Below are 40,595 nucleotides of genomic sequence, written 5' to 3'. Positions count from 1 at the left end.
GGTTTCGTAAACGGGGTTTTATCCACCAAAAAAGAGGCGACCTCAGACCTGCATTAACAGGATGAACAGTTTAATGCATCATTAAACCGCTAGACCCCATTTTCATTCATTGCGGTGTCTGACAGGACATGGGGTTTCGTAAACAGTGTGGTTATTCATCTGATATTTGACTAAATTCTCTATCTCATTATTGATTTCCATCAAATATAGCCTAACCCAATATTTACAGCAGCTAATAGCTAGATCCTATACGGAAACAACCAAAATATATATGGCTGATTGTCACTTGTTCCAATATTTATTTTTTGAAAGAAGGCGTTTTATTGTTCTGATTTGACCGCGGTGGCTAATCTCGTCTTCAAAAACGTGAAACCAAAGATAATAGTTATTATATGGAATTCCATTTGCCCATTGTTTTTCTTCATATAACCAATCATCGCCATGCTTCTTAAGCTGGGATAATGTTTGATTTCTGACTTGAGATAGTTCATTCAAATAATATTCAACATCATTCTTCCTTATTGTATTTCTTCCTTCTTGCCCAAGTTCTAACGCATGTCTCCAGTTCTGAAACTCACCTTCATTCAAATCACGTCCTTCGAATGATATGACTTGATGGACAAATTCAATTGATGCAATATGTAATAATAAAGAACCAATTGAATTTGACCCTTCATCTACCAAGTAATCTAAGTCGAATTCTGTTAATTTTTTAATTTCATCGATGGTGATGGCTCTTGTGTGTTCTAACATGGAAACCAGTTCTCCTATCTTACCTGTGAAGTTTCCGGTTGCTTTTATCCTGTAATCTATCATTTTTCTTCCCCCTAAAAAATCTACATTAAGGATACCAATTCATACAAAAAAATATAGACTTATATATTTTGGATATAAATGGTATGATGTGATTAGATACAGAAAAGGTCCTTCTGATTTTATAAGATGGCCTTTTTTCCTCAACATTATTAATATCGGAGGTTCTCAATAGTACCTGACCTAACCATACACATGAATTAATTTTGTATGGTAAAACAGTCAAAGTTCACCCGATCTTTTTAAGTAGAAAAAGGTTGAAAATTTTTAAAACATTGTTTTTAATCTTATTTAAAGAAAAAGATAGTATATAATAAAGTGACCACATGCAGGAGGTACACTATGAAAAAACAAAATTACCAAAACCACAAAAAAATCGACCCAGTCTTTCATCGAGTGATCTCGCTACTTGCTCTCATCACGCTCCTTTTAGCCGTGATCTTCTTCGTTCAAACCATGGGCACTGAATTGCTATTAAGTCTTGTGATTCTATTCATTGTCTTCACGCTTATTGTTGTTGGGGCAAAGCTAAGATTATATGCTCTCCAGCTTCAGGATCGCATGATTCGCACGGAAGAAAATTTCCGTTACTATCGAATGACAGGAGAACTATTAGACGCTAATCTCACATTAAAACAAGTGATTGCACTTCGATTTGCATCGGATGAAGAATATCCAAAGTTGGTGGAACGTGCGCTAATCGAAAAATTGTCACCAGATGAAATCAAAAAGTCTGTTCAGAACTGGCGCGCTGATCATTACCGGCTTTAATGAATGGGGAAGGTGGAACAGCTCATGAGGGGCTGTTTTTTTGTTTAGGCTCATTTTCAGATAATGTAGAATCTCTTATAACATAGCTGTTGATTTCCTTTCCAATTAATTTTTCAGAAAAATAAACAAATTAATACAGCGAAAAAATTTGTTGGCTTGTGAAAATGATGAAACCACATTTTCTCTCTGGGGGAGTGGTAAGTCATCAGGGGTTCGTATTTGTTGTTTCTTTTAAGGAAATTAATAATGGAACCCTACATCTTGATAATTATTTCGTTCAAAAATAGACGAATAGAGGTCCCTTATCCTTTCCTTTTAGCGAAGCATATAGGGCATATGAAAGGAAGAATAAGAAAGTAATTTTCATTATTGATGATATTTTTCTTATTGGTTTTGACAGTTAATTATTTATCTGAAAATGATAAATTACTAATAGAAATGATGCATTTAATAGTGTAAGAAGGGAAGAAGAGTATAAAATTCCAGTTTCTTCAAAGGATTTTGTTGTTAATATAGTGACCGTAAGTGAACAACTAGGTCAACAATTAGATGAAATGGCCAGAATGTATACGAATAGAGTCTTAAAAAAATAGTGGGTGAAAGAAGTTATCCTGAAAAAAAGAGAAGAAATGAGGGAGAAATTGAAAGGATTATATTGCAATACGGCGAATGTTTTATAATGAACACAGGTTAAGTTAGTCATAGGTAAAGAAGAATTCAGAAATTTGTGAATAAAAAAATCAACCAAAAGGAGAATGTGGAATGAATTATCGAATCGAGAAGAAAGAATCATTTACTGTCATCGGTCAAAGTAAAAGAGTTTCAACCAGTGATGGTAAAAACAACCAACAAATTCCTGTGTTTTGGGACGAAGTGTCAAGAAATGGTGTCGGACACCAAATCTTAGAAATCGCAGAAAATGAAGAATTTGTCGGAGTTTGTATGGACTTCGATCAGGAAAAAGAGGAATTCACCTATATGATTGGTGCCGAAACCACTAACCAACAGACGCAATTTGAAGAAAGAGAAATTGGCAAGAATACATGGGCAGTGTTTGAAAGTGTTGGACCATTACCTGAGGCTATCCAGTCCATATGGCAACGAATTTTCTCCGAATGGTTTCCGACTTCTGGATATGAGCATGCAGACGAAGCTGAATTTGAGCTTTATCCACCTGGAAATACTGCAGATGATAATTACAGCTGTGAGGTTTGGATTCCGGTTATGAGGAAGTAAAAGAAAGAATAAAAGTGTAAGAGGCAACTTGTCCAAACGAAACATACTTATAGTGGTATGTTAAAAAGGCTAGTCCAATGTAATGGCTGTTTTAGCAAAGTTTGTTGCTTTTCGTAATAGTTTCTTATCTTGATTTAGCTTTGTTTCGGGCATCATTTCGTCTGGTTTTGATGGAATTCAACTGTGAAATGGAGGATTTAATCAAAAATATGATGAAATAGCCTCAATGTATACGAAAAGAGCCAATGTAAAAGACGAGACATTTTGAAAAATAAGCAATGGGATGAAGAGTGCTCCTTAGACTAGGTTTTGGGGAAAGCGGATTTTACTTTTAATTTTTTGAAAGACCTAAATCACTTTCATAGTAAAGAGATAAATTCAATAAAGATCTACATAAAAAGGATGCTATTATGAACATAATTAGAGTTAATTCGAATGTTTTTTGTTTCTGCGTTTCTTGCAACCTTTATCCATGAATAAGGTCATTTCGTTTTCATAAAACTTTTTAAGAGAACCGTATATGAAATACGCATTGGGGAGGGACAACAATTGTTTCTCTAGGTGTATTTCATTTTTATCAAAGGCTCTTTTCGCATACTTTGTTGTTGTAGCATGCAAAAAAGATGGAAACACACTTTTCTTTCATCATTTCGGGTTAAAATGCTGCGAAAAGATGCCCAAAGTCATTCTTCATCACGATAGGAGGGCTCATTCTAGGAGCCACATTCTTTGCGAAACGGTCCTAATAAAAGTCCCCTTTTTCTTTGTGGAGGATCACTGACTCTTTGGTAAAGTAAGGTTGACTTCTTTTTTGCAGTCAGCCTTTCTGCTGAGAATAGAGTATACATTTTTGAGAGTGAATAGTACTACGGGACTATACCTATTCCACCCAAAGAGCAAAGAGCCTCCTTATAATATTCGCATTTTTTTATTTTGGGAATTTTGACTGGTAGTTGACAAATGTAATCCCCTAGTAAAATACCTAAGCAGTTTTCACTTGTCAGCCAAATTATAATAGTAATGTGGCCATGCCAAGTGATCATTTCCCAGCACCAATCGATTGTAGAGTATCCCTTACATTATTCGTGAAAAATCGTGTCAAGGTGTTGCGGACATTGGGATATAAGTAGGTTCAACAGTTCTGAAAGTTCCATAAATTAATCGTTACCATACCGCCTACTTCTTACAAGGTTTAGGAAGGTACATTGTTTTCCAGAGAATAAAATTCTTCCTCTAACCACCTCATACTAATCCTTCATGAAAAAATTTATTGTAAAAAGGATCCGTCACAGTAAATTCAAGCATGTTCCAAGGTGTTTTCTCTAGCCCAAAATTTACATAGGGATAGTTTTTCTGTTAACAAACAACGAATGATAGCTTTTGATATTCCTGGAGAGGTGTCTCCATGGCGCACTGATAGATAAATAAAGATATCCTTAAATGAAATCTGACCATAAAGAGGAAGTGTGTTTTCAAACTGGTGTTTCCAGTTGAGTTGAAAGTCTAAAAAATCTAGGTGAAAAGTGTAGGCTTTTTGAATACTAAAGATTCGAAAGATGGGGATTATCATTTCAAGAAGTCACGACCTTTCTTTCATCCAACTTTGGAAGAGTAGTGACGTTTTTTGTTCTTGAAAGGGAAGAGAAGTACAAAACGGAAAATCAATTTCTTCATTTAGAATGTTAAATTATCCATTTAGATAATACTTCAATCCTCTATTTAGCATATGATCAGATTTGAAAAAAACTGTACAAAAATACCTTAGGTGAGGCTGATTTCGCAAATAATGTTGTTTTTATCAAAGGCTGTTATCGCAAAGATTGTGGCTTTTCGAATCAAAAGGAATTCCTTGACTTGTATGATTTCGTGCTCTTTTCCTAATGAAAGATTCTTCATTTCTAGATAAAAAAGAAGAAATCAATCGAAAAACCCTACTGCCTGTTTTTTCTTTGTGTAAAGAGCAACAATGTATACGAAAAGAGCCTTATCAAAAGAATCTATTCCGTAAAAGGCAAGGGTTCCAATGACTTAACGGTCTGTTGGCACCAGATTGAACAATTCTGTAATGAAGGGGTTAGAAAAGTAGTAGATATATTCAAGTTTATCATCTACTTACATAAATAATGTGAATCTATTAGAATTTTCCTGCGTTTTCAAAATGCATAATGGACTAAATAAAAAATCTTTGTAATTAGTGGGAATTATCAAAGAAAGAATTTTGACACCATGAAGTGATTAGCTTATCAATACTAAACTGTTGTATTTTTGCCTTCCGAATGGCAACGAATTCTGCATGATTTTTAATAGATATAGTATTAAAGAGAGCCGTTGCGGTAATTGGGATGTAATTTTGAGGAAAGGTCTATTGAAAATCAGGCATAGTAATGCTAATCAAAAGACGTTACAATTAAAGGAAGGAAGAAACAATATTCGTGCGGTTTTAATAATAGAAAGTATCAAATTGAACATAGAATGAAATCTTGTGTGTCTGTCGTCCTCTGAGAAACCTCAGAATGAGGCAGGCACCTCTTTGAGAGGTCATGTAGAGAATGAAGAAAAAATGGATTGAAAATACTGATGCGGTTTATGAGCTAGCGGAGCAAAAGGCGGCTATATATTTCTCCTCTCTATATACCCAAGTGAAGGAAAAGACCTATGTCTCCTCTTTAACAAAAGAAATAGATTCGTGGAAACACAATCATATTCATCATCCACTCGTTTCGTTTTTTTCTCGTAAAAAGAAAACCTCTGAATCTAAAGGGTATGATCATTACCTTAGATGGCTGGATTATACAGGGAAATTAGATGATTATTTAGACCGTAGCATTTCTTATATTTTTATGCGTGACCTTGGCCAATCGTTAGACTCTCCAACTACTCAAACTAGAATTCGACAAGTAGTAGATAGTTTGAAAAGTCAACTTAAAACGAATGATGCGGGCAAAGCAGATTCGTTGAGTATGTCTGTTTTATACCGGATGGCGCAAAAAGAAGGGATTGAAACCACATTCATTTGGTTAATCAATAAATTAAAGGCCGTCTCTTCTCACATTCCAGCCGGGATGGATGCTGAACAAGCGCAGAGAAAGCAAATCAAAATCATTTCCGGATTGATTATGCATGAAATGGAAGATATGGAAGATGCAATATCGTCGGAAGAACGGAAAATAAGACTAGATCAAGCGATACGATTAGGTTATTCCTACGGGTTAACTTATCCATTCATTGACGACCTTTTGGATGCTAAAATTTTATCCATTGAAGAAGAAAAAGAATATTCTGATTTAATCCGAACGACTCTCATTACAGGGTCTGTTCCAGAATTAGGGGAGTGGACAGGTGAAAATGGGGAGCTGATTCGCTACATTCATTTGGAACTTCGAGAAGCGTTCCTTTATATTAAAGCTCATCAGCGCCCAGAAACGATAGACATCTTTTTTGAGCAATCCTATGTGTTTTTTCATGCTCAAGAAGTCGACCGAGTTAAGAATCTGGCGAATCCACATTATACAAATGAAGAGCTTTACATTCCGGTTATATTAAAATCTTCTTTTTCTCGTTTGATTGTTCGTTCGGTCATGAGTGCATCAGAGGATGAGGAATTTTACAATCGCACCTTCTTTTATGGCCTCTATAATCAGTTGGCAGATGATTTTGCGGATATGTTTGATGATCAGAGGGACGGGGCTGTTACACCGTACACTTATTATATGAAGTACCATACTCAGCGGGAAGATCTAGTCAATCCGTTTGAATTATATTGGACGGTTATCTCTCATCTAATCCAAAATGTTTATCATTCCGATCCGAAGACATCAGAGGTGATTCTCGACCGAGCGATTAACGGATTGAAACGATATAAAGAACGAATGGGAGTTGAAAAGTACTTTGAGGTAATGGAGCTATTTGCCTCCGGAATTCCAAGATTCAATCGACTCATTCAAAAAATGGTGCAAAAAGCTGACGATGTTGATTTCTTTGATAAATTTCTGCGGGATCAGATTATTACGACCTTGAAAATTGAGCGAAAAGAGCAGGATGACTTTTTACATACGATCAAAGACGTTCGAGAACAGATCAACAAAAATTTAAAAATTCACCCGAACAACATGAGTTCTACTGTAAATCAGTCCATCATTGCTGCGGCGAATTATAGTCTAGAAGGAAGTGGAAAAAGGTTGCGACCGATTGTGACCTGGATGATGAGTGTTCACAAATATGGTTTGAATCCTGCAGAAATTATTCCTTTATTAAAATCACTGGAATACATGCATACGGCTTCTCTAATCTTTGATGATCTACCATCTCAAGATAATGCAACAATTCGCCGCGGTCATCCGACCCTCCATACAGTGCATTCAATTGCCGTTGCCGAATTAACCGGTCTTTTTCTGACACAAAAAGCGATTGAAGAACAAACTTCATTGAAAGAGTTCAATGCTAAAACAGTCCTCAAATTAATTCACTATACTACTCAAGTGACTGAGGATATGTGTAAGGGACAGGCAATGGATTTGGATTTTAGAGGGAAAGCAGTGACATTAGAACAATTAAAAGCCATGGGTTTTTATAAAACCGGTCTTGGATTTGAAGCGTCGCTTATCATGCCGGCCATTTTAGCTCATGCAGAGGAAGAAGAAATTGATGCGTTGAAAAAATTCGCCTATCATGCAGGGCTTGCATTTCAGATTAAAGATGACTTGCTTGATGTGGAAGGAAATCTGAAGCATTTTGGTAAAGCGATTGGTAAAGATGTTGAAAACAATCATTCAACTTTTGTGTCCATTCTCAGTCTAGAAGGAGCAAGAAAAGAGATGTGGGAACAGTACTGTCTTGCCATCGAAGCACTGAAAAAATTGCCAAATTCCCCTTCTTTTCTGAAGCATTTAGTAAATTATTTGGTGAATCGGGATCACTAAAATTTTTCATCCCTTTCTCCGTTTCGTGTTTGATTTTTTGAAGTAGTATGCTCTAATAGAAAAAGAACAATGATTTATGCTGCTCTAAGTAGCGAAAGAAGAGAGGAAGCGCGGTTGAAAAAGTTTAAGAAATTTTACGTTGAGGTTACCAGTGTTTGTAATCTTGCATGCAGCTTTTGCCCCCCAACAGAAAGGCAGAAACAATTTATCTCCTTGGAGGACTTTTCTCTGAGGTTAGATCAAATTAAACCATATACAGATTTTATTTACTTACATGTGAAAGGTGAGCCCTTACTACACCCTAAAATAGATCAACTGTTAAACATTAGTCATGAAAAAGGGTTTAAAGTTAATATTACAACGAATGGAACTTTAATTAATAAGAAGAAGCAAAGATTACTGAATAAACCTGCAATAAGACAAATGAATTTTTCACTTCATAGTTTTGATGGACATCCGGGTTCTACAGATAAAGAGGGCTATGTGAAAAGCGTTCTTTCTTTTATCAAAGAAGCTACGAGTCAATCAGACCTAATAGTTTCACTGAGGTTATGGAATTTGACACAGGACAATATGACGAATATTGACAAACAACGAAATCGGCAACTGTTAGAAATCATTGAGAAGGATTTTGATTTACCTTTCAAAATTGAAGAAAAGGTTAGCCCAGGAAGTGGCGTAAAAATTGCCGAACGTATCTTTATCAATCAAGATTCTGAGTTTCAGTGGCCAGCGCTACATGAAGAAGAGGATGATGGAAAGGGCTTTTGTTATGGTCTTCGAAATCAGGCAGGTATTTTAGCCAATGGAACCGTGATTCCTTGCTGTTTAGATGGAGAGGGAGTAATCAGCCTTGGCAATATTAATGATACCTCTTTTTCTGATATTATCGAGGGTGAGCGTGCCCAGAAGCTCGTTGATGGCTTTTCTCAAAGAGTGGCAGTCGAAGAGCTATGTAGAAAATGCGGGTATCGAAAACGGTTTGGAAAATAAACAGGTAAATCCGCAATAAGATAGGGTAGGCTTCTCTGTTTTAATATTCAAGTTGGATTGGTGTTACCGTGGAAAAGTACGGGAATCTACTAGTTGATTCCCGTACTTTTTTATAATGATCCTTCCTATTATTTTTTGAAAAGCGAGGGATAGAATCTCCCGAGCGAAACACCTGATCCTAAAATATTCATTGCCACTAACTGCATACTGTTACCTAAAACATGAATCTACTTGTTGGAGGCAACTTGTAGGGGTATCTCCACGTCACTACGAAAACTATTCAGATGAATTTAGCTATCAATTTAATTTCATGTAATACCTAGGCGGCTGTTCAGTAGCTCCTCCGAAACTCAAATCACCTCTAGTGCTGAGTTAGTGTCTAGTAGGATTAAAAATCCTTGACCAACCGGTGTTTCATGTTAATGAGGGCTTTTATTCCACTAAAGCTGTTTTGGCAAACTTTTTTGCTTTTTGAATCAGACTTTAAACGATGATATTGCCTTGTTTCGGTACATCTTTTCGTCTGTTTTGAAAGGGAATCAACATTTCAAAGAGTGAATATTTCAATAATTAGACTAAATAGAAACAATGTAAAGAAAAGAGCCTACATTAAAGATGAAGTTGGACATAATTTCATCCTGAATTATTCATAGAATTTTTAATAATAGCTACAAACGCATATCTAACAGGCTTTCTTTTAGATCATACATGCATGAAATAAATGAAAAAAGAATCCGTTTCTGATAGGGTATAAGTACGACCAAATAACCAACAGAAAGGATTCTTTTCATGGCTACTTTACCCCAAATATCACTGGATTTCAACCCTAGGATTAAATTATCAGATCAAGGAGGTTCTCTTTCCTCTGACACAGGTGAACTTCTTATTAGAGAATTTGATGAAAAAAATAGGTTTCTCCAAAACAGTGGCTCATCATCTAAAACTAAAGGACAACAGAAGATACTATGTCCATTCGAATGAACAGTTGCTTCCTCAAAAGATGTATCAATAGATCGCAGGGTATTTTCAAGATGACGCTGCGGATCACTTGACGACCGATCCTGTTTTTACACAAATCATTGGTACAGATGCTTTGGCTTCTCAACCTAGCTTGTCTCGTTTTTTCAGGCGTTTTGATGCCAAATCCACCGAACAATTAAATCAAGCGAACCAAGAGCTTCTTGACAAAATTCATCGATTCCGAGAGTCCAAATCACTCCTAATTGATTTGGATTCTACTCATTCCGATACCTATGGAAATCAAGAGTCTTCAGCTTACAATGGTCACTATGGGACGATTGGTTTCCATCCATTAGTCGCTTTTGATGGGGGTACTGGCGATTTTTTGAAAGCCAAGCTAAGACCAGGGAATGTTTATACTTCTAATGGAGTTGTGGAATTTATCCAACCTCTTATTGAATATTACAACGAAAAGTTCCCAGAGACGACACCATTTCTTCGTGGGGATAGTGGAATTGCGGTTCCAGCCCTGTATGAGTTGTGCGAAAAAGAATCCGTTTTCTACGTAATTCGACTCAAATCTAATGCAAACCTACAAAAAATAGCCAATGAACTCCACCCATCTACAAGCCCTTCTAATGCAATGGAGACGGAATGTTATTATGAAGAAACGATGTATCAGGCAGCATCTTGGACAAAACCTAGAAAAGTAATCATCAAATCCGTTCGTCCTAAAGGTGAACTGTTTTTTAATCATTCCTTCATTGTGACCAATCTAGTAGCTGCCTTCTCACCCAAGGATATCGTCCAAACGTACCAAAAAAGAGGAACGATGGAAAACTATATAAAGGAAGCCAAAAACGGATTTGGTTTCGATAAAATGAATAGTCATTCCTTTCAAGTGAATGAAGTAAGAATGATGTTCACTCTTCTAGCTTATAACCTAACGAATTGGTTGCGAACCCTTTGTTTTCCAGAAGAAAAAAAGAGCATGCAAATTGAAACTATCCGCACAAAAATGATTAAAGTCGCTAGCAAACTAGTTAAATCAGGAAGGTCCCTTTATTTTAAATTATCTTCCAGTTTTGTGTACCAGAAATTCTTTTGGAACGTACTTCGGCGAATTCAAAGCATAAAGTTAGAGTGAATTTTCAGGGGAACCCCTTTTTGAAAATTCTAGATTGAACCAAGGGGGACGTCTGCCCAAAATCCGACTAATTTTATATAAGGTTATTTCACGAGAGGGTGGTACAGGTTCAATTGAGTTACTTTTGAAATTTTTCTTTAAAGCTATCGTCCAATCAGAATCGTTGTTTTTCATCAAAATAATAGCTATTGTCCCAAATTGAACAATATTGTCCCAGTTATAACAATCAATTTCTCCATTATGGTCAGTAGTAATCCCTTATGAAGTACTAATCACTTGTACATTTTCCCCATCCATTGTCCTTGGAGAGATGGTCTGACATAGGTATATGCCCCCCTATTCCGGTCACCATATGTACCAATGTATAGATGGATGGTGTTGTCAGTAGCTTTGTAGGTTACGGCTGCTATGTCTTCCTCTACCCATTTTACCTTGAAATCGCCACTTGTCTTATAAGGTAGGTCTTCCTTTGGGCGAGCTAAAAAACCATAATCAGTTCTATAATATATTGCCTGACCAGTGTCACTATTTTCCTTTATGACTAATAGATTTTTTAGGTATGGCGAAATGTTAACAATCTGTTTAATTTTATAGCTACGGTTAATCATCAAACCTGAATGAAGGAGGGTTAGGACCACTGTGATAATTGAAAAGAACATTTTCCATTTTTTAGTGATATTGAAGAATGTTAATATGGTGAAAACCATGCACAAAACTATTAAAATGTTGATCACATAAGAATAAGTTCTTGCTCGTTTCCGGTATATTCCCCTTCAAACAATTTCACTTTTTCAATGGGAGCATTTATCCAATTGCTTCCTTTATTATAAGTGATTTGCAGTTGGTCATTTTGAAGCAAGTATCCAATAGAATTATTTTCATAAATTGGTTGCCGTGTGAGAGGTTGAGATGAATCTTGAGTATCTTGTTTTTCAATAGCTTTTTCCGAACTTGATGGGGGAATGTGGGAGAGTATTTCAATAAAAAAGGTGCCTATGAATATACCAGCTACCAGTATACCAGCGGTCCCAATGATTATTTTTTCACATTAAATTACTCCTTTTACATTTAATAAAACTAACTAACTCCAAATAAAATCATAACAGAATGAGCTTGTGGTTGCTCAAACCCTCTTAAGAAAACCCGTTTATCATTTTCCGGGTTCTTTATTAAAGTGAAGGCTGTGAATTGTATTTTTCTGAAAAGTATGGAATTAGTATATTTAGAAAGAAAAATTCTTGTCGCATTTGCTACTTGCGCAATTGTTGATATCAAATTTGCAATAACTGAAGACCATCCGCGTGTTAATGAAGTTGTTTTTTATTAGCAATCGGACTTTATATTGAAGAACTCATTAAAATACTATCCAAAAAAGTTATTCGGTTAAAGGAATGAAATTAGCCAAAACCACTCTAGGAGTAGCAGTTTGAGTCCCGGTATCTAATTATTTATTTGTTGCGAGGTGCAGGTAAATCATGGGAATTTAAGCCTCTTTTCGTTTGACTGTTTTTGCAAAGATGTGGGTTTTCGAATAGGACTACATCCTCTGATTTGTATGACTTCGTGCTTTGTTCCTGATGGATATTCTCCATTTCTAGAAAAAAATAAGAAATCAGTCGGAAAAACCTTACTGCCTGTTTTTTTATTTGTGCCAATAGCAACAATGTATACCAAAAGAGCCTTACGTTTATATTGTTGCTTAAAAAAATAATTATTAATAGAATCCATCATTTTGTCACTAAATTCGTTCAGAAATAGATGAAAGTGAGTTCCGAATTCTTTCTTAATATATATCGAAAAGACACAATTTTTGAGGGAATAACCTTATATAATAATGGAAATCACTGATCTTCAGAAGCTAGTTTAATTGTTGTCAGTACAACTGTTGATGGGTATGTTAATATGAAAGTTACATTACTTCCGTAACAGGTCTAGATTATTAAAGTGGTAATTGTAAAGAGAGAATAGGTGAAAATTGATTTCATTGAGGGCAAATCGCAAAAAAGTATCGATTTTTAGTACCAGTCCTAATTTTATTGATTACCCCATTTGGGTTAAAATACCTATTTTTAGAGAAATTATTGTTTAGAGGGACTGGAGGTATATATAATAACCATCGTTTGCTTTCTATTAATTGCCTGGATTCTAAGCTGGTTTAAGATTGACCATCTATTTATTCGTGCATTTAAAGAACTTTTCAATGAAGAAATTACAAAAGCTAGTTATTATTTTGTCTTTTTTTATATAGGAGCAATCGGTGATCTTACGTTATTTTTTAAGGATATTTTTTATGATAAACTATGAAACCACCTTTAAGAATAAGCGGGATAATGCGGTGATGCAAAATAATTTCAGACTGTATGAAAGGCACTTGATAGTCATGGACTATCCACTAAGATAAGTCGACCAAGTGGTATAATGAATGCTAAACGGGTTATTATACAGTTTTAAACGAGCAGCTATGGAATTGGGAAATGAATTAGGAGGAAATAAATTGAATAATAAAGATAGATTAATTCGATTAAGATATGCCTTAGATATTAAAAACACTGATATGGTTGAAATTTTCAAACTAGGTGGCATTGATGTAACAAAAGAAGAAGTTCTAGAGATACTTAAAAAATCAAATAAGAGTGATGATAATGATGATGATTTCTACGAAGATGAAACCTTGAATGACCGCATGTTAGAGTCATTTTTTAATGGCTTTATCATTTTTAAAAGGGGAAGACAAGAACCAAAACCTGGACAATCTGACAAGCCGGTGATGTTGTATGTCAATGAAAGTATCAATAATATCATGTTGAAAAAATTAAAGATCGCTCTTTCGTTAACTAGTGATGATATGCTTGATATATTAGAAGATGCAGGTGTGTTTATCCGAAATGGTGAATTAGGCGCATTATTGAGAAGAGTTGGACATAAAAATTATCAGGAGTGCGGGGACAGATACGCAAGGAATTTCTTAAAAGGGTTAGCCATTAAATATAGAGGATAAGGCCATGATTCATACTTATGAAGGTACAGAAATTAGCTTTACGATACAATACAAAAATCAGAAATCAATCGAAATTTCTATTGATTTATATGCAAATATTGAAGTTAAAGCTCCAAAAGGGACTTCTAATGAAAGAGTCCTAAAAGTTATCGAAGCAAGGTGGGATTGGATTCAGCAACATTCAAAAGAAATGAAAGACAGAACGATGGGGCAAAAGAAGAAGGTCTATGATCATGGGGAAAGTTTTCTTTATTTGGGAAACTCGTATCCTATCCAGATCATCCAAGAGCTAGATATCAAGCAAGATCATGTCGAGTTTGACGGAAAGACTTTATATATTTATGTGAAGCTACTGGAGGATGAAAACATAAAACAGGCATTAAAACGATTTTATTATCGCCAATGTAAAGCCATAGTCGAGAAAAGAACCCAGTTTTATCGAAACCATTTTAAAACTAAACCACGTTCAATTCGTATTTCTGATAGTCAAAGGACCTGGGGAACATGCGATTCAAAGCTTCAGCTAACCTTTAACTGGAAGTTAGCGATGGCTCCGCAGGAAGTTATTGACTATGTTGTTGTTCATGAAATGTGTCATATGGTCCATCTGAATCACGATCGTTCCTTTTGGCGCCTTGTTGGCAAGATCATGCCGAAATATAAGGAAATGGAAAACTGGTTAGCTTTATCGAGTTGGAAAATGACTGTTTAGGAAGCATACTTATGGTCGGTATGCTTCCTTTTCCATAGAGTTACGGCTGATTTGGCAAAAAATGAGGACTTTCGTGTATTCTTAAAATACTTCATTTTTGGCTACTAGTCGAAGATCCATGGCAGAATAAAGCTTGTAGTCAGCTTTTCGTTTCCCTCACAATAGATACCAAAAATATGATCAATCTTTTTCAAATTTTATTTTAGTTTATTGAAAAGGGGGTTGTCGCAAAGATTGTGGATTTTCGAATAGGAATATATCCCCTGATTTGTATGACTTCTTGCTCTTTTCCTCATGAAAACTTCTCCATTTCTAGATAAAAAGTATGAAATCAGTCGAAAAAACCTTACAGCCTTTTTTGTGCTGAGGCAACAAAGCAGACGAAAACAGCCTTATTTAAAGATAACTATTCGTTAATAAGGCTGAGTTTTTTTATGTTTTCCTTATTGCTTTTTCATATGTGGGTGATTGAGAATGATATCTGAATACAATTGGGCCATTTGTTGCGGGGATTCTTGGTTTCCTCTACCGATCCACTTCTCTAAAATATGCCAAATGCCCGCAGAATTGAAGGAAGTATAATAGTGGAGATAGGTATCATTATAGTCAGAGATTAACTCGGCTTTGTATTTACTTTTCATCTTAGGTAGGTAATCATCAAGGTGTTTAAGAAGTATGACAAACAAATCATTCTTTTGTAGGAGTTTGAGAAAATGAATATGTTCCTGCCAAAACAAAAAGTATATTTCTGCCATGAAATAAGGGGTTAGTTCTGCTTCATTATCGAACTGTTGTTCAACTTCCTTTACTAACTCATTAATATATTCCTGTAAAATCTCCTCTTTTGATTGAAAATTACGATAAAATGTTTTTCTTACCAAACCCGCACGTTCGGTGATCTCCTTAATGGAAATTTTTTGATATGATTTTTCCTCCATTAATTCCAACAAGGCCTCGATGATCCATCTTCGTGACCGAAGTGAGATCGGATTTGAACTTTTTTCAGAAGACATCGTTTCTCTCCTTTCTGCAAATGTCCCATTCAGACGAATATGTATCACTTGTATCCATTCTATTGACCTAAGGTTTACTGGCTTATTATAATGGAAATATACAAGTGACACAAGTGTGTATTGTTATACAGGTGTGACCTATACAAGAATAGAAATTATCTATAGATAACAGGAGGAATTTTGTGTGAATCATAAAAGAGTCGTTCTAATTACCGGTGCATCATCTGGAATGGGAAAAGCAACCGCTGAATTACTTTTAAAAGAAGGATATATTGTCTACGGTGCGGCAAGAAGAGTGGAGAATATGAAGGATCTAGCAGAAAAAGGAGCCAAGATTATGGCGATGGATGTGACCAAAGATCAATCGATGGTGGATGGTGTTGAAAGCATTATCAAGGAACAAGGTAGGATTGATATTTTGTTTAATAATGCGGGATATGGTTCCTATGGAGCAGTAGAAGATGTGTCGATTGAGGAAGCTAGAAGGCAATTTGAAGTGAATCTCTTTGGACTAAGTCGATTAACCCAATTGGTGTTACCTCATATGAGAAAACAAAAATATGGAAAAATCATCAATAATTCCTCTATGGGCGGAAAAATCTATACACCAATGGGCGCATGGTATCATGCGACAAAGCACGCTTTAGAAGGGTTTTCCGATTGCCTTCGCTTAGAAGTAGCTCAATTTGGTATTGATGTGGTAATTATCGAACCTGGTAGTATTGATAGTGAATGGACAGGCATTATGTTAAATCAGCTAGAGCAAACTTCTGGACATACAGCATATGCAAAAATAACCAATTCATTCATTAAAATGAGCAAAAAAATGGGGGGGGCTTCCTCACCAAATGTTATCGCACAAACAGTTTTAAAATCGATCCATTCGAAAAAACCAAAGACAAGATATGCAGCAGGTAAGTATGCCAAATCTTACATGTTTCTTAGACGCATATTATCGGATCGAATGTTTGACCGTGTGTTTCATCGCATGCTTGGAATATAAACGAAACACAGGTAGAAGGACATGGATGTTGCGTCTTGTGTATGGAGGGACAGTTACCTAGTCCTTCTGTTTTAATTGAAGGGGAATGATTATGGGAAAAGTATCAATGATTTTTAGAATTCTACTTACGTTACTCATATTTAATGGGTTTTTATTTTATTTAGGCTGGAATGTGTCGGTCTACTTCAGCACACTTATGCCTTGGTATACACCAATGGTTTTTTGGTTGGTTTTCTTTTTACTATCTTACTCTTACTTAATAGGTAGATTTACTTCTTCCTTATCTTTTCTTCGGAATATTGGCTCATTGATGTTCGGTTTTTTTCAGTATGCGTTCGTATTATTTCCATTTGCTAATGGGAGCGTATGGCTAGCTCGACTGGCAGGGGTGTCTCAAAGTGAATCCATTCTTTGGACTGGGCATGTTACAACGATCTTATTGTTTATCCTTTTTACCTGGGGTCTATACAACGCCTATAGCCCGGTAGTGAGAGAATACAAGATTAGTATTCCTAAAATAGTAGAGGGGAAAGAATCCCTTCGGATTACAATGGCATCGGATATGCATTTCGGTCGACTATCAGGAGTATCTCATGCAAAAAGGTTGATTAGGGAAGTGAATCAAACGAGCCCTGACCTGATTTTGCTTGCAGGAGATGTAATCGATGATGAGCTGGATCCTTTTACAGATAAAAAAATGGGTGAAATTTTATCCAATTTACATGCTCCCTTGGGCGTTTTTGGGGTATTAGGAAATCACGAATATTATGGAGGGCAAATTCAGGAGTATAGGGAAGAAATGAAGCGTGTAGGCATTCCGATTTTGACAGATGAAAGTCTTCTTTTAGACAATCGATTTTATTTATTAGGAAGAAAAGATAAAACCGATCGAAATCGCATGTCCTATCAGGATTTAACAGCTTCTCTGAATAGAGAATACCCTATCATATCAATGGACCATCAGCCATCTGAGCTCCAAGAAGCGTGTGATGCGTTCGTCGACATCTCGTTTTCAGGCCATACGCACCGAGGGCAAATGGCCCCTAACCACCTTATCACGAAAAGACTATTTGAACTGGATTGGGGTTATGTAAAAAAAGCGCAACTTCATGCGTTCGTGTCTTCCGGATATGGATTCTGGGGGCCACCATTGCGAATAGGAAGCCGCTCAGAAATTGTGCAAGTAGATGTGACGTTTTCTGAGAACCAAAGCTAAATAGAGGGGACCCTATGCACCATAAATTCCTGATGCTACCCTTATTTTTAATTTGTTGTTTTCTGATGAATTAGAAGCATTAAGTGATGATGGAGGAGAGAGACATTAGTTAACATAAACCGATTGGAAAGCATGGAGGTTCAAACTCTTTATTGTAATTATTAGGGAAAGGATTTAGTGGGAATTTTACCGAGAATTTTAAAACCTTTCCTCCAAACATATTTCTGTACAAACATGGAAGGATTGTTCATAAAATGCCAACTGGTATTCACACCCAATTTTCTATTAATGTTATAAAATAAGGCTGTTTTCGCAAAGATAGTGGCTTTTCGAATCAGTTTATCATCTATGATATAGCTTTATTTCAGGCGAAATTTCGTCTGTTTTTGAAGGAATTCAACAGTGAAAGGGAAGATTTAATCAAAAATATGATTGGTGTGTTGGTTATGGAAATTAATAAATCTAAAATGATTCAAATCGGATCATTAAGTATTGGAAGTATATAACTGGGAATGAGAAATGTCATTCCCAGTTTTTTTGCACTTTTTTAGTCCATTTCGCTTCCGCTAGTATCCTATTTACTTCTTTCACTTGTTTATTAATTGAAAATTCTATAGAATCTTCCTGTTTTTTTCATCCCCAATACGTTTTTGAACGACTACCTTTTACTCTTCATTTTCCATACCACCTGAACAACCCCATACGATTATTAACACTAATGTAACTAAAACTAATAAATTCTTGAATAATTTCAGTTTTACCTTCTGCTTTTTTAATTCAGCAATTCTAATTTTTATCTAATATCACGAATTTTAATTTTTATCATTTAAAGCTTTGAGTGTTTCAATCCAATGTCTTGAAAGTAGAGAAACTGCGCTTCATTATCTTCTTTGCTAAAGGATCTTTGCGGATACATGATTGCTATTTAGTCTAATTTTAGATGGAATTCTCCATATAGCGGATGATTTATATAAGGCTCTTTTCGTATACATTGGGGCTATTTCATCTGATTTTTGATTAAATCACCCATTTCATTGTTGATTTCCATTAAAAATAGACGGATCTAGCTGCAGTGGCTTGCGGCTCGGGGTCAAATGAATAACCCTCCAGCGATGCAGGCATCACCTCCAAGTTCTTCATTTGCCTGACGCCGCAGGGCAGCCACTTCCTCATTTCGTAAATGATGCCCGAAACAAAGCTATATTAACGTTTATAGACCGGTGCGAAAAGCAACAAACTTAGCGAAAACAGCTTTGTTAAACAAGAAGTATTATTGAAATCTAACCTATAATGATGCTCATATATTTCATTATTCAGAATTTAATTATTGAATAAAAATAAACAATATGATAAAATGTTTTATATATAGTAGACGATATTAAATCTCGTCTATATTTTTAATAGTTAGGAAGTGATGGATTGTCTGAGGAAGATATGTTTTGGACAGCTTCGATTGAAGATTTAAAAAAAGGGTATGTTACCGTGAGGAATAATGATACATTCCACTGCATTGTTTGCAATGAAATGTATCAAAAGGGCATTATTTATCCCTCAGAGGGAGTGTTATATGAAGCTGAGCTCGCGGTGGAAAATCATGTGAAAAACATGCATGGATCGATGTTTGACTATTTACTAAATATGAATAAAAAGTATACCGGTCTTACAAATTTGCAAAAAGAGTTACTGAGACGATTTAAGGAAGGGTTTTCAGACAAAGAGATTGTGAATGAGCTAGAGGCAGGTAGCACATCGACTATTCGTACACATCGGTTTAAGCTCAAGGAAAAAGAGAAACAAGCAAAAGTATTTCTCGCAATTATGGAGTTATTAGCAAACGATGATACACAAGAGAAGAAGAATCAAGAGGAGCAACTCATTGCGATTCATAAGGGGGCAACTATGGTAGATGAGAGGTATGCTATTACAAACCAGGAAAGAGAAAAAGTACTAAGCACATATTTCAAAGAGGGTCTTGATGGACGCTTAAGTCAGCTTCCCAGTAAAGAGAAGCGAAAAATCGTTATCCTCCAGCACATATTAAAACGGTTTGATTTAAACAAGGAGTATACGGAGAAAGAGGTAAATGAAGTGATCAAAGACACCTTTGATGATTTTGTTACGATTCGTCGTTATTTTATTCAATATGGTTTCATGCAAAGGGATCGAGACTGTAGCAGATATTGGCTTACAAGTTAAATATAGGGAAGGCCAAGGAGCATTCCTTGGTCTTCTATCATTTGAGAGGATGATCTACTAAATTAGGAGGTCAAAATTGATGACAACTGTTGGAAATCTGGGGATGACTCATGATGAAAATTGGCAGAGAAAGTACCAGTTTCTGTTATCTTTGGTTGGAGAGTTAATTAATGAGTTTAAGCCTGATGTAATTTGTGGAGAGGTTCACCCTGACAGTTGGGAGCATTATCTCAGAGGTGGGAAGCATAAAGGAATTTGGGGAGAGACCCAAAACTTATGTTTCCATTATGCGAAGAAAAAATATTAAGTTTGTTCCAGTTAATTGGTTTGAGTTCGATGTTTTTAGAGGGCGATTTGATGAATTTGATGATGAAAAGCAACTAGAATTGGAAGAGGAGTTATCAATTTGGATAAATAGACAATTGGAAACTTGGAATAATAGAGAAGTACCCTTTAACTCCAAAGAATATGACCAGATCACCAAAGAGAAATATAATTGGTTATAGACTGTAAATCCCGAAGTAGAAAACATAAATTGGAATGCTCGTCATTTTATTAAGCTTTTTTATGAAAAAAGGCATATTTAGGTATCGCCAAATTAGGAAGTTTGCTCCAAACATATCGGGTTTATACCATTATTGGGGTTGAAATTACTTTTTATCATGATAGGCGGTGACGGCGTGACGTGAGCGTTGCCATCAAGTTTTTCGTATACTTTGTTGCTATTGGCACTAAGAAAAAACAGGCAGTAATGTTTTTTTGGCGGATTTCTTATTTTTTATCTAAAAATGGATAATTTTTCATTAGGAAAAGAGCACGAAGTCATACAAATCAGGGGATATATTCCTATTCGAAAAGCCACAATCTTTGCGAAAACAGCCTTCTATTTTGACAGCACGAGTGAAAAATGCAATTTCAAAACATAAAAGGATTCTTTGTATTCACGGTGTAGATCATAACTACTGGTATTATGATTCTCAAAAAAATGAGAAGGGTATTCACCTTGTTTATCCTCTACGTTAAAATTACTCCATTTACTTATTAATCCGAACAAGGTTTGTTTAATGCTGAAAAGGTTGATTTTGCAAAAGGAGAAAGGATTCAAATAAAGGTATATGTTCTGATTTTGACAAGGATATACAAAGTGTTTTAGCTAAGAAACATTATTTCGATATGCAAAAACAACATGAATTTCCTTTTTAAATAGGCCGCATAGACTTAGTGAAATAAAGAATTCGGTGATAACATCTGGTTATAAAAAAACAGAATTCTGAGGAACAGCGTGGGTGGATTAATGGAAATCTAACTTAGGAGTTTACCTTTTTAGGCGAAAAGTAGACCATGGGGAACGTCCCCATGGTCTACTTTTCTAAAACAGCACTCTCGACATATTTCTTAGTTGCGGATTGATAATAAGTCGCTTGAACAGAGGAAACAGATAGGATCAACACATTTAATACAATGATTAGATCTTCTTCTAATACTCCTTCAAAACTAGCTAATAGGTTCTGGCATTCCTCTTTAATAAAATGAAGGATCATCTCATTAACCGGTCCTAAAGGAAAGTCCTTTAATCTTGGAAATGAAAGATGATGAATTTTATCAAATACCGATGAATATGCAGCATATAAATCAGTTGGATTAACTATATCATCTGTTGAGTCATCAATATCATTGAAAACAAGGGTTAAGATTTTTCGGATGGATTCAAAATCTAATGTTGCTTTCAGATCTTCGACGATAAACAGCATAGCGGTTTGTTCGATGGTATATTTTTTCCCTAACTGTGGAGAGCCAATTAGTCCCTTCACGTCACGCTTGACCCAGTTTTGCACGGTGCTTTGGGAGAAACTAGTGAATTCCACAAGGTTTCCAAGGGAGACGATTTCATTTAGGGAGAAACCGATTTCTGCTTTAGTGGTTTTAATGATCTTTTTTATGATGGGAGGTATATTTGTTGAAAGGACGGAAGGAAATGTTTGTTCGTTATTTTCTTCGGTTAAATGAGTTGTGGCCCAGACCTCTTCTAACACTATATGAGGAGTGTGGTTCGATCTGTATTTAAGTGATAAAAGCAAGTCGGCCAAATTTTTTCGCGTCAATTTATATGTTTCCACTATCATCATCCCCGTCTAGTTTCTGAGTCTTTCACCATTTCTAATTTTATATTAATGGTTCGTTAAGGTCACGTCAATTCAGCATATAAAATTGAATTAATAGTCTTTATTCTTGATATTTTGATCAATAGTAGGTATAATAGATTCAAATACAGGTTCATATGAACTTGAAATAGGAGTGAGGAGTCAACATGGGCAAGCGGATATTTTATTTTCTATTAACAAACGTGTTAGTATTACTAACGATTAGTCTTATTTTTTCAATTACTGATGCGGGTAACTATATTAATCCTCAAGGCGGAATTGATCTTGGCGCATTGTTAATTTTTAGTGCCATTATTGGTTTTTCAGGATCATTCATTTCCTTAGCTATGTCTCGGTGGATGGCGAAAAAAATGATGGGTGTACGTGTGATTGATCCTAATGGGGCTTTGTCTTATGAGGAGCAGTCAGTAGTGGAGAAAGTTCACCGTTTATCACGAGCAGCTGGTTTAACACATATGCCTGAGGTTGGAATCTACCAGTCTCCGGAAGTGAATGCATTTGCAACAGGTCCTTCGAAGAAGCGTTCTCTAGTGGCCGTTTCACTTGGGTTACTTCGAGAAATGGATGATGATGCAGTTGAAGGGGTAATTGCCCATGAGGTTGCGCATATTGCCAATGGAGATATGGTGACAATGACATTGCTGCAAGGGGTCGTCAATACCTTTGTTGTCTTCCTAGCAAGAATTGCAGCGTGGATTGCTTCACGCTTTGTTAAAGAAGAAATGGCAACAATTGTGCATTTTATTGCGGTCATCGTATTCCAAATCGTTTTCTCAATTTTGGGAAGCTTGGTCGTCTTTGCGTACTCCCGTCACCGTGAGTACCACGCTGACCGAGGTGGGGCAGACTTAGCTGGTAAGGATAAGATGGTTCATGCTTTACAAATGCTAAAAACCTATTCCAATCGGATGAAAGGCGAGGAGCAGGTAGCTATTGCGACATTGAAAATTAATAATAGAAGAAAGTCGTCTATGTTCTCTACACATCCAGATTTAGATGATCGAATTAGTCGTTTAGAAGCAAAATAAAAAAGACCTGTCCCATACGCTACTCAAGTTGCGTGAAAAGGGGCAGGCTTTTTTTGTTGTGTTTCCTATGCTTTTAGAGACAAGGTATCTGAATACGCATTATTGGATTTTTTGTCTTCTCATCCACTGTGTGGCTGCCCATTTATTTCCAGCAATGACGGGTGCTCCACCATGTAAAGTTAGTTCGTTTAAAGCGTGATCCTCATAGAAGTATTCGAAATAAACAGCCATCCCTTTTTGAGGAGATACTGAAAAATTTAGGCTTGGAAAATAAGTTTCTCCACCTTGTTCGACATCATTCAAATACAAAACAAGCGTGCTAATTCGAGGGTTATTCACCTTTTTCTTTGAGGATGAAAAGAAATCAAAATGTGCTTTATACTCTTGCCCAATTTGATAATTTAGAACTTGAAGACCTTCTCCATGTTCAGTCGGAATGCACATGATTTGTGCGAGTCGTTTTTCGATTTTCGTCACGACACCCCCATCATCTTGAGGCAAAAAAATACTACTACTTGTTCTCAACCCATTTACTTCACGCTCAGAGCCGATTTTTGAACGTTTTATGCGATCTTTTGACAATCGAATGAGCTCGTCGCATTCTTCATGACTTAAAACATTTCCTAAAACTACGACAAGTGGTTCTTCCATTTTAGCAATGATGTTAATTTCTTTATCTTCGGTAGTGATTTTATTTCCAATGTGATTAAAAATAGTTAGTTCTTTCATTTTTGCTGTCAATTGTCATCAACCTTATTCGTATTTTGTGAAAATTTAGAAAAAACAAAAGAGAGGTAGGGGAGCAGAAAGAGAGTTTACTCTTTTCAAAAACGCTCAACCTCAATACGTTCTATCTGGATTGGAGTAAGTAGTTACTGGCAAAAAAATGAAGGTAAACATTTACTATGATAAGAGTAGGTTAGCTTCATTTTTTATAACAATCATATCACTCGACCAAAATTAATACTATTCTTATTTTAGTATTTAGTTCTTACTAGACTCTAATTCTATTTATGATAATTGCTTGGCAGATAGGTGTAAGAGTAGGGTGTGAATAAATAGAATTCTCTATTGAGTGGACTCGAAATATGAAGATGATCTTTAAGTGTCTTTCAAAGCCAGAAAGCAATCGATATTTGCAGTATTGACTGCTAAGAATGACTGTTACACATTAATTGACAACTAGGTTTTAACAAACAAGTAAAAAATTGTTTGCATAAACTAACACTGTTAGTTAATATAAAACTAATGGTGTTAGTTTTGAAAGGGGGAAGCGTTTATGCGTTTGTTAAAAGAGGAATTTGTCTACCAGGTATCGTTTATGCCTAATTGGTTTCCTGTGAATTGTTATTTACTAGAAGAAGATGAGAGCCTAACCTTAATTGATGCAGCCTTGCCAAATAGTACAAAGAGTATTATTGAAGCAGCAAAGAAAATAGGTAAGCCAATAAAGCGAATTGTGTTAACTCATGCCCATTTTGATCATGTTGGTGCACTGGATTCGATAAAAAAGTTATTGCCAGCTGTTGAGGTGATGATTTCAGCACGGGATGCCCGTTTACTTGCTGGTGACAGTTCGCTTGATCCAAGTGAACCGTCTACCCCTGTTCGTGGCGGCGTTCCGAAGAATATTTACACAGTACCAACTACTCTTCTTGAGGACGGGGATATGATTGGGTCACTGAAAGTCATTGCCTCACCTGGACACACACCAGGCTCGATATCTTTTTACGATACACGAAGTGGAATTCTCATCGCAGGAGACGCGTTTCAGACGAGAGGTGGTATGGCAGTCTCAGGAAAAGTAAAACCACTCTTTCCATTTCCAGCAATGGCCACTTGGAATAAGGAGATCGCTGTGAACAGCGCAAAAAAACTGGCTTTAATTGAGCCAACTCTCCTCGCGGTCGGTCATGGAAATATGATGAAATCCCCTTTACAATCTATGAAAAAGGCGATTTCTGAAGCAGAAAAAACAATGAAGGTATCATCTTAAAAGGAGTTAGAATATGTCACCACGTATAGGGCTAGAATGGCAAACCATTTTACTCCATGCCATCGAGATAGTCGATCAAAACGGTTTTGAAGCAATCACGCTTTCTTCGCTAGCTAAGAAATTAAACATTCGCTCGCCTTCTTTATATAATCACTTCGATGGATTGAAGGGATTACGAGAAGAGTTGTCTCTTTACGGAATGAACTTATTGTTTGAAGAGCTGTCCCAAGCAGTAAAGGGATATTCAAAGGATGAAGCTGTTCATGCTCTTGGAAAAGCTTACATTGCCTTTTCTAGAAAGCATCCGGGCTTGTACGAAGCGACGATTCAAGCGCCAGATTCTCAAAATAAAGCGGGTCTTATAGCGGCTAACTTAATCGTTCAATTAGTAACAAATGTACTTGAAGACTTAGAACTTAGAGAGGAGCAAACACTTCACATGGTTCGTGGTTTAAGGAGTCTTCTTCACGGTTTTGCCTCCCTTGAACAAAAAGGAGCCTTTGGTCTTCCGCTAGAATTAGATGACAGTTTTCAATTGTTAATTGAAATGTTTCTTGTTGGAGTGAAAAAGGGGCTTTGATGCTACAATCTAAAAAGACTACATGAAGGAATATGAATAGAATTCTGTTTTCCTTGCAGCATTAATACTGCTAAAAGATCAGTATCGGCCATCTTTTCGTCTGTTATTATGATGTATTGACAGCAAATTGAAAGATTCCAGCTAAAATTAGACTAAGAGCCAGAATGTTTACGAAATAAGCCTTAAAACACCAAGTATATGTTCTGTTAGGGAACAACCATTTAGTTTATACTAATACTCAAATCATTTTTTACTAGAAAGGTATATACATATGAGTCAGAAAAAATATCGTGAAGTGGATCTTTATCAACCCATCCAACAACATTTTCAAAAGCAAGACTATGTGGTCAACGGGGAAGTGTGTGATTGTGATGTGACAGCAGTGAAGGATGATGAATTAGTGATTGTGGAGCTAAAGCTTTCCCTAACCATTGATTTATTGCTACAAGCAACGAAAAGACAACGGTTAACAGATCTTGTTTATATTGCGATTCCGAAACCGAAGCGAACTCGCTCAAAACGGTGGAATGATATTTGTCACTTACTCAAAAGATTAGAGCTAGGTTTGATTACAGTAGCCTTGACCGGCAAAAATCCCAAAGTAGAATTTGTCTATCACCCAGAACCATTTAATCGAAAAAAAAGCATGAAACAAAGCAACCGGAAAAGATTAAGCCTCATCAAAGAAATTGAAGGTCGAAGTGTAGATTACAATATTGGTGGGAGCAACAAGATTAAAATAATGACTGCCTATAAAGAAAACTGTATACAAATTGCTTGTTATCTTAAAAATCGTGGACCCTTGTCACCAAGAGTACTAAAAAAAATGAAAACGGGCGAAAAAACTTCATCAATCTTACAAAAAAACTATTATAAATGGTTTGAACGGATTAGTAGAGGTGTCTATCAAATTAGTGATCAAGGAAAAAAAGAGTTAGAAAATTATTCAGAGCTGGTTGAATATTATGAGGGAGTATTGAAGGATGTTGAGCAGCAAAATCAATAGGAAAGTTAATGCTTTTTCAATCGTTTTCTCTGGACTTTGAATGACTCTGGTCCAAATGAATCCTCATATTCAAATAGAACCGTTGGGAATTTGAAATGTCTAAAAACATATAAAACAGAATAAAAATGAAAGAGGGGAGAAAAGAGTGTAAATAGAGTATATTATTGGAATCGGTCTCCAGAAGAATGGATGGAACGAATTATGTGCTTCCAGAAAAAATTGGTTTAATCATTTAGCAGTAGAACCACATATCACGTTGAAAGCACAAAGAGGATTAACTTCAGATGAAAACTGGCTACAAAATGCAGAAAAAATTTGCGCGAAGGTTAAACCTTTTCAACGTTCATCAAATAAACCTATGTATTATTTAGATATTTATTTGAGTAGATGATCTAGAAACGTAGATCATTACCCTAGGTATGAAGAGAATGTTATACAAACGATATCTTATCCCCAAAATAGGGAATTAGGATATTTTGCAAGATCAGATTATCGCAAAGATAAGTAATCTTTCGGGTAGAGTTTTTAGTACCTCTTTTAAAATGAAGCATTGGCTTCCAAAGTGAAAATGTTTCGGATAGCTTACTAGGAGACTAGCTCAGAGATACAACACTCTGAGCTTTTGTTATGCTCTATTTTATTGAGAGATTAATTATCACCCCTTAAATCTCTTCTCACTACCAATCTATTCCCCGCTGTTAAAAGTTATATAGTAAAAAAAGACTATCAGAATCTCCGAAATAATAAAAAATTACAGAAGATACTAAAAAAATGCTATTGTTAACGCTTACATCAAAGATGTCTCCATCCCTATAATGAATATATACTCATAAAAAAAGTTGAGAGGGGTAAGAAGATGAATAAAGGGATGAAAAAAATTGTATTATTGCTAGCTGTTATGTTGTTAACAGCCATATTAGCAGCTTGCAACAGTGGTGGAGAAGAAGTGAATGTGGGAATTGTATTACCGACGAAGGATGAGCCAAGATGGGTGCAAGATGAGCAACGATTTAAGGATGCGCTAAAAGATTCCGATTATACGACGGAGATTTTGTTCAGTCAAGGATCTTCAGCCAAGGAAAAAGAAAATGTGGAGACGTTAATTAGTAAAGGAATTGATGTTCTCATTATTTGTCCTCAAGATGGGGATGCTGCGGCGTCTGCCGTTGAAGCAGCGAAGGATGAGGGAATCAAAGTTATTTCTTATGATCGTCTAATTACAAATACTGATGCAGTTGATTATTATGTGACGTTCGATAGTGTGGCCGTTGGGGAAGCACAAGGACAATACTTAATCGACAACATTAGTGGTTCAGATGTGCCATTGTATTTATACGCAGGTGCGGCTTCTGATAATAATGCTTTCTTATTCTTTGAAGGAGCTTGGAAAGTTCTTCAACCGAAAATTGCCGATGGAACTTTCAAAGTTGCCAATTCTAGCGAGGCAGAGTCGTTAAAAGATACAGCGGAACTTACTCGTGATGAAATGAGTAAAATTCTTGGACAAGTGACAACAAACTGGGATCCAAACGAAGCAAAAAACAAATCACAAACACATTTAACTGCAGCAGGGGATGATCTCAAAGGTGATGTCGCTGTTCTTGCCCCAAATGATGGAACAGCTCGTTCAATTGCAGATGTATTCGGCTCTGATGGAGACATTTCGAATTACCTTATATCCGGTCAAGATGCTGAAAAAGCTTCAATTCAATATGTAATTGATGGAAAGCAATCGATGACGGTATTTAAAGATGTTCGTACATTAGTTAAAGATGCGATGGGTATGGCCATTGCAATTCTAGATGATGGCACTCCTGAAACAACCGGTTCTTATGATAATGGTAGTGTTGAGGTAAAAGCGAAACAAACCGATGTCATTGTCGTAGACCAAGAAAATGTGAAAAATGAACTGATTGAATCTGGTTACTATGAAGCAGACGAATTTACAGGGTTGTAATTTTTAGGTTCAGTTTGGGCGAGACAGTGGTAGAAAGAGCTATCGCCGTCTCGCCATTTTATTAAGGGGGGAGAAGGATGAGTGAGTATATTTTGGAGATGAAACAAATCTCCAAGCATTTCACCAGCGTTAAAGCACTTGACAACGTGAATTTCAAGGTCGAAAAAGGCGAGATTCATTGTTTAATAGGAGAGAATGGAGCAGGTAAATCCACCCTAATGAAAGTACTTAGTGGGGTGTATCCAAATGGAACCTATGAAGGAGATATCCTCTATGATGGCCAAGTGCAAAAGTTTAACAAAATTACTGATAGTGTCAAAGTTGGGATCGCCATTATTTATCAGGAACTAGCATTGTTTCCAGATTTGAGTGTATACGAGAATATTTTTGCAGGCAATGAAGTAAAGCAAGGGGGATTAATCGACTGGAACCAAACGATTGTTGAGGCTAAGAAACTACTAAAAAAAGTAAATTTAGACGTTAATCCGAATACATTAGTGAAAGAATTAGGTGTAGGTAAGCGTCAGTTAGTTGAAATTGCGAAAGCCTTAAGTAAAGACGTCAAACTTCTCATCCTCGATGAACCAACTGCAGCGCTAAACGAGGATGACAGTGAAAATCTATTGGAATTATTATGCGAGCTAAAAAAACAAGGGATAACCTGTATTATGATCTCTCATAAGCTGAAAGAAGTGATTTCGATAGCCGATAAAGCCACAGTACTTCGTGATGGTGAAACCATTTGTACGTTGGATGCATCGCAAAGTGAAATTTCTGAGAAAGTCATCATAAAAAACATGGTAGGCCGTGAAATTAATGATATTTATCCGAAGCGACCAAGTAAGCCAGCAGGTGAAAAAATTCTCGAATTGTATAATTGGTCAGCCTATGATCCTCAGTTAGGGAGAAAAGTCGTAAAGGATGTGAACCTTCACGTTAAAAAAGGAGAAATCGTTGGCATTTCGGGCTTAATGGGATCGGGACGTACTGAACTGGCACTTAGTATTTTTGGAAACGCAAAGTCTTATAAGCTTCAAGGAGATTTAGTTTGGAAAGGTGAATCGACTGTGTTTAAGCATTCTAGTGATGCAATCAAAGCAGGAATCGCCTATGTGACTGAGGACCGGAAAGATGATGGTCTCTTTTTGCTTCAAGATATTAAGAGAAATATATCCGCAGCGAATCTCCAAGGCATTTCTTCCCGGGGAATCATTAATGAAAATGAAGAAATTATCATCGGCGATAAATATAAACATTCTCTTTTCATTAAAGCATCCTCTCTAGAGCAGATAGTCGGCAATTTGAGTGGAGGAAATCAACAAAAAGTATCGTTAGCAAAATGGTTGTTTGTGGGACCGAACCTTCTTATCCTAGATGAACCAACACGTGGAATTGATGTGGGTGCGAAGTTTGAGATTTATTCAGTCATGAACGAGCTGATTAACAAGGGACTAAGTATTATCATGATTTCATCGGAACTAGGTGAAGTACTGGGAATGAGTGACCGGGTGTATGTGATGGCTCAAGGAGAAATCAAGGGTGAGTTATCGAACGAGGAAGCCGATCAAGAAAAAATAATGCAACTGGCGACGCAGTAGGAGGGGAAATTGATGAGTTTTTTTAGTGAAATGAGAGCTTTATTAAAAGAAAATATTCGAGATTATGGAATGTTTATCGCATTATTTGTTATTATCTTAACCTTTTCCATTATGACTAATGGGTTATTTATGTCTTCCCGAAATATTAGTAATCTTTTAGATTCTGCAGGATATATTGCCGTGTTAGCGGTCGGGATGACGCTGGTCATTGTAATCAGACATATCGATTTATCGGTAGGTTATGCTGCTGGTTTCCTCGGGGCCATAGCTGCGATTCTTTTGACTCAGGCTGGATTACATATGTTGATTACGATTCCAATCATTTTGGCATTGGGAATTCTAGTGGGCTTACTAAACGGTGTCCTTGTTGCACAAATCGGCATTCCTTCCTTCGTTGCAACGCTTGCGGGAATGTTAATTTTTAGAGGTGCACTTTTACAAGTAACTGAAAAAACGGGAACAATTATTATTCAAGACGAAACATTTAATGCAATCGGTAACGGATTTATACCATCTATTGTTCAAGTGAACGGTCTGCATTTATTAACTTTACTTGTTGGATTGGTCAGTATTCTCTTTTATATTTATAGTGAGTTTTCTACCCGGAAAAATAAAATAAAGTATGATTTTGAAGTCGTTTCAAAAGGAATTTTCATCCTGAAACTCGTGTTTATTTCTGGGATTATTGCATATTTAACCTGGATTTTAGCTGGCTATAATGGCTTCTCATGGACGGTTATTATTATGCTAGTTGTTGTTATATTTTATCATTTTCTTACGACTAAGACAGTACTCGGGCGTCATATTTACGCTGTAGGTAGTAATCCTGAGGCTGCCCATTTAAGTGGAATGAATGTGAAAAAAATAACCTATATTGTCTTCGGTTCGATGGGAATGTTATCGGCCCTATCCGGTATCCTATTCACAGCCCGTTTGCAGTCTGCTACAACAACTGCCGGAACGTTATTTGAATTAGATGCGATTGCGGCTGCGTATGTTGGGGGAGTTTCAGCTGCTGGTGGTGTTGGAAAAGTAACTGGTGCGATTATTGGTGCGATTGTTATGGCTTCTCTGACGAGTGGAATGAATTTGCTCGGCGTTGGGATTTCCTATCAATACATGATTAGAGGCGGTGTCTTAGCCGGGGCCGTGATATTTGATGTCATGACAAGGAAAAAAAGATAATAAAAAGTGCAATGCGCCCGTCTGGTGACGACAAGCATAAGACAGAGATTGGCCTGAGTCTACTCTTTGCCTCAGTACATGTCCTGGCTTATGACATCGAGCCTTTGTCGCCAAGATCTAGACATTCATCTTGCTCCCATAAGGATAGAATTTCTTCTCTTTTGGCTTTTTTCGAAAGCTTTGTTGCTCCTAGTACAAAGTAAGAACAGATAGTAAGGTTCTTTCGAGAAAGTCCTTACATTTAATTTAGAATTTATAAAAACTTCTCGTTAAGAAAAGAGCCCGAAGTCATAAAACTCAGGGGGTTTTATGACTATTCGAACCACCACACAAATTGCGAAAATAGCGTATTTTTTTAACAAGGCTCTTTTCGAATCCTTTGTTGCTATTGGGACAAAGAAAAAACAGGCAGGAAGGTTTTTTGACTGATTTCTTATTTTTCATCTAAAAATGGAGAGTTTTTCATTTGGAAAAGAGCCTGAAGTCATACAAATCAGAGGATATATTCCTGTTCGAAAAGCCGCAATCTTTGCGCAAACAGCCCTTAACAAAGCTATGTGTTAGCTATTTCTTATTATCTGTGGAGTAATGTCGAAATATGTACGAACAACAGTAACAATAAGAACATCATCAGGGGAACTCATACTTAGTTCCTCTATTTTCTATGGGGTGGGTGGTAAACAGGTCCTCTTTATGAATTTTTTTTAGGAACTTCCATCTCCTCAGTTTGTTTAATGTTATTCCAAACTAATTAAAAATGAAAATATTCCAAAAATCTGAATAAATGATATGATGACTGTAGTCTATAATTAGGGGAGGGGGGATTTCGATTGCGAAAAACAGCGATGATTTTATTAGGTAGCATTCTTTTCACTCTTTTTTATCTAACTTTAGTGTCGGCAAAAGACGTATTCGACAGTAATTCGGAAACTCCTCAGACCTTTGAAGAAAAGGATTCACAGCATCGAATTGTTTTAATTACCCAAGATTTAGATACGCGATTTTGGGACAAGGTTTCCAAAGGGGCTCGAAAGCAAGCCGAGGAGGAAGGCGTGCTCTTGGAGGTCTGGGGTAGCTATGGAAATAACCAAGATGATTTCCTGAAGAAAATAGAAGTGGCCATTCATTCCAAGGTAGACGGGATTATTCTTCAAGGGTTAGACCGAGAGGAATTTAAAGAAATTACTAAAATCAAAGCATCATTTTATGGAGTTCCCATAATTACCATAGCGAATGACGTGCCGATGGAGGAAAGCCTCCGAAAAACGTATGTGGGTTCTAATCAATTTATGGCGGGACAAATGATTGCGAACAAATTGGTGGCGGATATGGGACCATCCGGAAGAGTCATCCTCTTCTATGACAACCAACATGAGTTTTATCAAGAAGAACGATTGAAGGGAATAAAAAAAATAACGAAGGATTACCCCAACATAGAAGTGGTTGAGGCAGAAACAGCCCAAACGAGAGAACAGGTCTTTGCTACGACACAAAATGTGCTCAATCAGGTTCCAGATGCTGCGGCATTTATCGCTGTTAATGCCAATTTAGCTGGACCAATGATCAAAGAAATAAGTAAGCGTTTTCAAGTGAGGCCATTGTACATTTATTCCTTTGACGATGGTCCAGAAACACGATCGCTTCTTATGCAAGGGAAGCTGGACGGAATTATTGAGCAAAACCCAGAGTTGATGGGGAAATGGAGTGTTCAACGACTAATCGAATGGCTAAATGGACAGACTGTTCCACTAGATATGGATGGTTATTTTACAGATATTCAAATAACGGAAGAGATGAACTTCTAATGAATAGTATTCAGCGAAAGATTCTCATGCTTACTACTATTATATTGGTGTTTATGTCGATAATTTGGATAGCGCTCACATATTACAATTATCAAACAAATAAGCAATACCATGGCATTCTTCAACGTTATTTAATCATGAATGAAGTCACTAGTGCCAGTCAGCAAGCGATTACAGACCTAAATAATTTCTTACTTGACCCCTCGGAACGGAAGTTAGAATTCTTAAATGAAAGTATGGACGAGATTAAAAACGCAAAAATAGAGGTGTCCAAGCTTCAAAACGTAGAAAATAATTTTATATTAACAAATTATGTTCATTTAATTGAAAGCTTCATTGAAACAACCGATCGCTTGATGTTGTTTCATAGTGAAAATGAAACAGAAGCGTCACAAAAAGAGTTTGCGGAAGTAACACGTATTTCCAATTATATTTCAGAAATGACCCTCACTTTGTTAGACAAAGAGTTAAAAACCTACGACCCTTTTTACCGGGGTCTAATTGAACAATCTCGGGAAGTCTTGGAGTTTGGATTGTGGTTGACCTTACTCATTATGCTCTTGCTTCTCGTCACTTCCTATTGGTTCTCGTTAAGTATAACTAGGCCAGTATTGAAACTAACAAAAGCGGCAAATCATTTGTCAAAAGGACGATTTGATTTACAAATCAAGGTAGAGACAAATGATGAAATAGCTTTTCTTGCAAAAACATTTGATCGCATGAGACTTAATATTAATGATTTGATTTTTGAAATGAAGCAAAAAGCCTTGTTAGAAAGAGAGTTACAACAGAGTAAAATATTATTACAGGAGAGCCAATTTCTTAGCTTACAAAGTCAAATCAATCCGCATTTTTTATTTAACACGCTCAATACACTTTCCAAAAAGGCGTACCTTGAGGGATCGAAAGAAACGAGTGAATTACTAGTAAGTGTAGCGGGGATTTTGCGGTACAACTTAAAGCAGTTAGACCGATCGGTTACACTCCATGAAGAAGTTGTAGTGTTAAAGCAATATATGGATATTCAGAAAGCAAGGTTCACCGATCGACTTCAAATACATTTTGAAATTGATGAGTCTTGCCAGAATGTTCAGATTCCATGCCTCACATTGCAACCAATTATTGAAAATGCAGTTATTCATGCGGTCGAGCCACAAGTAGACGGAGGCGTTATCTGGTTTCGAGTGATCGATGGCGGACAGGAAACCATCATCGAAATAGAGGACGACGGAGTCGGAATGACAACGGATAAAATTAATCGAATTCTCCAAGAAAAAAGCGTCCAAACAGAGGGACATTCTACAGGAATTGGCTTTCCAAACGTTGTAAAGCGACTGCGACTTTTCTGTGGATATGATGATGTTATTCAAATTATCAGCAAAGAAGGTAGCGGGACAAAAGTGGTGATTAAACTAAAGAAGCAAGGAGTGATGAAGGTTGGTTAAGCTCCTAATCGTAGATGATGAACAAATTGAACGTGAAGGAATGCAAGCAATTCTACAAATGGGCTTTCCAGAGATGATTATAAAGCAAGCAAAAAATGGACACTTGGCGGTAGATATGGCATTAACATACCATCCTGATCTGATATTAATGGATATAAAAATGCCTGGGATGAACGGTTTAGAAGCCATTGAAGTCATTAGTGCGAGGGATTCAACGATTCAATTCATTATGGTTACGGCGTATGATTCCTTTGATTATTTGCGACTTGCTATGAATTTTGGGGTGAAGGACTATGTACTAAAACCAAGTAGACCAAGCGAAATCGTGGAGATTGTTGGGAAAGTAGTGGAGAAAATTAAAGAAGAAAAACAACGTCAGGAAAAAATGAAACTTCAGCAAGAAAAAACGCTAGCCTTGGTCGAAACAGATGTCGTAACTCAACTATTATTCGATCATGTTCATGAAGTTCATGTAGACATGCTCATGGAGATGCTGGATCTTCCTGTGAAAAGTGAAATGTTTGTCCTGCTTGTGGTAATTCCAGTAGGATCAGAAAACATCTATTCTGCAGTTAAAGAAAAAGTAAGTCAAACGAAAAGTGGGTGGGTTGGGGCAGTATATGGAAGTCAGCTCCCAATAATTTTATTCCGAAATCAATCTGAATCATTCCGCTCACAAGCAACTAGGCTTGCAAGAGAGATACTTTCACTAACAAAATCAAAACCAGAAGCGGGCTGGTTTGTTGGAATTGGGAGCGAGTGTCGTTCATTTGAACACATTCGTCAATCCTATCAAGATTCTCTCATGGCGGCCATGGACACAAGCCTTCCAGTGAAATATCATTTCTACTCAGACCTCACTATCACAGGAGACGTGTGTGGTGGACAGCCAATAAAGCAAGAGCTAAAAGAGTTTTCGGAACATATTCGTCTTGGCCAATGGGATCAGGTTCGATTTAATTTGATGAATGTGATTCAATGCTATGAAAAAGAGGGAGCCAATCTTTTAAAAACTCAACAACGAGTGCAGGAAGCTCTCTGGATGGTCTCTCAAGTGATGAATGAGATGGGGGTAGAAATTGCAACGCCACTATACTCCTCACAATTGAAAGATTATCTTCAACTTATCTCTGTTACTGATCGATTACTCAAAGGTATGAAGCAGTCGTTCAATGAACATTATCACCGAGTAGAAGACGATACGATGCATAGGCTAAAGCAATATATTATTAAACATTCACAAGATGATATTTCGCTAGAAGCATTAGGGAACCAAGTGGGGTTAAGCCCAATTTATATTAGTAAAATGTTTAAGGAAAAACTAGGCGTGAACTATATTGATTTTTTAACCGAGTGCAGACTAGAAAAAGCAAAGAAGTTACTCACAGATTCTGAGAAAAGCATTAAAGAAATTACATATGAAGTTGGTTATCACGACCCGAACTATTTTAGTAAAGTATTCAAAAAAATGGTTACGGTTACACCAAAGGAATATCGGAAATCACTCCTTGTAAAAATGGAAGGATAGTCGGTTTGAATACCTTATAGGAAGAGGGGGACTAGATGAGAAGAAAAAGAATCGAATGGCTGTTCATACCCTTTTTGATAGTAATTGGTTCCGTTATTGCTTCTTGTGAACAATTGAATGAGCCCCTCATTCCCATTCAATCACAGGATGAAACGACTCCGGAAGAAAAAATTAAAATAGGATTCTCGATGGACACGTTAGAAGAGGAGCGGTGGCTGAGAGACAGAGACTTGTTCAAAGAGGCAGTGAATCAACTGGGTGCTGAAGTGAAGATTCTGGCAGCGTATGGAGATGATGCTCTCCAACTTACTCAGGCAGAGACCTTAATCAACGACGGGGTGGACCTTCTTGTAATCGTTCCCCATAATGCAGAGGCAACTGCAGCCATTGTTCACAAAGCTCATTTGGCTGGAATAAAAGTTGTTTCTTATGATCGACTGATAAAAAATGCGGATATCGACCTGTATATTTCATTCGATAATGAAAAAGTGGGAGAACTTCAAGCAACAGCGATCACTGACCTCGTCCCCAAAGGAAAATATGTCTATATTGGTGGAGCTGAAACAGATAATAATGCTCATCTGTTTAAAAAAGGGGTTTTTAATGTTCTCCAACCGTTTATAAATAACGGAAATATATCCATCGTCTATGATCAGTGGGCCGAAAACTGGACACCTACGAGCGCTTATCAAAACATGAAAGCCGCTTTACAAGCAAACAATAATCAAATCGACGCTGTTATCGCTGCCAATGATGCCACCGCAGGGGGTGTCATTCAAGCTCTTGAAGAACAAGGACTTTCTGGTAAAATTCCCGTTGCCGGGCAAGATGCTGAACTGACAGCAGTGCAAAGGATTGTTGCCGGTACTCAATCTATGACCGTCTATAAGCCGATTAATACATTGGCAGAGAAAGCAGCAGAGTTAGCAGTGAAGATGGCGAAGGGGGAACACATCAGTACGGAAAGAACAGTAAACAACGGGAAAATCCAAGCCCCTTCTGTGTTGTTGGCACCCATTGCAGTCGATCAATATAATCTTAAGCAAACAATTATTCAGGATGGGTATCATACGTGGGATGAGGTTTATTAACCAATAGTTCTTTCAACTTATTATGTAATGAAATTTAATAGAAGTCATTTGAAAGGCTATTATAGTTAAATTAAATATTTTTCGAAAAAGGATTGAATCCTAACCCATTTACAGGTAGAATAATAAAAAATTCAAATAAATTAAAAGTAAAGATAGGATCAAGTAGTTTTATATCTCACTGTCACAGAGATCTGATGGTTGGTGAAAATCAGAACAAAGATAAGAACGAATTACATCCTTGAACTTTCTTTGTGAACTAAAGTAGCAAAGAACGGCTAAACCGTTATTCTATTAAGTGGAAGAGTAATCTTCAATTAGGGTGGTACCGCGTAAACCACGTCCCTTTTTAGGGGCGTGGTTTTTTATTTTTTTTTAGGAGGAGAATTTATGGATCATGAAAGCAAGCTAACCGATAGTCAAAGAATCGAATTAGAAAGGCAATTTAATTTGTATAAGGTTGGAGTACAAGAAATTATTCCTGAAAAAGAATTGAAAGAAAAAATTGCAAAATCAATAATAAAGAATCAGCCTCTAAAAATAAAATTAGGTGTAGATCCATCAGCTCCAGATGTCCATTTAGGTCACACGGTCGTATTAAATAAACTTAAGCAATTTCAGGATAATGGCCATATCATTCAATTAATCATTGGTGACTTCACAGGGAAAATAGGAGATCCAACTGGGAAGTCTTCAGAAAGAAAGCAATTAACAGACGCAGAAGTTAAACTTAATGCAAAAACCTATTCCGAACAATTTGGTAAGGTGATAGATATGGAAAAAGTAGAGTTATTCTATAATTCCAAATGGCTAACCCCCCTTAACTTTGAAGACATCATCCATCTTGCTTCGAAGATAACCGTCGCTCGATTAATAGAGAGAAACGACTTCTCTAACCGAATTTCTGTAGGTAAACCGATTTCACTGCATGAATTTTTCTACCCCTTAATGCAAGGCTATGACTCTGTTATCTTAGAAAGTGATATAGAAATAGGTGGAACAGATCAGCATTTCAATGTATTAATGGGAAGACATCTTCAAGAACACTATGGAAAAGAAAAGCAAGTTGTTCTGATGTTACCTTTAATAGAAGGTCTTGATGGTGTAGAGAAAATGTCTAAATCTAAGAATAACTATATAGGTGTTGAAGAAGAACCGAGTCAAATGTTTGGAAAAACCATGTCTATTCCAGATGAATTGATAACCAAATACTTTGATCTATTAACCAATTTAACAGTAGAAGAAAAACAAATAATTCATAACGATCTATCAGAAGGAACACTGCACCCAAGAGATGCCAAAATCCACCTCGGTAAAACCATCGTGACCATGTATCATGGAAGTGAGGCAGCAAAAAGAGCCGAAGAAAACTTTAAGGCTGTCTTCCAAAAAGGAGCCATTCCCAATGACATTGCAGTGGTAAAGTGGAGGGGTGGGAATAAAGTGTTAGTGACTGAGTTACTTTTTGAAGTAGGAATGCAAAGTTCAAAAAGTGAAGCAAGAAGGATGATTCAAAATGGTGGAATCAGAATAAATACTGAAAAAGTAACGGATGTGAATTTAACAGTCGATGTTACAGAAGGTATGATTCTTCAAGTTGGAAAAAGAAAATTTATTAAACTGGAAATAGAGAAGAATTAAGTTTCTTTCAATGAACAGGTGCTTTCTATTAGAGAGTTAGTACCTGTTTCGATTTAATGTTTATTACAAATCGATTTAAGAGCTAGAGAAATTTTCTTAGTAGATTATCTCATCCCACCAGAATTTGATTAGTGAATTCCCTTCTTGGAGCTATTTGAATGAAGCTGATGCCAACACATTGAAGGTGTTCAAGGCGTCTTGTTCTTCTTAAATTTTGGATATGCCTTTATAGTACCTGAGGAATTGTTTCTCATGATGGGCTGGTGGATAATGTTGATTGCTCTCTTATTTTCCGACAAATCATATATCATTCTAATCAACAAGAGACTTGACCAACAAATACCTGCCGTTTTTCCTCTTAAAGCCTGCTTTTTCTACACATTCATTGAATCCTATCAAAGTAAAAAGGGAAAATGTACATAAATCCAGAAAGTCGTGCGCAAAGGAGAAGAAGTCGTGCGCAAAAATGGAAAAAGTGGTGCACAAACAGGAGAAAGTCGTGCGAAAAAAAGGAAGATGTGAATAAAGTATAGGAAAAGAGCCTTTTGATAAATGGATTGATTAAAACAAGCTCTTTAATTTTTTTAGGGTAAAAGTCATTAGCATTGCATTAATAAACTCTATATTTGTCAAGACTTTTAGACTAAATAGTTAAATGGATTTTACTGTTAATTATGGTAAATTTAAGTCTTTATGGACATAAAAAAATCCCTTATAATTAGGTTTGGTCGTTCTCATCCAAATCCCTAATTATAAAGGAGATATCCATGGACAAGAATACCACAAAATCCACAATAAGTGAACTAGTAAATGTTTTAGACGAAAAGAAATTTTTACAGATTATTAACGTGCCCGATGTTGATCGTTATGTCAAAAAGTTAACCACCTATAAATTTTTTCAACTCTTTCTTATTGCCCAATTGACTGATTCGAGGAGCTTAAATCGGTTGGAGAAAAAGGCAAAAAATAAGAAAGAACTACAACTTTTTATGGAGTTTGATACCATAAGCGCTTCTCAACTCTCTCGAAAGCAGGGTTGGCCGTCCTGTTACCTGCGACGCACTCCGATCGGTCACAAATGGAGGAACTAATCGAGATCGATCCCGACGCCATTCAATTATTTGACCGAGGGTATAATGACTATAAACAGTATGATCGTCTTTCTAATCATGATGTTCGATTCATCACTCGATTAAAGAAAAATGCTAAGATTGAAGTACTGAATGAACAAGCGCCCGATCCAGAAAATCATATTTTTCAAGATCAAGAAGTCTATCTAGGTGATGATCAAAATGACACGAAGATGAAAAATTCCTTGCGTCTTATTCGAACCAAAGATAGCGAACAAAACGACATCATCCTCCTAACCAACTGCGTCGATTTATCGGCTAAAGAAGTGGGTGACTTGTATCGCTATCGTTGGAGAATAGAGACCTTTTTTAAATGGATGAAACAACATCTGAAAATCAAAACGTTCTATGGAAAGAGTCAAAATGCTGTTTATACTCAAATTTGGATCGCTTTAATTTAATTTCGCTAGGTTTAAACTCATATTTGTCGTAAAACTGAGAAAGGTATCTTGCAAAACTAAAAGTCTAC

The 40,595-nt window shown here is 36.5% G+C and carries 29 protein-coding genes, 2 pseudogenes and 1 other annotated feature; of the genes and pseudogenes, 25 read left to right on the top strand and 6 right to left on the bottom strand.

What is annotated here, in order from left to right; all coding sequences use genetic code 11:
- Window positions 1-282: 282 nt before the first annotated feature.
- On the bottom strand, window positions 283-816 hold the full coding sequence (locus U8D43_RS16765) for a DinB family protein (RefSeq protein ID WP_335872338.1): 534 nt from the start codon (window positions 814-816) through the stop codon (window positions 283-285).
- 339 nt (window positions 817-1,155) lie between these two features.
- Between U8D43_RS16765 and U8D43_RS16760 the strand changes: the two genes are divergently transcribed.
- Together U8D43_RS16760 and U8D43_RS16755 are read left to right on the top strand one after the other, a co-directional pair.
- On the top strand, window positions 1,156-1,584 hold the full coding sequence (locus U8D43_RS16760) for a DUF6526 family protein (RefSeq protein ID WP_335872337.1): 429 nt from the start codon (window positions 1,156-1,158) through the stop codon (window positions 1,582-1,584).
- A 762-nt stretch (window positions 1,585-2,346) separates the two neighbouring features.
- On the top strand, window positions 2,347-2,820 hold the full coding sequence (locus U8D43_RS16755) for a GyrI-like domain-containing protein (protein WP_335872336.1): 474 nt from the start codon (window positions 2,347-2,349) through the stop codon (window positions 2,818-2,820).
- A gap of 1,242 nt (window positions 2,821-4,062) precedes the next feature.
- On the opposite strand, the pseudogene U8D43_RS16750 reads toward U8D43_RS16755, so the two are convergent.
- Window positions 4,063-4,390, bottom strand: a pseudogene (locus U8D43_RS16750) (glyoxalase superfamily protein).
- A gap of 979 nt (window positions 4,391-5,369) precedes the next feature.
- Between U8D43_RS16750 and U8D43_RS16745 the strand changes: the two are divergent.
- The 3 genes and pseudogenes from U8D43_RS16745 to U8D43_RS16735 all read left to right on the top strand — a co-directional run bounded on the left by U8D43_RS16745 (window position 5,370) and on the right by U8D43_RS16735 (window position 10,839).
- The gene (locus U8D43_RS16745; protein ID WP_335872334.1) at window positions 5,370-7,739 is read left to right on the top strand and encodes a polyprenyl synthetase family protein; all 2,370 of its coding nucleotides are present in this window, start codon (window positions 5,370-5,372) and stop codon (window positions 7,737-7,739) included.
- 114 nt (window positions 7,740-7,853) lie between these two features.
- Complete coding sequence (locus U8D43_RS16740; protein WP_335872333.1) at window positions 7,854-8,732, top strand: radical SAM/SPASM domain-containing protein; 879 nt, start codon at window positions 7,854-7,856, stop codon at window positions 8,730-8,732.
- Window positions 8,733-9,521: 789 nt separating this feature from the next.
- Window positions 9,522-10,839 (top strand): annotated as a pseudogene (locus U8D43_RS16735) (IS1380 family transposase).
- A gap of 272 nt (window positions 10,840-11,111) precedes the next feature.
- Here U8D43_RS16735 and U8D43_RS16730 read toward each other — a convergent pair.
- Complete coding sequence (locus tag U8D43_RS16730; protein WP_335872332.1) at window positions 11,112-11,498, bottom strand: hypothetical protein; 387 nt, start codon at window positions 11,496-11,498, stop codon at window positions 11,112-11,114.
- Window positions 11,499-13,300: 1,802 nt separating this feature from the next.
- Between U8D43_RS16730 and U8D43_RS16725 the strand changes: the two genes are divergently transcribed.
- Both U8D43_RS16725 and U8D43_RS16720 read left to right on the top strand, forming a co-directional pair.
- Window positions 13,301-13,837 (top strand): YehS family protein, encoded by a 537-nt coding sequence (locus U8D43_RS16725; RefSeq protein ID WP_442893626.1) that lies wholly within the window; start codon window positions 13,301-13,303, stop codon window positions 13,835-13,837.
- 4 nt (window positions 13,838-13,841) lie between these two features.
- On the top strand, window positions 13,842-14,549 hold the full coding sequence (locus tag U8D43_RS16720; protein ID WP_335872330.1) for a M48 family metallopeptidase: 708 nt from the start codon (window positions 13,842-13,844) through the stop codon (window positions 14,547-14,549).
- Between the two features lie 443 nt (window positions 14,550-14,992).
- Here U8D43_RS16720 and U8D43_RS16715 read toward each other — a convergent pair whose 3' ends face one another.
- Complete coding sequence (locus U8D43_RS16715) at window positions 14,993-15,562, bottom strand: TetR/AcrR family transcriptional regulator (RefSeq protein ID WP_335872329.1); 570 nt, start codon at window positions 15,560-15,562, stop codon at window positions 14,993-14,995.
- 184 nt (window positions 15,563-15,746) lie between these two features.
- Between U8D43_RS16715 and U8D43_RS16710 the strand changes: the two genes are divergently transcribed.
- From U8D43_RS16710 to U8D43_RS16695, 4 genes are all read left to right on the top strand, one after another.
- Window positions 15,747-16,565, top strand: a complete 819-nt coding sequence (locus tag U8D43_RS16710; RefSeq protein ID WP_335872328.1) for an oxidoreductase — start codon at window positions 15,747-15,749, stop codon at window positions 16,563-16,565.
- Between the two features lie 91 nt (window positions 16,566-16,656).
- Window positions 16,657-17,781: a metallophosphoesterase gene (locus U8D43_RS16705; protein ID WP_335872326.1), complete on the top strand. Its 1,125-nt coding sequence runs from the start codon at window positions 16,657-16,659 to the stop codon at window positions 17,779-17,781.
- A 1,434-nt stretch (window positions 17,782-19,215) separates the two neighbouring features.
- On the top strand, window positions 19,216-19,977 hold the full coding sequence (locus U8D43_RS16700; RefSeq protein ID WP_442893625.1) for a DUF2087 domain-containing protein: 762 nt from the start codon (window positions 19,216-19,218) through the stop codon (window positions 19,975-19,977).
- A gap of 79 nt (window positions 19,978-20,056) precedes the next feature.
- Complete coding sequence (locus U8D43_RS16695; protein ID WP_335872324.1) at window positions 20,057-20,284, top strand: hypothetical protein; 228 nt, start codon at window positions 20,057-20,059, stop codon at window positions 20,282-20,284.
- A 1,054-nt stretch (window positions 20,285-21,338) separates the two neighbouring features.
- Here the strand turns inward: U8D43_RS16695 and U8D43_RS16690 are convergent.
- On the bottom strand, window positions 21,339-22,094 hold the full coding sequence (locus U8D43_RS16690; RefSeq protein ID WP_335872323.1) for a DUF1836 domain-containing protein: 756 nt from the start codon (window positions 22,092-22,094) through the stop codon (window positions 21,339-21,341).
- A 191-nt stretch (window positions 22,095-22,285) separates the two neighbouring features.
- Here U8D43_RS16690 and htpX point away from each other — a divergent pair, with 191 nt between their 5' ends.
- Complete coding sequence (htpX, locus tag U8D43_RS16685; protein ID WP_335872322.1) at window positions 22,286-23,167, top strand: protease HtpX; 882 nt, start codon at window positions 22,286-22,288, stop codon at window positions 23,165-23,167.
- Window positions 23,168-23,266: 99 nt separating this feature from the next.
- Here htpX and U8D43_RS16680 read toward each other — a convergent pair whose 3' ends face one another.
- A complete protein-coding gene (locus U8D43_RS16680) occupies window positions 23,267-23,896 on the bottom strand; it encodes a 2OG-Fe(II) oxygenase (protein ID WP_335872339.1) in 630 nt (209 codons plus the stop codon).
- Window positions 23,897-24,446: 550 nt separating this feature from the next.
- Between U8D43_RS16680 and U8D43_RS16675 the strand changes: the two genes are divergently transcribed.
- The 13 genes from U8D43_RS16675 (at window position 24,447) to U8D43_RS16615 (ending at window position 40,527) form a co-directional block, all read left to right on the top strand.
- Window positions 24,447-25,163 (top strand): MBL fold metallo-hydrolase, encoded by a 717-nt coding sequence (locus U8D43_RS16675; RefSeq protein WP_335872321.1) that lies wholly within the window; start codon window positions 24,447-24,449, stop codon window positions 25,161-25,163.
- Between the two features lie 13 nt (window positions 25,164-25,176).
- On the top strand, window positions 25,177-25,743 hold the full coding sequence (locus U8D43_RS16670; RefSeq protein ID WP_335872320.1) for a TetR/AcrR family transcriptional regulator: 567 nt from the start codon (window positions 25,177-25,179) through the stop codon (window positions 25,741-25,743).
- Window positions 25,744-26,014: 271 nt separating this feature from the next.
- Window positions 26,015-26,749 (top strand): DUF2161 domain-containing phosphodiesterase, encoded by a 735-nt coding sequence (locus U8D43_RS16665; protein WP_335872319.1) that lies wholly within the window; start codon window positions 26,015-26,017, stop codon window positions 26,747-26,749.
- An 856-nt stretch (window positions 26,750-27,605) separates the two neighbouring features.
- Entirely contained in the window at window positions 27,606-28,706 is a 1,101-nt protein-coding gene (locus U8D43_RS16660) for a substrate-binding domain-containing protein (protein WP_335872318.1), read from the top strand.
- Window positions 28,707-28,783: 77 nt separating this feature from the next.
- A complete protein-coding gene (locus U8D43_RS16655) occupies window positions 28,784-30,304 on the top strand; it encodes an ATP-binding cassette domain-containing protein (RefSeq protein WP_335872316.1) in 1,521 nt (506 codons plus the stop codon).
- A 12-nt stretch (window positions 30,305-30,316) separates the two neighbouring features.
- Window positions 30,317-31,489, top strand: coding sequence for a sugar ABC transporter permease (locus U8D43_RS16650; protein WP_335872315.1), 1,173 nt, complete (start codon window positions 30,317-30,319; stop codon window positions 31,487-31,489).
- Between the two features lie 830 nt (window positions 31,490-32,319).
- Window positions 32,320-33,294, top strand: coding sequence for a sugar ABC transporter substrate-binding protein (locus U8D43_RS16645; protein ID WP_335872314.1), 975 nt, complete (start codon window positions 32,320-32,322; stop codon window positions 33,292-33,294).
- Complete coding sequence (locus U8D43_RS16640) at window positions 33,294-34,739, top strand: sensor histidine kinase (RefSeq protein ID WP_335872313.1); 1,446 nt, start codon at window positions 33,294-33,296, stop codon at window positions 34,737-34,739. The genes U8D43_RS16645 and U8D43_RS16640 overlap by 1 nt, the downstream gene beginning before the upstream one ends.
- A complete protein-coding gene (locus U8D43_RS16635) occupies window positions 34,732-36,267 on the top strand; it encodes a response regulator transcription factor (protein ID WP_335872312.1) in 1,536 nt (511 codons plus the stop codon). Before U8D43_RS16640 ends, U8D43_RS16635 begins: the two co-directional genes overlap by 8 nt.
- A 35-nt stretch (window positions 36,268-36,302) precedes the next feature.
- Window positions 36,303-37,358 (top strand): D-xylose ABC transporter substrate-binding protein, encoded by a 1,056-nt coding sequence (gene xylF / locus U8D43_RS16630; protein ID WP_335872311.1) that lies wholly within the window; start codon window positions 36,303-36,305, stop codon window positions 37,356-37,358.
- A 140-nt stretch (window positions 37,359-37,498) separates the two neighbouring features.
- Window positions 37,499-37,705 (top strand) — a binding site (T-box leader).
- 40 nt (window positions 37,706-37,745) lie between these two features.
- The gene (gene tyrS, locus U8D43_RS16625) at window positions 37,746-38,996 is read left to right on the top strand and encodes a tyrosine--tRNA ligase (RefSeq protein WP_335872310.1); all 1,251 of its coding nucleotides are present in this window, start codon (window positions 37,746-37,748) and stop codon (window positions 38,994-38,996) included.
- 767 nt (window positions 38,997-39,763) lie between these two features.
- Window positions 39,764-40,087: a DUF4372 domain-containing protein gene (locus U8D43_RS16620; protein WP_335872309.1), complete on the top strand. Its 324-nt coding sequence runs from the start codon at window positions 39,764-39,766 to the stop codon at window positions 40,085-40,087.
- The gene (locus U8D43_RS16615) at window positions 40,075-40,527 is read left to right on the top strand and encodes an IS4 family transposase (RefSeq protein ID WP_335872308.1); all 453 of its coding nucleotides are present in this window, start codon (window positions 40,075-40,077) and stop codon (window positions 40,525-40,527) included. The genes U8D43_RS16620 and U8D43_RS16615 overlap by 13 nt, the downstream gene beginning before the upstream one ends.
- The last annotated feature ends 68 nt before the right edge of the window (window positions 40,528-40,595 follow it).

The sequence above is a fragment of the Bacillus sp. 2205SS5-2 genome (assembly GCF_037024155.1).
Lineage (GTDB): Bacteria > Bacillota > Bacilli > Bacillales > Bacillaceae_K > Bacillus_CI.
This window is presented reverse-complemented; position numbering and strand designations above follow the sequence as displayed.

Bases quoted from the DNA above. Each gene is read 5' to 3' on its own strand.
- U8D43_RS16660 (WP_335872318.1), top strand. From the start codon at position 27,606: ATGAATAAAGGGATGAAAAAAATTGTATTATTGCTAGCTGTTATGTTG.
- U8D43_RS16670 (WP_335872320.1), top strand. From the start codon at position 25,177: ATGTCACCACGTATAGGGCTAGAATGGCAAACCATTTTACTCCATGCC.
- U8D43_RS16730 (WP_335872332.1), bottom strand. From the start codon at position 11,498: ATGTTCTTTTCAATTATCACAGTGGTCCTAACCCTCCTTCATTCAGGT.
- tyrS (WP_335872310.1), top strand. From the start codon at position 37,746: ATGGATCATGAAAGCAAGCTAACCGATAGTCAAAGAATCGAATTAGAA.
- U8D43_RS16695 (WP_335872324.1), top strand. From the start codon at position 20,057: ATGACAACTGTTGGAAATCTGGGGATGACTCATGATGAAAATTGGCAG.
- U8D43_RS16725 (WP_442893626.1), top strand. From the start codon at position 13,301: ATGGAATTGGGAAATGAATTAGGAGGAAATAAATTGAATAATAAAGAT.
- U8D43_RS16715 (WP_335872329.1), bottom strand. From the start codon at position 15,562: ATGTCTTCTGAAAAAAGTTCAAATCCGATCTCACTTCGGTCACGAAGA.
- htpX (WP_335872322.1), top strand. From the start codon at position 22,286: ATGGGCAAGCGGATATTTTATTTTCTATTAACAAACGTGTTAGTATTA.
- U8D43_RS16700 (WP_442893625.1), top strand. From the start codon at position 19,216: ATGTTTTGGACAGCTTCGATTGAAGATTTAAAAAAAGGGTATGTTACC.
- U8D43_RS16755 (WP_335872336.1), top strand. From the start codon at position 2,347: ATGAATTATCGAATCGAGAAGAAAGAATCATTTACTGTCATCGGTCAA.
- U8D43_RS16615 (WP_335872308.1), top strand. From the start codon at position 40,075: ATGGAGGAACTAATCGAGATCGATCCCGACGCCATTCAATTATTTGAC.
- U8D43_RS16680 (WP_335872339.1), bottom strand. From the start codon at position 23,896: ATGAAAGAACTAACTATTTTTAATCACATTGGAAATAAAATCACTACC.
- xylF (WP_335872311.1), top strand. From the start codon at position 36,303: ATGAGAAGAAAAAGAATCGAATGGCTGTTCATACCCTTTTTGATAGTA.
- U8D43_RS16620 (WP_335872309.1), top strand. From the start codon at position 39,764: ATGGACAAGAATACCACAAAATCCACAATAAGTGAACTAGTAAATGTT.
- U8D43_RS16650 (WP_335872315.1), top strand. From the start codon at position 30,317: ATGAGTTTTTTTAGTGAAATGAGAGCTTTATTAAAAGAAAATATTCGA.
- U8D43_RS16745 (WP_335872334.1), top strand. From the start codon at position 5,370: ATGAAGAAAAAATGGATTGAAAATACTGATGCGGTTTATGAGCTAGCG.
- U8D43_RS16720 (WP_335872330.1), top strand. From the start codon at position 13,842: ATGATTCATACTTATGAAGGTACAGAAATTAGCTTTACGATACAATAC.
- U8D43_RS16655 (WP_335872316.1), top strand. From the start codon at position 28,784: ATGAGTGAGTATATTTTGGAGATGAAACAAATCTCCAAGCATTTCACC.
- U8D43_RS16675 (WP_335872321.1), top strand. From the start codon at position 24,447: ATGCGTTTGTTAAAAGAGGAATTTGTCTACCAGGTATCGTTTATGCCT.
- U8D43_RS16760 (WP_335872337.1), top strand. From the start codon at position 1,156: ATGAAAAAACAAAATTACCAAAACCACAAAAAAATCGACCCAGTCTTT.
- U8D43_RS16640 (WP_335872313.1), top strand. From the start codon at position 33,294: ATGAATAGTATTCAGCGAAAGATTCTCATGCTTACTACTATTATATTG.
- U8D43_RS16705 (WP_335872326.1), top strand. From the start codon at position 16,657: ATGGGAAAAGTATCAATGATTTTTAGAATTCTACTTACGTTACTCATA.
- U8D43_RS16665 (WP_335872319.1), top strand. From the start codon at position 26,015: ATGAGTCAGAAAAAATATCGTGAAGTGGATCTTTATCAACCCATCCAA.
- U8D43_RS16765 (WP_335872338.1), bottom strand. From the start codon at position 816: ATGATAGATTACAGGATAAAAGCAACCGGAAACTTCACAGGTAAGATA.